Consider the following 41,147-nt stretch of genomic DNA (forward strand, 5'->3'; position numbering starts at 1 on the left):
CCTTCATCGTGGCCCGCGAGCTCTCCCGGCCGCGCAACGCGTCGGGCTGCGCCGAGCACCCCGGCTCGCCCATCGACCCGACCGCCCCGGTGTCCTTCCGGCGGCCGGGGACGTGCTCACAGGAGGAGTCAGAAGCCGCGGCGGGCGCCGCCGTCGACCGGGAGCATGATGCCCGTCAGGTACGACGCGGCCGGGGACAGCAGGAACGCGGCCGCCTTGCCGAACTCCTCCGGCGTGCCGTAACGGCCCAGCGGGATGCGCGACTCGTTGGCCGCGCGCGCCGCGTCGCTGTCGCCGGACAGGGCGTCCAGCTCGCGCACCCGGTCCGTGTCGATCCGGGCCGGCAGCAGGCCCACCACGCGGATGCCCCGCGGGCCCAGGTCGTCGGCGAGGGACTTCGCGAAGCCGGCCAGCCCCGGCCGCAGGCCGTTCGAGATGGTGAGGCCGGAGATCGGTTCGTGGACCGATCCGGACAGGACGAAGCCGATGACACCGCCCTCGGAGAGCTCGGCCGCCGCCGCGCGGGCCAGCCGTACCGCTCCGAGGAAGACGGAGTCGAAGGCCGCCTGCCACTGCTCGTCCGTGTTGTCGGCCGCGGAGCCCGGCGTCGGGCCGCCGACGCTGATGAGAATGCCGTCGAAGCGCCCGAAGTGCGCGCGGGCGGCCGCGATCAGACGCCCGGCCGCCGCGGGATCGGCGTTGTCCGCGGCGACCGCCACCGCGTTCGGGCCGAGCTCCGCGGCGGCGTCGGCGGCCGTCTTCGCGTCACGGCCGCTCACGACGACCTTCGCGCCTTCCTGGGTGAGCCGGCGCGCGGAGGCGAAGCCGAGCCCGCGACTGGCTCCGGTGACGACGTACACCCGGTCCTTCAGTTCAAGATCCATGGGGTCATCCTGCCGTCTCCGCACGGTCGAGGGCGAGCGCGGACCCCACCAGTCCGATATGACTGAACGCCTGGGGGAAGTTTCCGAGCTGCCGCCCGGAGGCCGGGTCGTACTCCTCGGCGAGCAGCCCCACGTCGTTGCGCAGCGACAGCAGCCGCTCGAAGAGCTCCCGGGACTCCTTCGTCCGGCCCGTCATCCGCAACGCGTCGACCAGCCAGAACGAGCAGGCCAGGAAGGTGCCTTCGTCGCCCGGCAGCCCGTCGACGGTGCGGCCGTCCGTGCTGTAGCGGCGGATGAAGCCGCCGTGGCCGAGCTCGGACTGCACCGCCTCGACCGTCCCGACGACCCGCGGATCGTCCGGCGGCAGGAAGCCGGTCCGGGGGATGAGGAGCGTGGCGGCGTCCAGTTCGGTGGAGCCGTACCACTGCGTGAAGGTGTTGCGCTCGGGGTCGTACCCCTTCTCGCAGACCTCCCGGTGCACCTCGTCGCGCATCGCCCGCCACCGGTCCGCGTCGCCGGGCAGCGTCGGGTCCTCCTCCAGGGCGCGCACGGCGCGGTCGGCCGCGACCCACGCCATCACCTTGGAGTGCACGAAGTGCCGGCGCGGCCCCCTGACCTCCCACAGGCCCTCGTCCGGCTCGCGCCAGTTGGACTCCAGGAAGCCGAGCAGACTGAGCTGGAGGTTCCACGCCTGCGGCTTGGGGCGCAGGCCCGACGCTCTCGCCAGGTGCAGGGAGTCGATGACCTCGCCGTACACGTCGAGCTGGAGCTGATCGACGGCCGCGTTGCCGGTGCGGACGGGCCGGGAACCCTCGTATCCGCCCAGCCACGGCAGGTCCGTCTCGGGAAGCCTGCGCTCACCGGCGAGCCCGTACATGATCTGGAGGTCGGCCGGGTCGCCCGCGACCGCCCGCAGCAGCCAGTCGCGCCAGGCCCCGGCCTCTTCGGTGTAGCCGGCGGCGACGAGCGCGCCGAGGGTGAGGGTGGAGTCGCGCAGCCAGCAGTAGCGGTAGTCCCAGTTGCGTACGCCGCCGATCTCCTCCGGGAGCGAGGTGGTGGGGGCGGCGACGATGCCGCCGGTCGGGGCGTACGTGAGTGCCTTGAGGGTGATGAGGGAGCGCAGCACGGCTTCGCGGTACGGGCCTTCGTACCGGCAGTGGGCGGCCCACTCCTCCCAGTCGTGGAGGCTGTGCTCCAGGCCCTCGTAGGGGTCGATGAATTCGGGCTGCGGCTCGTGCGACGGGTGCCACGTCATGACGAACGCCACCTTCTCGCCCTCGGCGACGGTGAACGAAGAGTAGGTGGTGTACTGCTGGCCCCAGGTCTTCACCCGGTCCGTGGCGTCGCAGCGCAGCCAGACGGAGTCGGGCCCCGCGATGGCCACCCGGTGGCCGTTCGTGCGGCGCATCCACGGCACGATGTTGCCGTAGTCGAAGCGCAGCCGGAGCGTGGAGCGCATCGACACCGCGCCCGAAAGGCCCTCGACGATCCGTACGACATCGGGGGCCCGGTCGCGCTGCGGCATGAAGTCGGTGACCTTGACCGTGCCGGAGCTGGTCTCCCAGACCGACTCCAGGATGAGGCTGTTCCCCCGGTAGGACCGGCGTGTGCAGGAACCCCCGCCGGACGGGGCGATGCGCCAGTGCCCGTTCTCCTCGTCACCGAGCAGCGCGGCGAAGCAGGCGGCCGAGTCGAAGCGGGGCAGGCAGAGCCAGTCGATGGAACCGTCTCTGCCGACCAGTGCCGCGGTCTGCAGGTCCCCGATGAGCGCGTAGTCCTCGATGAGTTGGGTCACGCCCACTCGTGTTCCCACGGCGGGACGGCGTTAAGCCGTATCCGGGGGAACGGCGGACGCCGGCTCAGGCGTCGGCGGTGGCCGGCTCGGCCGGTGTCCCCTCGCCGGTTCCGCCCGCCCCGCCCGCCCCGCCGGACTCGGCGGCCTGTGCGCGGTCGCGCAGTTCGCGGCGTACGAGAACGACCCAGCCGACCGGCACCGCGGCGGCGAACAGCCACCACTGCACGGCGTACGCCATGTGCGGGCCGATGGAGTCGGCGTCGGGCTCGGGCACGAGCTGCGGCTTCGGACCGGCCGGGACGGGCTCGGTCTGCTCGATGTACCCGCCGAGGACGGGCCGCGAGAGCGTCTTTGCCTGCTGCTCGCTGTTGATCAGCATGACCTGGCGGGGCGGCAGGCCGCTCAGGTCCTTGATGCCGCTGCCCGCCGTCGTCTCGTCGGCCTTGAGCCGCCCGGTGACGGTGACCTCGCCCTTGGGGGCGGCCGGGATCTCGGGGAACGCCTGCTGGTCGGCGCCGAAGGGGACCCAGCCGCGGTTGACGAGGACGGCGCGGCCGTCGTCCATGACCAGCGGGGTGAGGACATGGAAGCCGACCTGGTCGTCGGCGTCGGTCCTGCGGCGTACGACGACTTCGTGCGCGGTGTCGTAGGTACCGGTGGCGGTCACCCGGCGCCAGTAGTCGGCGCGCGGAACGTCGTGCCCGGGGGAGGTGATGTCACCGACGGGCAGGGGCTTCGCCCTGAGGTTGCCCGAGATCAGCTCGTTCTGCGCGACCCGGTGCTGGTGACGGTGCAGCTGCCAGAATCCCAGTTCCACCATGGTGGGAATGAGGGCGAGCATCAGGAGGGTGAGGATCACCCACTGCCGGGACAACAGGAAGCGGTACACGTCCTTGACGTTACCTGGCGCGCGGTGCTCCCCGGCGGGTGGGTCACCCGCCGGGGGCGGGCCCCGCATGTGCGCCGCGGCGCCGGGCCCCGGCGTCAGACCTTGTCGACGATGCCCACCTTCCCCTCCGCGCGCGCGCAGTGCGCGCTGCAGAACCAGCGGCCCTCGGCCTCCACGCCCTGGCCGATGATCTGGACCCGGCAGTGTTCGCAGATCGGCGCCATCCGGTGGATGGCGCAGGAGAAGCAGTCGAAGACGTGCACCGCGCCCTGCGCGTGCACCTCGAAGGACATGCCGTAGTCGTTTCCGCATACTTCGCAACGTGCCATGCGCCACAGGGTGGGACGCCGGGCGGCGGCTGGGCGAGCGGTCGGCGGGCGAGTCGCGTGCCAATCACCCGTCTGCCGGGGCCTGCCCGTGCCGCGGGGCCTGCCCCTCGGCCGCGACCACGTCCCGAAGCAGCTGGGTGAAGGCGGCCTCGTCGACGACGGGGGTGCCGAACGCCTTGGCCTTGACCGTCTTGGAGGTGGCCGAGTCGGGATCGTTGGTGACGAGCAGACTGGTGAGCCGGGACACGCTCGTCGCGATGTGCAGTCCCGCCTCGACCGCCCGGTCCTCCAGCAGCTCGCGGTCCACGGACGTGTCGCCCGAGAACGCCACCCGCATGCCCTGCCGGAGCAGCTTGCCCGGCTCGTACCGCCCTGGGTTCGGGTACGGGCAGGCCGGACGCTTGCGCGAAGGGCGCCAGCTCGCGCCGCCCGCTCCCCGGTACGACGGCTGGTAGCCGGCCCGGGGGGCCGGGGGCGAGTCCGACCACTCGGTGAGCGGCCGGCATTCGAGCAGCGGCAGCCGCACCCCGCCTTGCGCCGCCGCGTGCAGGCTCGGGCGGAACGCCTCGGCGAGCACGCGCGCGTCGTCGAGGGCGTGGTGCGCCCGCTGCTGTACGACGCCGAAGTGCGCGGCCAGGGACTCCAGCTTGTGGTTGGGCAGGGGGAGCCGGAGCTCCTTGGAGAGCGCGATGGTGCACAGCCGCTGCTGTACGGGCGCGGTGCGTTCGGCGCGCGCGTACTCCCGGGCGATCATCGACCAGTCGAACATCGCGTTGTGCGCGACGAGCACCCGGCCGTCGAGCCGCTCGGACAGCTCGGCCGCGATGTCCGGGAACAGCGGGGCGTCCGCGAGCACGTCGCTGGTCAGCCCGTGGATCCAGACGGGGCCCGGGTCGCGCTCGGGGTTGACCAGCGTGTACCAGTGGTCCTCGACGTCCCCCCGGTAGTCCAGCCGGTAGACGGCAGCGGAGATTATCCGGTCGTCACGCGCGAGTCCGGTGGTCTCCACGTCGACGACTGCGTACCCCTTCGGGTAGGCGGTCGGCCACGGCGCTGCTGTCGAGTGGTCTTCGAGCATGGTCATTGAGGATACGGGCCCCCGCTGACAGCCCCGGCCGCCCGGGTGCGCGGACCGCAGGCGGGGCGGGTCGGTACGCGCCCGGCGGCGGCCCGGGTGAGACCCTCCCCGGGTGACCGACCTGACGCATGACGAAGCCCACGGCGGGGGCCTCGGCTCCCGGCTGAACTGGCTGCGCGCCGGCGTGCTCGGGGCCAACGACGGCGTCGTCTCCACCGCCGGCATCGTCGTCGGCGTCGCCGGGGCGACCGACGAGCGGTCCGCGCTCCTGACGGCGGGCCTCGCGGGACTGCTGGCCGGGTCGATGTCGATGGCGGCGGGGGAGTACGTATCGGTGTCGACGCAGCGCGACTCGGAGGAGGCGGCGCTGGCCGAGGAGAGGCGCGAACTGCGGGAGGAACCGGAGGCGGAGCTGGACGAACTCACCCGGATGCTGGCGGCGCGCGGCCTGTCCGAGGACGTGGCGCGCGAAGCCGCCCAGCAGCTCACCGAACGCGACGCGCTGCGCGCGCACGCGCGCGTGGAGCTCGGAATCGACCCCGAGGACCTCACGAACCCCTGGCACGCGGCGGGCGCCAGCTTCATCGCCTTCACGGTGGGCGCGCTGCTCCCCCTCCTGGCGATCGTCCTCCCGCCGGCCTCCTGGCGCCTTCCGGTCACGGTCGTCTCGGTCCTGATCGCCCTGGCCCTGACCGGCTGGGGCAGCGCCAGACTGGGCGCGGCGCCGTCCCGCCCGGCGGTGCTGCGGAACATGGCGGGCGGCGCGCTGGCGATGGCGGTGACGCACGGGGCGGGGCTGCTGCTGGGGGCGGCGGGGGTCTAGCGGCTCAGGGCCCGAGGTGATCCTGCAACCTCCGGGGAACAGCGCTCCGAGCCCCTGGTGCGGCACCACAGCGGCAAGGCCGAGGGCCGGCCGGCTGAGGATCTGCAGAGTGGGCAGCCGCCGCAGCGCGGTCAGCGGGGACGGACCGCACAGTCCGGGGCCCTGTGGAAGAACAGCGCTTCCAGCGAGGTGCGACCGGTGCTCTCCGGCGGGACTCCGTGCTCGCCTTCGAGGCGGGCCCGCTGACAAGCCGTCTCACATACTTGTCGGTAACAACCCCTAGCCGGGCGCTCCGCACCACCTCTATCGTGCGGGCATGCCGAACCTGCCCGATGTCGTGCTGTGGTCGATACCGGCCTTCGTCCTGCTCACCGTCGTCGAGATCGTGAGCTACCGCCTGCATCCCGACGAGGACGCCGCCGGTTACGAGACCAAGGACGCCGTCACCAGCGTCAGCATGGGGCTCGGCAGCATCGCGTTCGACTTCCTCTGGAAGATCCCGATCGTCGCGATCTACACGGCGGTGTACGAGCTGACGCCCGCCCGCGTCCCCCTCCTGTGGTGGACGGTCCCGCTGATGCTGCTCGCCCAGGACTTCTTCTACTACTGGTCCCACCGCGGCCACCACGTCGTCCGCGTCCTGTGGGCCTGCCACGTCGTCCACCACTCCAGCCGCAGGTTCAACTTCACCACCGCCCTGCGCCAGCCCTGGACGAGTCTCACCGTCTGGCCGTTCTACCTGCCGCTGATCGCGTGCGGCGTGCACCCGGCCGCGCTCGCGTTCTGCTCGTCCGCGAACCTCGTCTACCAGTTCTGGGTGCACACCGAGCGGGTCGGCACGCTGCCGCGTCCCTTCGAGTACGTCCTGAACACGCCGTCCCACCACCGTGTCCACCACGCCTCCCAGGGCGGCTACCTGGACCGGAACTTCGGCGGCATCCTGATCGTCTGGGACCGGCTCTTCGGCTCTTTCGCGGCCGAGACCGAGCGGCCCGTCTACGGCCTGACCAAGAACATCGAGACCTACAATCCGCTGCGCGTCGCGACCCACGAGTACGCCGCCATCGTCCGCGACGTACGGGCGGCGGCCACCTGGCGCGAGCGCGCGGGCCGGATCTTTCGCGGTCCCGGCTGGCAGCCGCGTCCGGCGGAGCCGGCCGTGACCGGGCAGGCGCGGGAAACCGCCGCGTGAGCGCCGGTACGGGCGTCGCCGGAACCGGTTCCCGCGCGGGCGGCGGGGCGGCCCCGGGCCGGCGTGCGGCGTGGGCCCGGGGGCTCCTGGCCGCCTTCGCCGTCGCGGTCCTCGCCGACCTCGGCTCGCTCGTCACCGGGGCGGGCACCGGCCACCTGATCGCCAAGCCGCTGCTGATGCCGCTGCTCGCGGCGTACGCGGCCGTGCGCGGCGCACCGCACACGCTGGTCGTCGCGCTGCTCCTCGGCTGGGGCGGCGACGTGTTCCTGCTCGCCGGGGCCGACTGGGCCTTCATGGCCGGCATGGGCTGCTTCGCCGCCGGACACGTCTGCTACCTCGTGCTGTTCCGGCGCGGCCGTACGTCCAGGGCGCTCGGCGCCGGGTACGCCGTCGCCCTCGTCGCCACCGTCGCCCTCCTGTGGCCCGGCCTGCCCGCGGAACTGCGCGTCCCGGTCGTCGGATACAGCCTGCTGCTCACCCTCATGGCGCTTCGCGCGAGCGGAACCGGCCTGTACGCCGGACTCGGCGGCGCGCTCTTCCTGCTCTCCGACACCCTCATCGCCACCGGCGTCGCCGGATGGCCGCAGCTGCCCGCCCCCGACTTCTGGGTCATGCTCACCTACACGGCCGCGCAGTACCTGCTGGTCATGGGTGTGCTGGGGCGTCAGGAAGCCCCGGCCGCCCCGTCGGCGTACCGGGAAGGCCGCACGAGCGTCTGAGCGCCAGGGGTCCGGCCCGCGGGGGACAGCACGACGCGGGCCGCCCGGTACCGAAGAGGACCGGGCGGCCCGCGCACTCGTGCCGCGTTCCTTACTTCTCGGTCACGGCGTCCAGCGCGTCGGCGATGCCGGCGCCGTAGTAGCCGTTGTAGTTCTTGCCGCCCTCACAGGTGGTGGCCTCGATCCAGTTGCCGGCCGCGTCGTAGACGTGGCTCGGGCAACCCGGGTTGTCGGCCTGCTTCTTGAGCAGGCGCTGGAGCTGCGCGGGGCTCGCCTTCGGGTGCGCGCTCTTGAGGAGCGCGGCGACGCCCGCGACGTGCGGGGTGGCCATCGACGTGCCCTGCTTGTAGCCGTACTCGCCGCCCAGGACGGTCGACAGCACCCGGCCGTTGGCGTCCGGCGTGGCCGGGATCTGCCACTTGTCGCCGCCGGGGGCCGCGACGTCGGCGACGCCGTACCCGTAACTGGAGAAGTACGACTTGACGTTCTTGACGCCCGTCGAGGTGACCGTCACGACACCGGGCAGCTGGGTCGGCGCGTCCAGGCACTCGGACGGGTCGATGATCCGGTCACCGGGGGTGGTGTCGTTGGGGCTGGAGTCGTCGAGGATCTCGTCGGCCGACAGGTCGAAGTCCGAGTTGCCCGCCGCCGCGACGTTCAGGGCGCCCTTGCGCTCCGCGTACTTCGTGGCACGCGTCAGGGAGTCCAGCAGGGCCTTCTGGTCCGGGTCGTCCTTGCAGTTGAACATCCACGGGTCGACGTAATAGCTGTTGTTCGTCACGTCGATGTCGTGCTCGGCGGCCCAGACGAAGCCGCAGACGACCGCCTCGGTGAAGAAGAGGCTGGTGCCCGGCTCGCTGACCTTGATGCCCGCCAGCTTCACGCCCGGCGCGACACCGGCGACGCCGAGTCCGTTGCGCGGAGAGGCGATCGTACCGGCGACGTGCGTGCCGTGGTCGCTGCCGTCGGTGTACGGACGCCAGGCGCCCTCCGACGAATCCGCCACGCCGCCCACGCAGTTGGCCGACTGGGACTTGGAGAAGTTCGGCGCGAGATCCGGGTGGGTGTCGTCGACACCGGTGTCGATCACACCGACGGTGACGTCACGGCTGCCGTCGTTGACCTTGGCCGCCTTGTCCGCGCCGATGGCGCGGATGTCCCACTGGTTCGCCTCCAGCGGTTCCTGACCGGGCGCCGCCGCCGCGGCGGCCTTCGCCGCCTCGGTCGCGGACAGCTTCTGCGTGGTGCCCTCCTCGGTGATCCCGACCGGCGTGAGCGGTGCGGTGCGGGTCGCGCCCGCCGAAGACACCCCCTTGGCCCTGCGTATCTGCTGGCCGAAGTCCGGATTCTGCGAGTGGACGACGATGACGCCAATCTGGTCGTACGCCTTCACCACGGTGCCGCCGGCCCTGGCTATCGCCCGCTTCACCGAAGCGCTCGCACCGTGGCCGCCCTTGGTGTTGACCACGTACGACATCTTCGGCCCGGTGGCGGTCGCCGTCGCGGCGGGTTCGTCCAGCGGCGCGGCCGAAGCGGCCGTTCCGGGCAGGAAGCCGAGCGAAGCCGTGAGAGCCAGTCCGACGGGCAGCGCCAGTGCGCGCTGCCGTCTGGATCCCAGATGAGCCATGGGTTCTCCACATCATCCGTGAGAGCCGCCCCTCGCGCGGGTGCGCAGGGGCGGGTACATGACGAGTGAAGCTAGCGCCGATCACACGTGCGGATCAATGTGTTGGGAAAAGAAATGGCGGATGCCGAACCGAATCGTCGTGCGATCCGTGCCGTTGTCAGGGGGACGGGCACCACCACTTCCCCCACCAGCGAGGTCACATTGACCATCCCAGCCGAACCCGCGTCGCGAGGAGAATCCGTGGCAACCGATGCACCACCGCCCCAGGGCGCCCCGGGCCAGATCCGAACAGGGCACACGACACAAGAGTTCGTCGAGGTGCAGGAGAGTGCGGAGTTCGGTGAACTGCGCCGTTCCCACCGCTCCTTCGCCTTTCCCCTGACCATCGCCTTCATCGCCTGGTACCTGCTGTACGTCCTGCTGTCCAACTACGCGGGCGGCTTCATGGGCACCAAGGTCCTCGGCAACATCAACGTGGCTCTCGTCCTGGGCCTGGCCCAGTTCGTCACCACCTTCCTCATCGCCTGGTTCTACTCGCGTCATGCCGCCACGCAGCTCGACCCGAAGTCCGAGGCCATCAAGTCCCGTATGGAGGGCGACGCATGAGCACCGCGCTGACCACGGCGGCCACGGTCCGGCTCGCCGCCGCCGGCGACGCCAGTGAGCACCGGCCGCTGATCATCACCCTCTTCGGACTTTTCGTCGTCGCCACCCTTTTCATCACGGTATGGGCGGGCCGCCAGACCAAGAGCGCCTCCGACTTCTACGCCGGCGGCCGCCAGTTCACCGGTTTCCAGAACGGCCTCGCCATCTCCGGCGACTACATGTCCGCCGCGTCCTTCCTCGGCATCGCCGGTGCCATCGCCCTCTTCGGATACGACGGCTTCCTCTACTCCATCGGCTTCCTGGTCGCCTGGTTGGTCGCGCTGCTCCTCGTCGCCGAGCCGCTGCGCAACTCCGGCCGCTACACGATGGGCGACGTTCTCGCGTACCGCATGCGCCAGCGCCCCGTGCGCACCGCCGCGGGCACCTCCACCATCGTGGTGTCGATCTTCTACCTGCTCGCGCAGATGGCGGGCGCGGGCGTCCTGGTCTCGCTGCTCCTCGGCATCACCAACGACGCCGGCAAGATCCTGATCGTCGCCCTCGTCGGCATCCTGATGATCGTGTACGTCACCATCGGCGGCATGAAGGGCACCACCTGGGTCCAGATGGTCAAGGCCGTCCTGCTCATCGCCGGCACCCTGCTGATCACTTTCCTGATCCTGCTGAAGTTCAACTTCAACCTCTCCGACCTGCTCGGCACGGCGGCCTCCAACAGCGGCAAGGGCTCGGCGTTCCTGGAGCCCGGCCTCAAGTACGGTGCCACCGGGACCTCCAAGCTCGACTTCATCTCGCTCGGCGTCGCCCTGGTCCTCGGCACCGCCGGCCTGCCGCACATCCTGATCCGCTTCTACACGGTCCCCACCGCCAAGGCCGCCCGTAAGTCCGTGAACTGGGCGATCGGCATCATCGGCGCCTTCTACCTGATGACCATCGTGCTCGGCTTCGGCGCCGCGGCCCTGCTCAAGCCCGGCGACATCATCGCCTCCAACAAGGCGGGCAACACGGCGGCCCCGCTGGCCGCCCTGGAGATCGGCGGCGGCGCCGGCTCGACCGGCGGCGCGATCCTGCTCGCCGTGATCTCGGCGGTCGCCTTCGCCACCATCCTCGCGGTGGTGGCGGGCCTCACCCTGGCGTCCTCGTCGTCGTTCGCGCACGACATCTACGCCAACGTCATCCGGCGCGGCAAGGCCACCGAGAAGGAAGAGGTGAGCGCCGCCCGCTGGGCGACCGTGGCCATCGGCGTCGTCTCCATCGCGCTGGGCGCACTCGCCCGCGACCTGAACGTGGCCGGTCTGGTCGCCCTCGCCTTCGCGGTCGCGGCGTCCGCCAACCTGCCGACGATCCTCTACAGCCTGTTCTGGAAGAAGTTCACGACGCAGGGCGCCCTGTGGTCCATCTACGGCGGTCTGACCGCGTCCGTGGGCCTCGTGCTGTTCTCGCCGGTCGTCTCCTCCAAGCCCACCTCGATGTTCCCGGGCGTGGACTTCGCCTGGTTCCCGCTGGAGAACCCCGGGCTGATCTCGATCCCGCTCGGCTTCCTGCTCGGCTGGGTCGGGTCCGTCCTGTCCAAGGACGAGCCGGACAAGGGCAAGTACGCGGAGCTGGAGGTCAAGTCGCTCACCGGCATCGGCGCGCACTGAACGCACCGGCAGCCCCTTTCCCGCAGCTGTGCCCCGTGGCCGCGTCGTAGAGTCGTACGACGCGGCCACACCGCTCCTCGTGGTATCGGGCCCCTCGTGTTGTCAGAGGTGTCGCGTAGGCTCGACAGCGTTCGAGACAGACGAATTCCGGATCGGGGAGGGGGCCGAGGATGCTTATCGACACTTATGGCCGTGTTGCCACTGACCTGCGTGTTTCGCTCACCGACCGCTGCAATCTGCGCTGTACGTACTGCATGCCCGAGGAGGGTCTGCAGTGGCTGGCGAAGCCGGATCTGCTCACGGACGACGAGATCGTGCGGCTGATCGGCATCGCCGTGACCGACCTCGGCGTGACCGAGGTGCGCTTCACCGGCGGAGAGCCGCTGCTGCGCCCGGGGCTCGTCGGGATAGTCGAGCGGTGTGCCGCCCTCGCGCCGCGCCCCAAGATGTCCCTGACGACCAACGGCATCGGCCTCAAGCGCACCGCCACCGCACTCAAGGCGGCCGGTCTGGACCGGGTCAACGTCTCACTCGACACCCTGCGCCCCGACGTCTTCAAGACCCTGACCCGCCGCGACCGCCACTACGACGTCATCGACGGCATGGCGGCCGCCCGCGACGCGGGCCTGACCCCGGTCAAGGTCAACGCCGTGCTGATGCCCGGACTCAATGACGACGAGGCCCCCGACCTGCTCGCCTGGGCCGTCGAGAACGACTACGAGATGCGCTTCATCGAGCAGATGCCGCTCGACGCCCAGCACGGCTGGAAGCGCGACGGAATGATCACCGCCGGTGACATCCTGGATTCCCTGCGGACGCGCTTCACTCTCACCGCGGAGGGCGAGGACGAACGGGGCTCGGCTCCGGCCGAGCGCTGGACCGTCGACGGCGGTCCCCACCGCGTCGGCGTCATCGCCTCCGTGACGCGGCCGTTCTGCCGGGCCTGCGACCGGACCAGGCTCACCGCCGACGGTCAGGTGCGCACGTGTCTGTTCGCCCGCGAGGAGTCGGACCTGCGCGGCGCCCTGCGCTCCGGCGCCCCGGACGAGGAGATAGCCCGGCTCTGGAAGCTGGCGATGTGGGGCAAGAAGGCGGGCTCCGGTCTCGACGACCCGTCCTTCCTCCAGCCCGACCGCCCGATGTCAGCCATCGGAGGCTGAAGCGTTCACCGGTCGCCCCCGGCGGCGGGCTCCTCCCACTCCTCCAGCGTCACGACGTCCTTCAGGAAACCGCGTACGCCGAGGAACTGGGAGAGGTGCTCACGGTGCTCGTCGCACGCGAGCCACGTCTTGCGGCGCTCCGGAGTGTGCAGCTTCGGGTTGTTCCAGGCGAGCACCCATACGGCGGCGGAGCGGCAGCCCTTGGCGGAGCAGACGGTGGCACCGGGGCCTGCCGAACCGGGAAAAAGAAGGGAATCAGGGGAGTTCACGCACTCAACCCTAGGTCAAAAAGGCGACGCCGAGCAGCCACGGGGGGAGCTGCCCGGCGTCGGTCCGTCGCTCCGACGGGGGATGCGGAGCGCCTACGAAGTATGTCACGCGACACAGGGTGCGGTGCACCGGAACTTCATGATTGATCTGAGCTTTTATTGAGCTTCGAAGACCGTCCGGGGTCAGCTCCGGTCGTGCTGCTCCTGCCCGCCGACCCGGTCCGCCGCTTCCGGTGCGGGTTCCGCGTCGGCCGGTTCGGAAGGGGCCTCCAGGGCCGGCCGCACGGGCGTCGGAAGGTGGACCGAGGGCAGGGAAGAGGCGTTCTCCCGCCCCCCGTTGGCGATGACCACGGCGATGTACGGGAGGAGGAGCCCCAGTGCCAGGGCCACGACCGCGACGTGCCGCTCCACGTTCCACAAGGTCGCGGCCAGGATCACCGCGGCGGTCCGTACCAGCATCGAGATGACGTAACGACGCTGCCGGCCGCGCACGTCGTCGGTCAGCCCCTGCCGGGCGCCGGTGATCCGGAAGACCTCGACGCTGTTGTGCTTCCGCATCACGTTCCACCACCCGATTCCGCGCCGGCTGTTCCCTGACCGGACCCCATCCACGGTACGCCGATGCTCCGCCGCCTTCGAGAGCGGGGCGTGCTCGGCCCGGACACCCCGCCACCGCCGGGTCACGTATGGAGGTGTCCGACATGCGCCGTACGGGCGGCTGTCCGAAACTGGGCGGACATGCGCACACCGCGCCGCACGAGGAGGCGACATGAGTTGGTTGTGGGCGATCATCGTGGGTCTGGTCCTGGGTCTGCTCGCCAAGGCGATCATCCCGGGCAAGCAGCAGATCCCACTGTGGTTGACGGTAATTTTCGGAATCCTCGGCAGCATCGTCGGCAACGCTGTCGCCGCGGGGATCGGCGTCGAGGACACCAGGGGAATCGACTGGATCCGGCACCTGCTCCAGCTGATCGGTGCCGTGGTGATCGTCGGACTCGGCGACATGCTCTGGGCGTCGATGAAGGGCAGGAAACAGCGGGCCTGAGTGCAGGTACGCGGACGCGCGCCCGCGCGCACGGAAAAGCGGCCGGGCGTGGCATCACGCTCCCGGCCGCTTCTCGTCGCGCAAGTGACTCAGCCGGCCGCGACCTCGATCGCCGCCAGGTTCTTCTTGCCGCGCCGCAGCACGAGCCAGCGGCCGTGCAGCAGGTCCTCGGGCGCCGGTACGGCGTCCTCGTCGGTGACCTTGACGTTGTTCACGTAGGCCCCGCCCTCCTTGACCGTGCGGCGGGCCGCCGACTTGCTCGGCGCCAGCCCCACCTCCACGAACAGGTCCACGACGGATCCGAGCGCGGCGACCTTGGCGTGCGGCAGCTCGGACAGGGACGCGCCCAGCGTCGCCTCGTCGAGCCCGGCGAGCTCGCCCTGGCCGAACAGCGCCTTCGACGCCGCGATGACCGCCGCGCACTGCTCTTCGCCGTGCACCAGCGTCGTCAGCTCCTCGGCCAGCGCACGCTGGGCGGCACGGGCCTGCGGGCGCTCCTCGGTGAGCTTCTCCAGCTCCTCGAGCTCCTCGCGGCTCTTGAAGCTGAGGATGCGCATGTACGGCGAGACGTCCCGGTCGTCCACGTTCAGCCAGAACTGGTAGAACGCGTACGGCGTCGTCATCTCCGGGTCGAGCCAGACGGCCCCGCTCTCGGACTTGCCGAACTTCGTCCCGTCCGCCTTGACCATCAGCGGCGTCGCCAGCGCGTGCACCTCGGCGCCCGGCTCCAGGCGGTGGATCAGGTCGAGACCCGCGGTGAGGTTGCCCCACTGGTCGCTGCCGCCCTGCTGGAGCGTGCAGCCGTGGCGCCGGTAGAGCTCCAGGAAGTCCATGCCCTGGAGCAGCTGGTAGCTGAACTCCGTGTAGCTGATCCCCTGGTCGGACTCCAGCCGCCGGGCCACCGAGTCCTTGGCGAGCATCTTGCTCACCCGGAAGTGCTTGCCGATGTCCCGCAGGAACTCGATCGCGGACATCCCCGCGGTCCAGTCCAGGTTGTTGACCATGGTGGCCGCGTTCGGACCCTCGAAGGACAGGAAGGGCTCGATCTGGGCACGCAGCCGCCTCACCCAGTTCGCGACCGTCTCCGGGTCGTTCAGCGTGCGCTCGGCGGTCGGCCGCGGGTCACCGATCTGGCCGGTGGCCCCGCCCACCAGGGCGATCGGCCGGTGCCCGGCCTGCTGGAGCCTGCGGACGGTGAGGACCTGCACGAGGTGCCCCACGTGCAGGCTCGCCGCCGTCGGGTCGAAGCCGCAATAGAAGGTGACCGGACCGTCCGCGAGCGCCTTGCGCAGTGCGTCCTCGTCAGTGGACTGGGCGAACAGCCCGCGCCACTTCAGGTCGTCGACGATGTCCGTCACGGTCTTGTCTCTCCTCGAACGTGCTTCGATGCTTCATCGGTGTCGATGCGGATTGCTTCCGGCCAGTGTATGGGCGTCACACGCCCCGGCTGACCGAGCTCATGTTGAAGTCCGGGACGCGCAGCGCCGGCATCGCGGCCCGGGTGAACCAGTCGCCCCACTCGCGCGGCAGTGTCTTCTCGCTGCGCCCGGCCTCGGCGGCCCGCGACAGCAGGCCGACCGGCGACTCGTTGAACCGGAAGTTGTTCACCTCGCCGGTGACCTCGCCGTTCTCGACGAGATAGACGCCGTCCCGGGTCAGCCCGGTCAGCAGCAGCGTCGCCGGGTCGACCTCGCGGATGTACCAGAGGCAGGTGAGCAGCAGGCCGCGCCCGGTGTCCGCGACCATCTCCTCCAGCGAACGCCCGTCCCCGCCGTCCAGGATCAGGTTGCCGATCGCCGGGGCCACCGGCAGCCCGGTCAGCCCCGCGCTGTGCCGGGTCGTGACCAGGTGCTCCAGCCGCCCGTCCCGCATCCAGTCCGTGGCGGTCAGCGGCAGCCCGTTGTCGAAGACCGACGAGTCGTCCCCGGAGGTGTGCGCGACGACGAAGGGCGCCGATTCCAGGCCCGGCTCGTTCGGGTCGCTGCGCAGCGTCAGGGGCAGCTCGGACAGCGTCTCGCCGACCCTGGTCCCCCCGCCCGGCCTGCTGAACACCGTCCGGCCCTCCGCCGCGTCCCGGGCCGCCGCCGACCACAACTGGTAGATCAGCAGGTCGGCGACGGCGGTCGGCGGCAGCAGCGTCTCGTACCGCCCGGCCGGGAGGTCGATCCGGCGCTCGGCCCAGCCGAGGCGCTTGGCCAGCTCGGCGTCGACGGCGGCCGGATCCACGTCCTTGAAGTCCCGCGTGGAGTACCCGGCCCAGGCCGAGCGCGTACGGTCCGGCGACTTGGCGTTGATCTCCAGCGTGCCGTTGGGCTGGTCGTGACGCAGGCGCAGACCCGTCGACGTACCGAGATAGGTGGAGGTCATCTCGTGGTTCGCGAAGCCGTACAGCTCACGGCCGCCGGCCCGGGCGCGGGCGAATGCCTCGCCGAGCGCGGGCGCGAAGTCGGCGAAGACACCGGACGAGGTCTCGGCGGGCGCGTCCGTGAAGTCGGGGGAGGCGGGCACCCCGGAGACCAGCGGCTGGGCGTCCTCGGCCGGGCCGGCGGCGCGCGCGGCGGCCTCGGCGGCCCGTACCAGAGGCTCCAGCTCGTCGGCGGTGACGGCCGACCGCGACACCACACCGGACGCCGTCCCCTGCGCCCCGTCGACGGTCGCGATCACGGTGAGGGTGCGTCCGCGCGTGACGCCGTTCGTGGTGAGCGCGTTGCCCGCCCAGCGCAGATTGGCGGAGGAGTCCTCGTCGGCGATGACCACGCAGCCGTCGGCCGTGGAAAGCTCCAGAGCCCGCTCGACGGTCTCGTACGGCTTGACTGTGCGGCTCATCGGCCGGCCTCCTGCGTGGTGTTCAAGATGGTGACGTCGCGGAACAGGGCCGAGGGGCAGCCGTGCGAGACGGCCGCGACCTGGCCCGGCTGGGCCTTGCCGCAGTTGAAGGCACCGCCGAGCACATACGTCTGCGGGCCGCCGACCTTCTCCATCGAGCCCCAGAAGTCGGTGGTCGTCGCCTGGTACGCCACATCGCGCAGCTGGCCCGCGAGCCGGCCGTTCTCGATCCGGAAGAAGCGCTGTCCGGTGAACTGGAAGTTGTAGCGCTGCATGTCGATCGACCAGGAGCGGTCGCCGACGACGTAGATGCCGCGCTCGACCCCGCCGATCAGGTCCTCGGTCGAAAGGCCCCCCGGATCCGGTTGAAGCGACACGTTCGCCATGCGCTGCACCGGCACATGGGCGGGGGAGTCGGCGTAGGCGCAGCCGTTCGACCGTCCCAGGCCCGTCAGCTTCGCGATGCGCCGGTCCAGCTGGTAGCCGGTGAGCGTCCCGTCCTTGATCAGGTCCCAGGACTGCGCCTCGACGCCCTCGTCGTCGTAACCGACGGTCGCCAGCCCGTGCTCGGCGGTCCTGTCACCCGTCACGTTCATGACCGGCGACCCGTACGCCAGCTTCCCGAGCTGGTCGAAGGTGGCGAAGGAGGTCCCGGCGTACGCCGCCTCGTAGCCCAGTGCCCGGTCCAGCTCGGTCGCGTGCCCGATCGACTCGTGGATGGTCAGCCACAGGTTCGAGGGGTCCACCACCAGGTCGTACGTGCCCGCCTCGACGCTCGGCGCGCGCATCTTCTCGGCGAGCAGCGACGGGATCCCGGCCAGCTCGGCGTCCCAGTCCCAGCCGGTCCCCAGCAGGTACTCCCAGCCGCGCCCGACCGGCGGCGCGATCGTCCGCATCGAGTCGAACTCGCCGGTCGTGCCGTCCACCGCGACCGCGGTCAGCTGCGGGTGCAGCCGCACCCGCTGCTGCGTGGTGACGGTGCCCGCCGTGTCCGCGTAGAACTTGTTCTCCTGCACGGTCAGCAGCGAGGCGTCCACGTGCGCGACGCCGTCGGCCGCCAGCAGCCGCGCGCTCCAGTCGGCGAGCAGCCCCGACTTCTCCGCGTCGGCCACGTCGAAGGGGTTGATCTCGTACGACGAGACCCACGTCCGGTCCGCGTGCACCGGCTCGTCCGCCAGCTCCACCCGCTCGTCGGACCCGGCCGCCCTGATCACCTTCGCCGACAGCTTCGCCATCGCCACCGCCTGGCCCGCGACCCGCGCGGCGGCGTCCATGCTCAGGTCCACCCCGGACGCGAACCCCCAGCTGCCGTCGTGCACCACCCGTACCGCGTACCCGAGGTCCGTGGTGTCGGAGGAACCCGACGGCTTGGCGTCGCGCAGCCGCCAGGACGCGCTGCGCACCCGCTCGAAGCGGAAATCGGCATGGTCGGCGCCCAGCGCACGGGCGCGTGCGAGCGCCGCGTCGGCGAGCGCGCGCAGCGGCAGCGCCGTGAACGCTTCGTCGATGGAATGAGGCACAGAGACTCCTGTCTTCGGGACCGGTTCTCAAATCATGTCGCGCCCGGCCACCTGTTGCCCACCGCTTTCTGTAGGGATCCGACAGTGACTTCTCCGTGGTGCTGTCAGGCCCCGATTCTCCGTACGTGGTCCGGTACCGATAGTTTCGGTCGGTACCAGACCGCTATGGAAAGGGTGATCCGTTGAGCCGCTCGGTTCTCGTCACCGGAGGAAACCGGGGCATCGGCCTCGCCATCGCCCGCGCTTTCGCCGAAGCAGGCGACAAGGTCGCGTTCACGTACCGTTCCGGCGAACCGCCGGCCGCCCTCGCCGAACTCGGCTGCCTCGCCGTCAGGTGCGACATCACCGACACCGAGCAGGTGGAGCAGGCCTACAAGGAAATCGAGGAGAAGCACGGCCCCGTGGAGGTGCTGGTGGCCAACGCCGGCGTCACCAGGGACCAGCTCCTCATGCGCATGTCCGAGGAGGACTTCACGTCCGTACTCGACACCAACCTCACCGGCACCTTCCGGGTCGTCAAGCGCGCCAACCGCGGCATGCTGCGCGCCAAGAAGGGGAGGGTCGTGCTGATCTCCTCGGTCGTCGGGCTCCTCGGGTCGGCGGGCCAGGCGAACTACGCCGCCTCCAAGGCCGGTCTGGTCGGATTCGCGCGTTCCCTCGCCCGTGAGCTGGGCTCGCGCAACATCACCTTCAACGTCGTCGCGCCCGGGTTTGTCGACACCGACATGACCCAGGCGCTCAGCGACGAGCAGCGCCAGGGCATCGTCGCCCAGGTGCCGCTCGGCCGCTACGCGCAGCCGGAGGAGATCGCCGCCACGGTGAGCTTCCTCGCCTCCGACGCCGCGTCGTACATCACTGGAGCCGTCATCCCGGTTGACGGCGGATTGGGCATGGGTCACTGATCACATGAGTGGAATCCTCGACGGCAAGCGCATCCTCGTCACGGGTGTGCTGATGGAGTCCTCCATCGCCTTCCACACCGCCAAGGTGGCCCAGGAACAGGGTGCCGAAGTCATCCTGACCGCCTTCCCCCGTCCCACGCTGACCGAGCGCATCGCGAAGAAGCTGCCGAAGCCGGCCAAGGTCATCGAGCTGGACGTGACCAACACCGAGCACCTCGACCGCCTCGAAGGCCTGGTCCGTGAGGAGCTCGGCGGCCTCGACGGCGTCGTGCACTCCATCGGCTTCGCCCCCCAGGACGCGCTCGGCGGCAACTTCCTCAACACGCCCTTCGAGTCCGTCGCCACCGCGATGCACGTCTCGGCGTTCTCGCTGAAGTCGCTCACCATGGCCTGCCGCCCCCTGATGGGCAGCGGCAGCTCGGTCGTCGGCCTCACCTTCGACGCCCAGTTCGCCTGGCCGCAGTACGACTGGATGGGTCCGGCCAAGGCCGCGCTGGAGGCCACCTCCCGCTACCTCGCCCGCGACCTGGGCCCGGAGAACATCCGCTGCAACCTCATCTCCGCCGGACCGCTCGCCTCCATGGCCGCGAAGTCCATCCCCGGCTTCTCGGAGCTGGCGGGCGTCTGGGACAACCGCTCCCCGCTGAAGTGGGACATGTCCGACCCGGAGCCGGCCGGCCGCGGCGTCGTCGCGCTGCTCTCCGACTGGTTCCCGATGACGACCGGCGAGATCATCCACGTCGACGGCGGCCTGCACGCGATCGGCGCGTAATCGCAGTCAGTTCTCACGAAGCCGCGCGACCGTCCGGCGGACGGTCGCGCGGCTTCCGTGCGCCGCGGGCCGTTCCGTTCCCGCCGCCACCGCGCATCGGGCGAGTCGGCGTCGAGGAGGAGGCGGCGTACCCGCGAGACCGGCGGCCCGGCGGCCGCGCGCGTGATCCCCTCCCCGGAGCCGTCCCGGGTCCGCCCCGAGTCGAAAAGACCGGCGACTCCCCGCAGACTGAGGAAACCGGGACGTACCCGGCGCTCTGTGGGGAGGAGGTGGCGCATGTGTGCCCGTCGAACCGTCGAGCGGCAGCCGGCGTGCTGTCCTTGGTCGCCCTCGCCGGACTGGCTGCCCCCGCCGTCACCGAGCGCGCGGCGGACCCCGGGCAGGAGCCTGCGGAGAAGACCGCGCTCGCGCTTTCCGGCTCCACCTGCCGGACGGCCGTCGAGGGCTCCCGTGTCGTGGCGTACTGCCACAACCCGTATCCCGAGTCCGACCTGGTGCGTCTGCACATCGAGTGCGAACGCTGGTGGGACCTCGACGCGGACGGCACCCCCGTCGAGGTGGGCCCCGCGCAGACGGTGCGGCTGACCGACCGCTGCTGGAAGGAAGTCCGCACGGCCTGGGTCAGCCACCACCGGATGTAGTGCCCTCCCGCAACAGCGCCTTCCCGCCGCGACCGCCCCCTCCCGCGACCGCCCCCGTCGCGCCCGGCCCTGCCGCCCAGGCCCCTACCGCACCCGGTCCCCGAGGCACTTGAAGGAGTACCCCGCCGCCTCGGCGGCCGCCGTCTGGGCGTCCTGCGCGCGGATCGCCTCGATCAGCCGTCCGTGGTCCATGTGGTCCTCGGGGCGCAGCTCCTGCCCCACGTCGTCGCGCAGCCAGTCGCGCAGCAGGTCGCCGAGGTCGGCGTAGAGCCCGATGAGTACGTCGTTGTGCGAGGCGGCGACCACGGCCAGATGCAGCGTCGCGTCCGCGCGGACGAAGAGCTCCGCGTCGCCCGTGGCCCACGCCTCCTCGCGCCGCGCGAGCACTGCGTCCAGCTGCCGCACGTCCCGTTCGGTACGCCGCTCGGCGGCCAGCCGGGCCGCCGAGGACTCCAGGGTCGAGCGCAGCTCCGCGATGTGGCGGGGGTCGGCGTCCGCGAACCGGCGGTGCATGACGCCGGCCAGCTCGCTGGTGGCGATGACGTACGTACCGGAGCCCTGCCGGATGTCCAGCAGTCCGTTGTGCGCGAGCGCGCGCACCGCCTCGCGGACGGTGTTGCGGGCCACTCCCAGCTGTTCGACCAGCTCGGGCTCGGTCGGGATGCGCGAGCCCACGGGCCACTCTCCCGAGGTGATCTGGTGGCGCAGCTCGGTGATCACCTGGTCGGCGAGGGCCGAACGCCGGGGGGAGGTCAACGCCATGGTGCTCCTCGTTCGCGGTTCGCGCGGGATCAGGGGGCGGGATCAGGGAAGTGGACAACCAATCATCCCATGATTCTATGATGGTTCCATGCCCGACGACGAGACCAGGACCCTGAGCCCCGCCGCCCCCACCGTTCCCACCGCACCGGCCGACCCCGCGGAGAGCCCCGCTTCCGTACCGTCCGTACCGCGAGAACAGCGAAAGCGGCCGGTCTGGGTGACCCGGACCGTGGTCCTCGGACTCGTCCTCGCCGCGCTCAATCTCCGCCCGGCCATCACCAGTCTCGGCCCGCTCCTCGAAGAGGTCCGCGCCGGACTCGGCATGAGCGGCAGCGTCGCGGGCCTCCTGACCTCCGTACCGCCGCTGTGCTTCGCGGTCTTCGGCCTCACCGCCCCGCGGCTCGCCCGTCGCTTCGGCCCCGGCGCGATCGTCTGCGCGGGCATGGCCGCCATCGCGGCCGGCCTGCTGATCCGCCCCTACCTGGGCGGTACGGCAGGATTCCTCGCGGCCAGCGCGCTCGCCCTCATGGGCATCGCGCTGAGCAACATCCTGATGCCGGTCATCGTCAAGCGCTGGTTCCCCGACCGCGTCGGCCAGATGACCGGGCTGTACTCGATGGCTCTCGCGCTCGGCACCGCGCTCGCCGCGGCCGCCACCGTGCCCCTGACCCAGGCGCTGGGCGGCAGTTGGCAGACCGGCCTCGCGGTGTGGGGCACCCTGGCCGCCGTCGCCGTACTGCCCTGGCTCGTCCTCACGCGCCACCCCAGCACCCGGGCGCCCCGGGAGCACACGGCCACCCGGGAGCACGGCGGCGGCCCCGCCCCCACCCTGAGCATCACCCGCAGCCGTACGGCATGGGCACTCGCCTGCTTCTTCGGCCTCCAGGCCACCGCCGCGTACATCACCATGGGCTGGATGCCGCAGATCTTCCGCGACGCGGGAGTCTCCGCGGGCACGGCCGGCGTGCTGCTCGCCGTCACCATGGCGATGGGCATCCCGCTCGCGTTCGTCATCCCCCGCGTCGCCTCCCGCATGCGCACCCAGGGCCCGATCGTCGCCGTCCTCGGCCTCTGCGGCCTCCTCGGTTACGCCGGTCTCTACCTCGCCCCCGCCTCCGGGGCCTGGGCGTGGGCCCTGCTGCTCGGCGTCTCCAACTGCGCCTTCCCGCTGGCCCTGACCATGATCGGGATGCGCGCGAAGAGCGGCGCGGGCGTCGTCCGCCTCTCCGCCTTCGCCCAGAGCACCGGTTACCTGATCTCGATCCCCGGACCACTGCTGGTCGGCGTGCTCTACCAGCACAGCGGCAGCTGGGGCCTGCCGATCGCCCTGATGGCGGGCCTGATGGTGCCGCAGATCGTGGTCGGCACCCTGGCCGGCCGCAACCGCACCATCGAGGAAGAGCTCCGCTGACCCGGTCGGATCCGGATGCGCAAAGGGTGCGAGACTGGCCGTATGCCTGTACTCGACCCCCACCCCCAGAACGGCCAGAAGAAGCTGCTCCTCGTGTTCGGCGCGATGCTCGGCATCACGGTGATCATCGGGATCGTCGCGACCCTGGCTTCGCCGTAAGCCCCGAGGGTGGGGCTGTCCCCACCCTCCCCTAGGGGGCCAGGGTCAGGGTGAAGTGGGTGGGTCACCGGATGGGTTCGCGCGCCCGCACTCCGTAGGTTCGACGTACATCAGCCGGACAACACGACGGAGGCGGCCATGGCGGCCCGCGCACACACCCGGACCCGCCCCCCGGGCCCCCGCGTCGACGTCCGCCTCCCCTGGTGGGCCCTCGTCCTCCCCGCCCTGGCCTTCGTCGTCCTGCTCCTCCTCATCGCCGGGCCCGGCCAGGCGCACGCGGCGACCGGCGATCCGGCGGTCGCGCACCTCGTGGAGCGCATCCAGCAAACCCTGTCCCACTAGCCGCCCGGGCCCCGTTCACTCGTGCTGAGGGAGCCCTTCAACACTCTGCGCCCCGTGGCGCGATTCATGCGAAGCTGGGATGCATGAGCGTCGATACACCCCGCAGGATCGTCCTACTCCGGCACGCGAAGGCCGACTGGCCGGATGTGTCCGACCATGATCGGCCGCTCGCCGACCGGGGCCGCATGGACGCCCCGGTCGCCGGACACCGGCTGGCGGACACGGGCATCACCTTCGACCTGGCTCTGTGCTCGACCGCCACCAGGTGCCGCGAGACCTGGAAGCTGGCCGTACAGGAAATGCCGAGGCGCCCCAAGACCGTCTACGAGGAGCGGCTGTACGAAGCCACCCTCGGCGACATCCTCGCGCTCCTGAACGAGACGCCGGACGACGTGAACAACCTTCTCGTCATCGGACACAACCCCGGCATGCACGCGGCCGCCGACGCCCTCGCGGGCTCCGGCGAGGGCGACGCCCCGGCCCGGATGAGCAGGAGCGGCTTCCCGACCGCGTCGTTCGCGATCATCGGCTTCACCGGCTCCTGGAAGTCGGTGGAGCACGGCGTGGGCAGGCTCCTGGACTACTGGGCTCCGCACGACTGACCGCGACGCCCTTCCCGGTACGACGCGGTACGGGCGGTACGAGCAGAGGCCCCGGTGCGGACCAGTCCGCACCGGGGCCTTCACGTCACCGCTCGCTCACCCGCTCACTCCGCGAGGCCGTCGGCGGCCTCGACCTCTTCCCGCGTGATGCCGAGCAGGTACAGCACGGTGTCCAGGAAGGGCACGTTCACGGCGGTGTCGGCGGCCTTGCGCACGACGGGCTTGGCGTTGAAGGCGACACCGAGACCCGCCGCGTTCAGCATGTCGAGGTCGTTGGCGCCGTCGCCGACCGCCACGGTCTGCGCGAGCGGCACGCCCGCCTCGGCGGCGAAGCGGCGCAGCAGCCGGGCCTTGCCCGCGCGGTCCACGACCTCGCCGACGACGCGGCCGGTGAGCTTCCCGTCCACGATCTCCAGTGTGTTGGCGGACGCGAAGTCCAGCCCGAGCCGCTCCTTCAGGTCGTCGGTGACCTGGGTGAACCCGCCCGACACCACGCCCACTTGGTAGCCGAGCCGCTTGAGCGTACGGATCAGGGTGCGGGCGCCCGGCGTGAGCCGCACTTCCTGCCGCACCTTGTCCACGACATCGGCGTCGAGCCCGGCGAGCAGCGCGACGCGCGCGTGCAGCGACTGCTCGAAGTCCAGCTCGCCGCGCATCGCCCGGTCGGTCACCTCGGCGACCTTGTCCTCGCAGCCGGCGTGCGCCGCGAACAGCTCGATGACCTCGTCCTGGATGAGCGTGGAGTCCACGTCCATCACGACGAGGCGCTGGGCGCGCCGGTGCAGCCCGGCCGACACCACGGCCACATCGATCCCGAGCTCCGCGGCCTCCAGCGCGAGTGCGGTGCGCAGGGGCTCGGTCTCCGTACCGGAAACGGCGAACTCCACCGCGGTGACCGGGTACTTGGCCAGCCGGAAGACCCGGTCGATGTTGCCGCCGGTTCCGGTGATCGTGGCCGCTATGGCGGCGGTCGACTCCGCGGTCAGGGGGTGCCCGAGCACGGTGACGTGCGAACGTCCGCTGCCGCGCGGACGGTTGTCGCCCGTACCCGAGATGATCTCGGCCTGGAGATTGAGGGAATCGGCCCAGCTGTGCACGGTGGCGCGCAGCTCACCGGCGGTGCTCACGGCCGGCTCGGTGACGAGGGCGCACAGGACGATACGGCCGCGGGTGACGACCTGCTCGATGTCGACGACGTCGACGGAGTAGGCGGCCAGCGTGTCGAAGAGCCCGGCGGTGATCCCGGGACGGTCCTTCCCGAAGATCTTGACGAGGAGGGTGGGGGCAGCGTCAGTGGACTGACTGGGCTGAGATGCGCTCATGATGTCTCTACCGTATCGGGCCCCTTCCCGGCCCTCACCTTCTGTCCCGAGGACCGGACACGCGAGGAAGGCCCCGGTCCCCTTCGGGCGTGTCCTCGCTCGCCGGAGAGGCGGGAAAGCAGGCTTCTCCGGCGGCCGAGGGGTGGAGCCCCGGCTCCCCGGCCGTCCTCGCCCGCCCCTCCGCACGCACCGCCGCCCGGTGCCCCGAGTGGCGTGATGTCGACGGCCGCCGGCGCCTCCGCGCCCGCGGGACCGAACACCGGGATCTCGCCGGACGGACTGACCGGACCACCCGCCCCGGGTGCCGCCACCGCCGCTCGCACGGGTCCAGGGCCCTGAATCCGTGCCGGATGTCCCGGGCTGTTGGCATCACACATGATCCGTACGGACTCATGGGCGCTTACCCCTCTCCGGAGGCATTTCTCCCGGGTCGACGGGCGGCCCGTACGCAGCCGTCGCAGGCCCGACTTTCTCATTGGGGGCCGGGCCTGAAATAGTTCCTCACGATGTTCAGCATCCCTAGACTCCCTGCGACGGGGGTAACTCGGGGGACAACTAGGTGGGGCGCGGAGTGCCGGAACTCGTACTGGAATTGAATGGAAGATCCTGGACGCTCGATCCGTCCAGGTCGTACACCCTCGGGCGTGATCCGCAGGGTGACGTGGTGGTCGACGACGCCAGGGTCTCGTGGCGGCATGCCACCGTCAGCTGGGGCGGCCGCAGTTGGGTCATCGAGGACCACGGAAGCACCAACGGCACGTACGTGCAGGGCCAGCGCATCCACCAGATGGAGATCGGCCCCGGCTCCGCCGTGCACCTGGGCAATGCCACCGACGGCCCGCGGCTGAGCCTCTCCGGCGCGGGCGCGCCCGGCGGGCAGGGCGCGATGGCCCGGCAGCAGGCCCCGCAGCAGGCCGCCCCGCACCAGCAGGCCCCGCAGCAGGCCCCGCACCAGCAGGGCGCTCCCGGCTGGGCGGCCCAGGCGCCGCCCCAGCAGCCCCAGCAGGCATGGCAGCAGGCGCCCCACCAGGCGCAGGTGCCACACCAGCAGGGCGGCCCGGCCGGTGGTGCCGCGGGGGCTCCGCCGGTGTACGGCGACCGCAGCCCGACGACGTTCCACCAGGTGGCCATGGGCCGCGTGATGCGGATCGGCCGTGCGCTGGAGAACGAGCTGGTCGTCTCCGACCTGCAGGTGTCCCGCCTGCACGCCGAGTTCACCGCGACGCCCGACGGCCGGTTCCAGATCCGCGACCTCGGCAGCCACAACGGCACGTACGTCAACGGTCAGCCGATCCCCAAGTCCGGCACCGTGCTGCTCGGCCCCACCGACATCGTCGGCGTCGGACACTCGACGTTCCGCCTGGTCGGGGACCGGCTCGAGGAGTTCGTCGACACCGGTGAGGTCTCCTTCTCCGCCCGCCACCTCACGGTGACGGTCGACGGCGGCAAGCAGATCCTCAAGGACGTCTCCTTCGGCGTACCGGAGAAGTCGCTCATCGCGGTCATCGGCCCCTCGGGCTCCGGCAAGTCCACCCTGCTCAAGGCGCTCACCGGCTACCGGCCCGCCAACCAGGGCGACGTCCTCTACGACAACCGCAACCTGTACAAGCAGTTCGCCGAGCTCCGCCAGCGCATCGGTCTGGTCCCGCAGGACGACATCCTGCACAAGGAGCTGACCGTCAAGAAGGCCCTCAAGTACGCCGCCAAGCTCCGCTTCCCCGCCGACACCACCGAGGCCGAGCGCCAGCAGCGCATCGACGAGGTCCTCGGCGAGCTCAAGCTGGACATCCACAAGGAGAAGAAGGTCACCTCCCTCTCCGGTGGCCAGCGCAAGCGCGTCTCCGTGGCACTGGAGCTGCTGACCAAGCCGTCGCTGATCTTCCTCGACGAGCCGACCTCCGGCCTCGACCCCGGCATGGACCGCGACGTCATGCAGCTGCTGCGCGGCCTCGCCGACGACGGCCGTACGGTCCTGGTCGTCACGCACTCCGTGGCCGAGCTCGCCATCTGCGACAAGCTCCTGGTCATGGCGCCCGGCGGGTCCGTCGCCTACTTCGGCCCGCCCGAGGAGGCGCTCAACTTCTTCGGCTACACCACCTGGGCCGACGTCTTCTCCGCCTTCGAGAACTACCGCGACTACGACTGGGCGGGCCGCTGGCGCGGCTCCCAGCACTACCAGATGTACGCCGCGGACATCGACGCCGTCGCCGCGCAGCCCGTACACATGCCGTCCCCGCAGCAGATGCGTCCGCCCAAGCCGCAGGGCTGGGGTTCACAGCTGTGGACCCTGATCCGCCGCTATGTGTCGGTGATCGTCTCCGACAAGGGCTTCATCGGCCTCATGCTGATCCTCCCGGCGGTGCTGGGCATCGTCAGCACCGTGATCCCGGCGGACAGCGGTCTGGGCTTCGGTCCGGAGAGGAACAGGCTGATCAACAAGGACGCCGGCATGATCCTGCTGATCCTCGCGGTCGGCGCCTGCTTCTCCGGCGCCGCCAACTCCGTCCGTGAGCTGATCAAGGAACGGGTCATCTACGAGCGGGAAAGGGCCACCGGCCTCTCCCGCTCCGCGTACCTCATGTCCAAGGTGATCGTCCTCGGCGTGATCACCGCCCTGCAGGGCGTGATCCTCGCGGCGATCGGCTTCGGCGCCCGCGCGAAGCTGCCGACCGAGGGCGTCCTCTTCGAGGAGTACCCGGTCGTCGAGATGACCCTGGTCATCAGCGCGTTCGGATTCACCTCGATGATGTTCGGCCTGGTCATCTCCGCCCTGGTGAAGACCGCCGAGAAGACCATGCCGCTGCTGGTCATGTTCGCGATCGTCCAGCTGGTCTTCACCGGCGTCCTCTTCCAGCTCCACGACAGCCCCGGCATCGAGCAGATCGCCTGGCTGATGCCGTCGCGCTGGGCCGTCGCCGCCCTGGGCACCACGGCGCAGCTCAACGTCGTCTCGCCCTGGGACCCGGACAACCTCGACGGCCTGTGGGACCACACCGCGGGGCAGTGGATGACCGACATGGGCGTACTGCTCGGCATCGGCGTCCTCTGCGGCTTCGTGGTGGTGCGCCTGCTGCGCCGCCACGAGCCCGAGGTCATGCGCAAGTAACGGCACCCGGCCACCGGACACGCCGAAGGGCGGCACCCCACGCGGGTGCCGCCCTTTCGTACGCGCTCGGACGTCAGGCTCAGTAGGCGCTGTTGACGTTGTCCATGGAGCCGTAGCGGTCGGCCGCGTAGTTGCAGGCGGCGACGATGTTGGCGACCGGGTCGTACTGGTCGTGCTTCGTGCCTGCGACGTGGTACGCGTCGAAGGTCGGCTTGATGACCTGGAGCAGACCCTTGGACGGGATGCCGTTGATGGCGTTGATGTCCCAGTTGTTGATCGCGCGCGGGTTGCCGGAGGACTCGCGGATGATGTTGCGGTGGATGCCCTCGTAGGAACCGGGGATGTTGTGCTTCTTCATGATGGACATCGCCTCACGGATCCACCCGTCGAGGTTGTTCGCGTAGACCGGCTTGCGCGCGGCGGCGCGGCTCGCGGCCGCCCGCTCGTCGGCGCGCTTCTTCGCCGCGGCCTTGGCCTTCGCTTCGGCTGCGGCCTTCACCTTGGCCTGAGCCGCCACCTTCGCGTCGGCCTTCGCCCTCGCGTCGGCCACGGCCTTGGCCATCCGGTCGGCACCGACCTGCTGCTGCGTGATGCTCGTGTGCACCGTCTTGGCCTGGGCGCTGCCGGAGGCCGCCGACCATGCCACCGGCGCGGCGGCGACAGCCTGGGTCTCGGACTCGGCGGATGCGTTGCCCGGGACGAGCGAGAACGTGAGGGCGGCGGCGCCGAGGGTGGCGACACCGGCGATCGAGAACTTGTGGTTCTTGTTCAGACGGCCATGACCAAGGGTGCGAAACGCGGACATGCAGACGTACCTCTTCGAATAGCGGAAGCCGCGGAGTCAGCGACGGGAGCCATTGTTAGCGTCCGCAAAATCCTGTGGCAAAGGTGTGACGTACGATCCCCGGTAGTGGACCAGGACCCTTGCATACCTGCCTGGTGCCGGGCGATACCGAGCCCAAACGCCCCTTATCCATCCACTACGGCCCTTCGTAAGTGATCTGGATCCTATGCGCGGGCTCACACGGGGCGCCCGGCGATCTCACCAATAGTTGCTCGTGCGATGCCCAGCGTGAGGGCTTTCCTCCGGGAGGACGAGGTGCACGTCGCCGAACTCGTGCCAGAGGTAGAGGTGCCCCAGCGCCTCGGCGTAACCGCGGTCCAGCGCGGCCCGCCCCGCGATCGCCTCCAGCATCAGCACATGCGATGCCTGCGGCTCGTGCAGCCCGGTCAGCAGCCCGTCCACGACGCGTACGCCGCGCTCCGGGGTGACCACCAGAGCGGTCCAACCCGCGGCCTCACGCACCACCCCGTCGGGACCGGCCGCCGACTCCAGCGCCCGCACCGCCGTCGTCCCGACCGCGACGACCCTCCCGCCCGCCGCCCGCGCGGCGTTCACCAGCCGGGCCGTCGCAGCCGGCACCTCGAAGCGCTCCGGGTACGGCGGCTCGTGCGCCTCGGCCGAGGCGACACCCGTATGCAGGGTGAGCGGCGCGAACTGCACGCCCCGGCTCACCAGCTCCGTCACCATCGCCGCCGTGAAGGGCCGCCCCGCGCTCGGCATCTCCGCCGAGCCCGCCCCGTCGGGGCGGGGCAGCGCGAAGACCGTCTGGTACGCCGACAGCGGCTGGTCCCGCTCCGTGTACCCGTACCGGATGGGCCGCCCGTACCGGTGCAGCAGCCCCGGCACGTCCCGCGCACCCACGACGGACACCCGCGCCCACCACAGCCGGTCCCCGCCGGGCCCGGCCGGTTCCTCCAGCACCAGCCGCCCACCGCCGGGCAGCCCCACCACGGTCCCCGCGGGCCCGCCGCGCCGCGGTCGCGTGGCCCCCGTCTCCAGGGGGCTGCGGAGCTCGACGGCCCAGCGCCGGTCGTCCCCTTCGGTGGAGAAGTGCACCGCCACGCGGCTGCCGGCGACCGGGGCGAAGGCCGAAGCGGCGACCGGGGCGGCGACCGGGATGGCGGCCGGGGGAGGGGCCGCACCCGGACCCGCCCCGATCCACCCGTCCACCGCCGCGGGCAGCGTGGGCGACGTATTGACCACCAGTACGTCCCCGGCCCGCAGCGGCCCGGTCAGCTCCCGGAACACGTGGTGCGTGACCTCCGTACCCCGCGACACCAGCAGCCGCACATCGTCCCGCCCCGCGCCGCGCTCCTCCGCGGGCACGCGCGCCGACAGCTCCTCCGGTACGCGCAGCCCGCCGAGCACGGCCGGCGCCCTTCCCGCCCCCCTCACCGGTCCGCCTCCCGCTCCAGCAGCGCCGTCGCCGCGTACCGCCCGCTCGCGGGCCGCTCGTCGAGCAGCCGCAGGAAGGCCGGGACCACGGAACCGGGTTCCGGCCGCCACGCGTCGTCGTCCGGGACGGCCGCCGCGTACAGACCGGTCCGCATGTCGCCCGGATCGACCGCCCACACCCGCAGCCCCGGCTCCTCCTGCGCCAGTACCGCCGACAACCGGTCGAGCGCGGCCTTCGAAGCCCCGTATCCGCCCCAGGTCCCGTACGCCTCCACCGCCGCGTCCGAACTCACCGAGACCACCGCGCCCCCCGCCTCCCGCAGCAGCGGCAGCGCTTCCTGCACGAGCCCGAGCGCCGCCACCACATTCGTCTCCAGCGCCGCCCGCAGCCCCTCCAGCGGCAGCGCCTCCAGCCGTACGAGCGGCTCCGCACCCAGCGCGCTCGCGTTGTTCACCAGCAGGTCCAGCCCGCCGGGCCCGCGCGCGGCGGCCACCAGCTCCGCCCGGTGCGCGGCGTCGGTGACATCCCCGGCCACGGCCACCACCCGCGTCCCGTACCCGCGCGCCTCCCGCGCCGCGTCCTCCAGCACGGCCCCGGTCCTGGCGTCCAGCACCAGGTCCCAGCCCCGCTCCGCGAGCGCCGCCCCCAGCGCCCGCCCCAGTCCCTTCGAGGCCCCCGTGACGATCGCAACCGGCATGGCAGACATCTCCTCCGTCGCGCCCTCGCCGCATCGGCGTGCCCTCACCGTAGGAACCCGTCCCCGCCCGGCGCCTCCCGCGCCGGCCCCACCGCACCAGGGCACTTAGACCTACGACCTGCGTCCCGGCGCCGGGACGCCCCGGGTCCGATACGGCCGCCGCACCCCGCCGGTACGGTAACCACATGAACGACCCCCGAGCTCACCGTCCCGTTCGAGCAGGGGAGACCCCTTCCCCGCGCTCCGGTCTCACCGCCGTGAGCACCGCGCTGCTCGCGATGAGCCGGCACCTGGAAGTGCGCGACGTCCTCAAGACGATCGTCGCCTCCGCCCGTGAGCTCCTGGACGCGGAGTACGCCGCACTGGGCGTCCCCGACGACCACGGCGGCTTCGCCCAGTTCGTGGTCGACGGCGTCAGCGACGAACAGTGGAAGGCCATCGGCCCGCTGCCCCGCCAGCACGGCATCCTCGCCGCGATGCTGCACGGCGCCGCCACCGAGCGCCTCGCCGACGTACGCAAGGACCCCCGCTTCGAGGGCTGGCCCTCCGCGCACCCCGACATGTCCGACTTCCTGGGCCTGCCCATCCGCGACGGCGACGAAGTCATCGGTGCGCTCTTCCTCGCCAACAAGCGCTGCCCCAAGCCCGAAGGCGCCTGCGGTTTCACCGAGGACGACGAGGAACTGCTCGGCATGCTCGCCCAGCACGCCGCGATCGCCCTGACCAACGCCCGTCTCTACGAGCGCAGCCGCGAGCTCACCATCGCGGAGGAACGCTCCCGCCTGGCCCACGAGCTGCACGACGCCGTGAGCCAGAAGCTCTTCTCCCTGCGCCTGACCGCCCAGGCCGCCGCAGCCCTCGTCGACCGCGACCCGGCCCGCGCCAAGGGCGAACTCCAGCAGGTGGCCGCGCTCGCCGCCGAGGCGGCCGACGAACTGCGCGCCGCGGTCGTCGAGCTCCGCCCCGCGGCCCTCGACGAGGACGGCCTGATCGCCACCCTGCGCACCCAGATCCAGGTCATGGACCGCGCCCACACGGCCCGGGTGACTTTCACCAGCTCCGGCGTACGGGCCCTGCCCGCGGCCCAGGAGGAAGCCCTCCTGCGCGTCGCCCAGGAGGCCCTGCACAACGCCCTGCGCCACTCGGGCGCGGCCCACGTCGACGTCGTACTCGAAAAGAACGGCCAGGGCGCCCGGCTCAGGATCACGGACGACGGCAGCGGCTTCGACCCGAAGACCGTACGCAGAGCGGGCCGCCACCTCGGCCTGGTCTCGATGCGCGACCGCGCCGACGGCGCGGGCGGCAGGCTCACTGTGGAATCGGCGCCCGGCAAGGGCACCACGATCGAGATGGAGGTCCCCGGTGGCTGAGGCCGCACGACCGTCAAAGACCGGAATCCGCGTCCTGCTGGTCGACGATCACCAGGTCGTACGCCGCGGCCTGCGCACGTTCCTGGAGATCCAGGACGACATCGAGGTCGTCGGGGAGGCCGGGGACGGGGCGGAGGGGGTCGCCCGCGCCGAGGAGCTGCGCCCCGACGTCGTTCTCATGGACATCAAGATGCCCGGCACCGACGGCATCGACGCCCTGCGCAGACTCCGTGAGCTCGCCAACCCCGCCAAGGTCCTGATCGTCACCAGCTTCACCGAGCAGCGCACCGTCGTCCCCGCCCTGCGCGCCGGTGCCTCGGGCTACGTCTACAAGGACGTGGACCCGGACGCCCTGGCCGGCGCGATCCGCTCCGTACACGCCGGCCATGTCCTCCTCCAGCCGGAGGTCGCGGGGGCCCTGCTCTCCCAGGAGGACGGGAACAGCGGCACGGGCCGGGGAGGCACGCTCACCGAACGGGAGCGGGAAGTGCTGACCCTGATCGCGGACGGCCGCTCCAACCGGGAGATCGCCCGCGCGCTGGTCCTCTCGGAGAAGACCGTGAAGACCCACGTTTCGAACATCCTGATGAAACTGGACCTCTCCGACCGGACCCAGGCGGCGCTGTGGGCCGTCCGACATGGGATTACGGGTTAAGCGGACGATCTGCGCCCCGGACCGAGATTCATACTGTCGGGTGTATGTCCCCCGAATGGCGCATCCCGGCGGGCCTCCGGGCGTTTTCCATGACGTGCTGCGGCGGCTGGCCGCGGCGACGTCTAGGAGGATCCTGAAGTGAAGAACCTGAAGAAGGCCGCTGCCGTCACCATGGTCGCGGGCGGCCTCCTCGCCGCCGGCGCCGGCGTTGCCTCCGCCACCGAGGGCGGCGCGCACGCCCACGGCACGGCCGTCCAGTCCCCGGGCGTCGGCTCCGGCAACCTGGTCCAGGTCCCGGTTCACGTCCCGGTGAACGTGGTCGGCAACACCGTCAACGTCATCGGCGCCCTCAACCCGGCCTTCGGGAACGACGGCATCAACTACTGACCGACCCCGGTCGGTCGGTGACCACCGGCCCCCAGGCGCCCGGCGCCTGGGGGCCGGTCGCGTGTTTCCGAACCCCTCAGCGCCCCCGCTCGCGTTCCTCGACCCACGCGTTGTACGCCGCGACCTGCGCCCTGCGCGCCACCCGCTCCACCGGCCGCAGCGCTTCCCCGCGCCCCGCCATCTCCGAAGCGCTCACCGCCCCGCCGTGCCCGCTCTCGTACGCCACCGAGATGAGCAGTCCGACCCGCTGCGCGAGTTCCAGCACCCGTACCGCCCGCGGCGGGTACCCGGGGGCCAGCACCTCACCGCCGCCGCCCTCCGTCCGCGCCCGGTATGCGTCGATCGCCGCTTCGGCCACCGGGCCCGACCCCGCCACATCGAGCCGTGACAGCACCGCGGTCGCGTCCCGAAGCGCCTCCGCGAGTTCCCGCTCGGCCTCCCCGAGCGACGGCACGTCCGCCGGCGGAGCCTCCCGTACGGGCAGGCAGTGCCACACCACCTCGACGTGCACGTCCCCGGCCGGCCCCGCCTCGTACACCTCCGGCACCAGTCCCAGCGCCGCGCCGGAGCAGACCACCGCTTCCTCCGCCTCCAGCGCCCGCGCGTTGAACTCCGGCGGCCCACTGAGCCCCAGCGGATGCCCCGGAGCGGGCAGCGCCACCCGGAACCCCGTCACGCCCAGCGCGCGCAACCGCCCCAGGGCCAGCGTGAGCCCGACCGGCCCCGCCTCCCCGGGCACACCTTCCACCCGGTGCACCGCGTCCTCCCCGACAATGGCGAGCGCTACGTGATCCGGCGAAACAAGTCCGGCCAAAAGGGCGTTTCCCCATGCGGCCAGTCGTCCTGAGCGAGGTTCGGAGAGCATGGACCCAGCCTAGGGAATGGGACCTAAGAGCCGGACCGCCCGACCGGTGGCGTAGGTTTTCCCTGGGAGCTGTGCCCGCAGGCACACCCAACATTCTCGAGACTGCATGGGGAGACAACGCGCTCATGAGCGATGTACTGGAGCTGGTGGACGTATCCGTGGTCCGCGACGGACGCGCTCTGGTGGACGGCGTCTCCTGGTCGGTCAAGGAGGGTGAGCGCTGGGTGATCCTCGGCCCGAACGGTGCCGGCAAGACCACCCTGCTGAACGTCGCCTCCAGCTATCTCTTCCCGTCCTCCGGCACCACCAGGGTCCTCGGCGAGACGCTCGGCAGCCCCGGCACCGACGTCTTCGAGCTCCGCCCCCGCATCGGCATGGCCGGCATCGCGCTGGCCGACAAGCTGCCCAGGCGCCAGACCGTCCTCCAGACGGTGCTCACCGCGGCGTACGGCATGACCGCCACCTGGCACGAGAACTACGACGAGGTCGACGAGCAGCGCGCCCGCGCCTTCCTCGACCGCCTCGGCATGACGGAGTACCTGGACCGGAAGTTCGGCACGCTCTCCGAGGGCGAGCGCAAGCGCACCATGATCGCCCGCGCGATGATGACCGACCCCGAGCTGCTCCTCCTCGACGAGCCCGCCGCCGGTCTCGACCTCGGCGGCCGCGAAGACCTCGTCCGCCGCCTCGGCCGCCTCGCCCGCGACCCGTACGCCCCTTCGATGATCATGGTGACGCACCATGTCGAGGAGATCGCCCCCGGCTTCACCCACGTCCTGATGATCCGTCAGGGCAAGGTCCTCGCCGCGGGCCCCGTGGAGACCGAACTGACCTCCCGCAACCTCTCCCTCTGTTTCGGCCTGCCACTCGTCGTCGAGCGCAGGTCCGACCGCTGGACGGCCCAGGGCCTGCCGCTCGGCTGACCCAGGATCCGCGACCCGCCCGCGCCCACGCCTGCCCGCGCTCCGTCCGCGGCCCGCTCGCGCCCTGTCCGTGAAGACTCCCCGCGCCTACCATGACCACGTGGACATCGACGCATGGGTGTGGTGGCTGATCGGCGCCGTCGGGCTGGGGATCCCGCTCGTGGTGACGGCGATGCCCGAGTTCGGAATGCTGTCGGCGGGCGCGGTCGCCGGCGCCGTGACCGCGAGCCTGGGCGGCGGCATGGTCGCGCAGGTGCTGGTCTTCGCCGCCGTCTCGGTCGCGCTCATCGCGGTCGTACGCCCGATAGCCGCCCGGCACCGCTCCGAACGCCCCCAACACGCCACCGGAATCGACGCCCTGAGGGGCCGTCAGGCAATCGTGCTCGAACGGGTCGACGGCAGCGGCGGCCGGATCAAACTGGCGGGCGAGGTCTGGTCGGCCCGGTCCTACGACGCCGACCAGACCTTCGAACCGGGCCGGCAGGTCGACGTCATCGAGATCGACGGAGCAACGGCAGTAGTCATGTGAGCCGAACACCCCGCACACCGGCTCGTGTTCTGGGAAGATTGATCATCAGATCGTCCGCACACGGCCTGGCCGGTCTCCCGAGAAGCACGATACGAAGGGCACGGGAAACGCGATGTCATCCGTCATCATCGTCCTGATCATTCTGGTGGTGCTGGTCTTCATCGCCCTGATCAAGACGATCCAGGTCATCCCACAGGCCAGCGCCGCCATCGTGGAGCGCTTCGGCCGCTACACCCGCACCCTCAACGCGGGACTGAACATCGTCGTCCCGTTCATCGACTCGATCCGCAACCGGATCGACCTCCGCGAACAGGTCGTCCCCTTCCCGCCCCAGCCGGTGATCACCCAGGACAACCTGGTGGTCAACATCGACACCGTCATCTACTACCAGGTCACCGACGCACGGGCCGCGACGTACGAAGTCGCCAGCTACATCCAGGCGATCGAGCAGCTCACCGTCACCACGCTGCGCAACATCATCGGCGGCATGGACCTAGAGCGGACCCTGACCTCCCGCGAGGAGATCAACGCGGCGCTGCGCGGCGTCCTCGACGAGGCCACCGGCAAGTGGGGCATCCGCGTCAACCGCGTCGAGCTCAAGGCGATCGAGCCCCCCACCTCCATCCAGGACTCGATGGAGAAGCAGATGCGCGCCGACCGTGACAAGCGCGCCGCGATTCTCACCGCCGAAGGCATCAGGCAGTCCGCGATCCTCACCGCCGAAGGCGAGAAGCAGTCCGCGATCCTGCGCGCCGAGGGCGAGGCCAAGGCGTCCGCGCTGCGCGCCGAGGGCGAGGCCCAGGCCATCCGTACGGTCTTCGAGTCGATCCACGCGGGCGACCCGGACCAGAAGCTCCTCTCGTACCAGTACCTCCAGATGCTCCCGAAGATCGCCGAGGGCGATGCCAACAAGCTCTGGATCGTGCCCAGCGAGATCGGTGACGCGCTCAAGGGCCTCAGCGGCGCCTTCGGCAACTTCAGCGGCGGTGCCCCGGGCTTCAACACGGGCCAGGAGCGCCGCCAGGACCCCCCCATCGACTGACACGTACAGATCTCGTGCATGATCGGTGCACCAAGCAACGATCATGCACGAGAGGCTCACCGTGACCATCTGGGAGATGCTCGCCGTCTTCGCCGCGGGCGTGGGCGCCGGGACCATCAACACCATGGTCGGTTCCGGAACCCTCATCACCTTCCCGGTCCTGCTCGCCACCGGTCTGCCGCCGGTGACCGCGACCGTTTCGAACGCCCTCGGCCTGATCCCCGGCTCGATCAGCGGCGCCATCGGCTACCGCAAGGAACTCACCGGCCAGCGCCGCCGCATCCTGCGCATGGGCGCGGCCGCCGCCGTCGGATCCGTCTGCGGAGCCGTACTGCTCCTTGCCCTGCCGGCGAACGCCTTCGAGACGATCGTGCCGGTCCTGGTCGGCCTCGCCCTGGCCCTGGTGATCCTCCAGCCCCGTATCACCAAGGCCGTCCAGCGCCGCCGCGAGCGCAACGGCTCCGACGCCCCCGACCCCGACGGCGGCCCGCTCCTCATCACGGGCCTTCTGCTCGCCAGCGTGTACGGCGGTTACTTCACCGCGGCCCAGGGAATCATCTATGTCGCGCTCATGGGCATGCTGCTCAACGACACCCTGCAACGCCTGAACGCCACCAAGAACGTCCTCGCCGCGGTCGTCAACAGCACCGCCGCGGTCTTCTTCCTCTTCGCCGCGGAGTTCGACTGGACCGCCGTCGCGCTCATCGCCGTCGGCTCCACGCTCGGCGGTCAGCTCGGCGCCAAGATCGGCCGCCGCCTGCCACCGACCGCCCTGCGCACGCTGATCGTGGCCGTGGGCACAGTCGCGATCGTCCAGCTGATACTGCGCTGACGCACAGAAGCCCGCCTCCGGACGAAGGCGGGCTTACTCCTCCGAGCGCCTACGCGGGCTGCGCCAGTCCGCCCCGGGACATCGGCTCCGTCCGGGCAGGAGCGACCCCGCTCGGCAGCGCGAACCACTCGTTCGCCCCCAGCGACAGGAGCATCGCGTCGGCGGGCGAAGGCACGAACGGCCGCCGCAGCAACGGCATGCCCGCCTCCTCCGGCGTACGGTCCGCCTTGCGGTGATTGTCCTCCGCGCAGGACGCCACCGTGTTCAGCCAGCCGTCCCCGCCGCCCTGGGCTTTCGGTATCACATGGTCGACGGTGGTGGCCCGCCGTCCGCAGTACGCGCACCGGTGCTGGTCCCGTATGAGCACACCGCGCCTCGACCACGGTGCCTGTCTTCGGAAGGGCACCCGGACGTACCGGCAGAGCCTGATGACCTGCGGCACCGGAAGCTCCACGGCGGCCGCGCGCATCAGCAGTCCGGGGCGGGCCTGTTCGACGACGGCCTTGTCCGTCAGGACAAGCACCACCGCCCGGTTCAGCGTCACCGTAGACAGCGGCTCGAAGCTCGCGTTCAGTACCAGCGTGTCCCGCATCCCGCCCACCCTTCCTGCGCCGGCCCACCCCGTGGCGGGCTTGGATCAACTCTGACCGGGCACACCGAGATGGACAACGCAATAAAAAAGATGCCCGTCCCTGATCTCTTCCAAGACCAGGGACGGGCAAACAGAAAGTGAACGGTCAACTCGCCGCGGGAGCCTCGTATTCGGCGACCAGCTGCGCACGCCCGAGCGTGTGGAACCGCAGATTGAATCCCACAGCGGCGGGAGAGGTGTCGGCGTCGGGGCCGAGCTTCTCCGTGTCCACCGCGTACACGGTGAACACGTAGCGGTGCCGCTCGCCGGCCGGCGGCGCGGCCCCGCCGAAGTCCTTCGTCCCGTAGTCGTTACGGGCCTGGACCGCACCCTCCGGCAACCCCTCGGACTTCCCGCTGCCCGCCCCGGCCGGCAACTCCGTCACCGATGCCGGGATGTCGAACACGGTCCAGTGCCAGAACCCGCTGCCGGTCGGCGCGTCGGGATCGAAACACGTCACGGCAAAGCTCTTCGTCCCGGCGGGAAACCCTTCCCACCGCAAGTGCGGCGACGTATTGCCGGCCGCGTACACCTGGGCGTCCTTCAGCACCGCCCCGTCCGTGACGTCCTCACTCACCACGGTGAACGAGGGCACCGGCGGATGGAAGTCATGGGGAAGCGGCGGCCTCTTCGCCTCGGACACGTCTGAACCTCCGATTGGGCTGTCCTGCCTGACAGATCCCGAGCCTAGAGCCAGTTGCGCTGACCACCGACCTGGGCAAGCCACTGATTGAGGTAAGCCACCCAGTCGGTTCCCTGGAAGTCGTTCAGCCCGACCTTGAAGGCCCGGTAGGAGTCGCTGCTCTCACTGAAGAGCCCCGGCTTCTTGTCCATCTCCAGGACGACGTCCATCTCGCGGTCGTCCGCGACGAAGGTCAGCTCGACCTGGTTGAGCCCGCGGTACTGCTGCGGCGGCTGGAACTCGATCTCCTGGTAGAAGGGCAGCCGCTGACGCGTCCCCCGGATGTGACCGCGCTCCATGTCCGCGCTCCGGAACCGGAAGCCCAGCTGCACGAAGGCGTCCAGGATCGCCTGCTGCGCGGGCAGCGGGTGCACATTGATCGGGTCCAGGTCGCCCGAGTCCACGGCCCGCGCGATCTCCAGTTCGGTCGTGACGCCGATGTTCATGCCGTGCAGCTGCTGACCGGCGATGCTGGTGATCGGGGTCTCCCAGGGAATCTCCAGGCTGAACGGCACCACATGCACCGCACCCGCCTGCACCTGGAAGGCGCCGCCGAGCCGCTGCTTGGTGAACTCGATGTCCTGCTTGACCTCCTGGTCACCGCCTTCGACCTCGACGCGCGCCTGCAGACCGACGGAGAGCCCTTCGATCTGCTGATCGACCGAGCCGCCCTGGACGCGCACCTCGCCCTGGACCACACCACCAGGCACGACGTTCGCCTCGGTCAGCACCGTCTCCACCGACGCGCCACCGGCACCCAGACTCGCGAGCAACTTCTTGAAGCCCATGTCTTCCTCCCCAGATCTTTCGGTTCTGACCAGTACAAACGCGGAAGTCCTGCACCCGGTTCCGCGCCCTCACCCTGGCAAAGCGCACGCCTCGTGGCCACCTGCCCGGACAAAGGGCTTCCAGTACGCTCGGAGGGCATGATCATGGATCCCGACCGTACGCCGCTCAGCAGGACGTTCTTCGACCGCCCCGTACTGGAGGTCGCCCCCGACCTTCTGGGGCGCACTCTCGTACGACTGACCGACGACGGCCCGATCGAACTCCGCATCACCGAGGTCGAGGCCTACGACGGCCAAGGAGACCCCGGATCGCACGCCTACCGCGGAAAGACCCCGCGCAACGCATCCATGTTCGGTCCGCCCGGCCATGCGTACGTCTACTTCATCTACGGCATGTGGTTCAGCCTGAACCTGGTCTGCGGCCAGGAAGGCACCGCGAGCGGCGTTCTCCTGCGCGGAGGAGAGGTGACGAGCGGCCACGAGATCGTGCGCAAACGACGACTCTCGGCCCGAAACGACAACGAACTGGCCAAAGGCCCGGCACGCCTCGCCACGGGACTCGCCATCGACCGCACCCTGGACGGCACCGACCTCTGCGCCGGCCCCGAGTCCCCTCTCTCCGTACTGCACGGCACGCCCGCCTCCACCGACCTGGTGCAGAACGGCCCACGCACCGGCGTGGGCGGTGAGGGCGCCGGCCACCCCTGGCGTTTCTGGATCAGCGGAGACCCCACGGTGAGCCCCTTCAGGGCGCACAAGCCACGCCACCGACGAGCTTGACGCAGGCCCGACGAACGCCTAACGTAGTCCGAGCCGCTTGAGACGGGCACTGCTGTCGGTACGGGCTTTCAGCCCCCACCAAAGCGCCCCGAAGCGGCCAACCCACTACCTGCGACTTCCCTGACGGGTTCGTTTTCGGCATTCCCGAATTTCGTCCCACCGGCTCGATTATGAGCCGCAAGGGAAATCCGCTAAAGTAGTGACCACGCCGAAAGGGAAACGCGAAAGCGAAGAACCGGAAGGCGCCGAGGAAGTCGGACCGGAAAGGGTCTGATAGAGTCGGGAACACGAAATGCCGAACGAAA

At 70.8% G+C, this 41,147-nt stretch carries 43 protein-coding genes; 23 read left to right on the plus strand and 20 right to left on the minus strand.

From position 1 onward, the window contains the following. Window positions 1-128 precede the first annotated feature (128 nt). The 5 genes from ACWD0Y_RS25360 to ACWD0Y_RS25380 all read right to left on the minus strand — a co-directional run bounded on the left by ACWD0Y_RS25360 (window position 129) and on the right by ACWD0Y_RS25380 (window position 4,981). The gene (locus ACWD0Y_RS25360) at window positions 129-884 is read right to left on the minus strand and encodes an SDR family oxidoreductase (protein ID WP_450262618.1); all 756 of its coding nucleotides are present in this window, start codon (window positions 882-884) and stop codon (window positions 129-131) included. A gap of 4 nt (window positions 885-888) precedes the next feature. Continuing rightward, window positions 889-2,679: a glycoside hydrolase family 15 protein gene (locus ACWD0Y_RS25365; protein ID WP_450262619.1), complete on the minus strand. Its 1,791-nt coding sequence runs from the start codon at window positions 2,677-2,679 to the stop codon at window positions 889-891. Window positions 2,680-2,743: 64 nt separating this feature from the next. After that, window positions 2,744-3,568 carry an SURF1 family cytochrome oxidase biogenesis protein gene (locus tag ACWD0Y_RS25370; protein ID WP_450262620.1) on the minus strand — a complete coding sequence of 275 codons (825 nt, stop codon included), beginning with the start codon at window positions 3,566-3,568 and terminating at the stop codon, window positions 2,744-2,746. A 95-nt stretch (window positions 3,569-3,663) separates the two neighbouring features. Further along, on the minus strand, window positions 3,664-3,897 hold the full coding sequence (locus ACWD0Y_RS25375; protein WP_093801476.1) for a hypothetical protein: 234 nt from the start codon (window positions 3,895-3,897) through the stop codon (window positions 3,664-3,666). Between the two features lie 64 nt (window positions 3,898-3,961). Beyond that, entirely contained in the window at window positions 3,962-4,981 is a 1,020-nt protein-coding gene (locus ACWD0Y_RS25380) for a DEDDh family exonuclease (RefSeq protein WP_450262621.1), read from the minus strand. Between the two features lie 106 nt (window positions 4,982-5,087). On the opposite strand from ACWD0Y_RS25380, the gene ACWD0Y_RS25385 reads away from it, so the two are divergent. From ACWD0Y_RS25385 to ACWD0Y_RS25395, 3 genes are all read left to right on the plus strand, one after another. Beyond that, window positions 5,088-5,798, plus strand: coding sequence for a VIT1/CCC1 transporter family protein (locus tag ACWD0Y_RS25385; protein WP_450262622.1), 711 nt, complete (start codon window positions 5,088-5,090; stop codon window positions 5,796-5,798). Between the two features lie 316 nt (window positions 5,799-6,114). Then, window positions 6,115-6,990, plus strand: a complete 876-nt coding sequence (locus tag ACWD0Y_RS25390; protein ID WP_450262623.1) for a sterol desaturase family protein — start codon at window positions 6,115-6,117, stop codon at window positions 6,988-6,990. Next, window positions 6,987-7,709, plus strand: coding sequence for a lysoplasmalogenase (locus ACWD0Y_RS25395; RefSeq protein ID WP_450262624.1), 723 nt, complete (start codon window positions 6,987-6,989; stop codon window positions 7,707-7,709). Before ACWD0Y_RS25390 ends, ACWD0Y_RS25395 begins: the two co-directional genes overlap by 4 nt. Window positions 7,710-7,800: 91 nt before the next feature. Here the strand turns inward: ACWD0Y_RS25395 and ACWD0Y_RS25400 are convergent, their stop codons facing one another. Then, a complete protein-coding gene (locus ACWD0Y_RS25400; protein ID WP_450262625.1) occupies window positions 7,801-9,336 on the minus strand; it encodes a S8 family peptidase in 1,536 nt (511 codons plus the stop codon). A 240-nt stretch (window positions 9,337-9,576) separates the two neighbouring features. Here ACWD0Y_RS25400 and ACWD0Y_RS25405 point away from each other — a divergent pair, with 240 nt between their 5' ends. The 3 genes from ACWD0Y_RS25405 to moaA all read left to right on the plus strand — a co-directional run bounded on the left by ACWD0Y_RS25405 (window position 9,577) and on the right by moaA (window position 12,742). Then, the gene (locus ACWD0Y_RS25405) at window positions 9,577-9,942 is read left to right on the plus strand and encodes a DUF485 domain-containing protein (RefSeq protein ID WP_450262627.1); all 366 of its coding nucleotides are present in this window, start codon (window positions 9,577-9,579) and stop codon (window positions 9,940-9,942) included. After that, window positions 9,939-11,582 (plus strand): solute symporter family protein, encoded by a 1,644-nt coding sequence (locus ACWD0Y_RS25410; protein ID WP_450262628.1) that lies wholly within the window; start codon window positions 9,939-9,941, stop codon window positions 11,580-11,582. The genes ACWD0Y_RS25405 and ACWD0Y_RS25410 overlap by 4 nt, the downstream gene beginning before the upstream one ends. A 170-nt stretch (window positions 11,583-11,752) precedes the next feature. Then, the gene (gene moaA / locus ACWD0Y_RS25415; RefSeq protein ID WP_450262629.1) at window positions 11,753-12,742 is read left to right on the plus strand and encodes a GTP 3',8-cyclase MoaA; all 990 of its coding nucleotides are present in this window, start codon (window positions 11,753-11,755) and stop codon (window positions 12,740-12,742) included. A 5-nt stretch (window positions 12,743-12,747) separates the two neighbouring features. Here the strand turns inward: moaA and ACWD0Y_RS25420 are convergent, their stop codons facing one another. Continuing rightward, a complete protein-coding gene (locus ACWD0Y_RS25420; protein WP_093801485.1) occupies window positions 12,748-13,011 on the minus strand; it encodes a hypothetical protein in 264 nt (87 codons plus the stop codon). A gap of 183 nt (window positions 13,012-13,194) precedes the next feature. Beyond that, window positions 13,195-13,569, minus strand: a complete 375-nt coding sequence (locus ACWD0Y_RS25425) for a DUF3099 domain-containing protein (RefSeq protein ID WP_450262630.1) — start codon at window positions 13,567-13,569, stop codon at window positions 13,195-13,197. Between the two features lie 211 nt (window positions 13,570-13,780). Here ACWD0Y_RS25425 and ACWD0Y_RS25430 point away from each other — a divergent pair, with 211 nt between their 5' ends. After that, window positions 13,781-14,056 (plus strand): GlsB/YeaQ/YmgE family stress response membrane protein, encoded by a 276-nt coding sequence (locus tag ACWD0Y_RS25430; RefSeq protein ID WP_093801487.1) that lies wholly within the window; start codon window positions 13,781-13,783, stop codon window positions 14,054-14,056. Between the two features lie 89 nt (window positions 14,057-14,145). Here ACWD0Y_RS25430 and tyrS read toward each other — a convergent pair whose 3' ends face one another. The 3 genes from tyrS to ACWD0Y_RS25445 form a co-directional block, all read right to left on the minus strand. Beyond that, window positions 14,146-15,414: a tyrosine--tRNA ligase gene (gene tyrS, locus ACWD0Y_RS25435; RefSeq protein ID WP_450262632.1), complete on the minus strand. Its 1,269-nt coding sequence runs from the start codon at window positions 15,412-15,414 to the stop codon at window positions 14,146-14,148. 76 nt (window positions 15,415-15,490) lie between these two features. Further along, window positions 15,491-16,882 (minus strand): metallopeptidase TldD-related protein, encoded by a 1,392-nt coding sequence (locus ACWD0Y_RS25440; RefSeq protein ID WP_450262633.1) that lies wholly within the window; start codon window positions 16,880-16,882, stop codon window positions 15,491-15,493. Continuing rightward, complete coding sequence (locus ACWD0Y_RS25445; RefSeq protein ID WP_450262634.1) at window positions 16,879-18,402, minus strand: TldD/PmbA family protein; 1,524 nt, start codon at window positions 18,400-18,402, stop codon at window positions 16,879-16,881. The genes ACWD0Y_RS25440 and ACWD0Y_RS25445 overlap by 4 nt, the downstream gene beginning before the upstream one ends. A gap of 182 nt (window positions 18,403-18,584) precedes the next feature. On the opposite strand from ACWD0Y_RS25445, the gene fabG reads away from it, so the two are divergent. The 3 genes from fabG (at window position 18,585) to ACWD0Y_RS25460 (ending at window position 20,717) form a co-directional block, all read left to right on the plus strand. After that, window positions 18,585-19,304: a 3-oxoacyl-[acyl-carrier-protein] reductase gene (gene fabG, locus ACWD0Y_RS25450; protein WP_450262635.1), complete on the plus strand. Its 720-nt coding sequence runs from the start codon at window positions 18,585-18,587 to the stop codon at window positions 19,302-19,304. Window positions 19,305-19,308: 4 nt separating this feature from the next. Then, window positions 19,309-20,076 carry an enoyl-ACP reductase FabI gene (fabI, locus tag ACWD0Y_RS25455; RefSeq protein ID WP_450262636.1) on the plus strand — a complete coding sequence of 256 codons (768 nt, stop codon included), beginning with the start codon at window positions 19,309-19,311 and terminating at the stop codon, window positions 20,074-20,076. A 278-nt stretch (window positions 20,077-20,354) separates the two neighbouring features. Then, window positions 20,355-20,717, plus strand: coding sequence for a hypothetical protein (locus ACWD0Y_RS25460; RefSeq protein ID WP_450262637.1), 363 nt, complete (start codon window positions 20,355-20,357; stop codon window positions 20,715-20,717). Between the two features lie 84 nt (window positions 20,718-20,801). Here ACWD0Y_RS25460 and ACWD0Y_RS25465 read toward each other — a convergent pair whose 3' ends face one another. Next, complete coding sequence (locus ACWD0Y_RS25465) at window positions 20,802-21,479, minus strand: FadR/GntR family transcriptional regulator (protein ID WP_450262638.1); 678 nt, start codon at window positions 21,477-21,479, stop codon at window positions 20,802-20,804. Between the two features lie 88 nt (window positions 21,480-21,567). Between ACWD0Y_RS25465 and ACWD0Y_RS25470 the strand changes: the two genes are divergently transcribed. The 4 genes from ACWD0Y_RS25470 to ACWD0Y_RS25485 all read left to right on the plus strand — a co-directional run bounded on the left by ACWD0Y_RS25470 (window position 21,568) and on the right by ACWD0Y_RS25485 (window position 23,993). Beyond that, window positions 21,568-22,890 carry a CynX/NimT family MFS transporter gene (locus ACWD0Y_RS25470; protein WP_450262639.1) on the plus strand — a complete coding sequence of 441 codons (1,323 nt, stop codon included), beginning with the start codon at window positions 21,568-21,570 and terminating at the stop codon, window positions 22,888-22,890. Between the two features lie 42 nt (window positions 22,891-22,932). Further along, the gene (locus tag ACWD0Y_RS25475) at window positions 22,933-23,049 is read left to right on the plus strand and encodes an SGM_5486 family transporter-associated protein (RefSeq protein WP_450262640.1); all 117 of its coding nucleotides are present in this window, start codon (window positions 22,933-22,935) and stop codon (window positions 23,047-23,049) included. A gap of 138 nt (window positions 23,050-23,187) precedes the next feature. Then, the gene (locus tag ACWD0Y_RS25480; RefSeq protein ID WP_450262641.1) at window positions 23,188-23,391 is read left to right on the plus strand and encodes a hypothetical protein; all 204 of its coding nucleotides are present in this window, start codon (window positions 23,188-23,190) and stop codon (window positions 23,389-23,391) included. An 83-nt stretch (window positions 23,392-23,474) separates the two neighbouring features. Next, entirely contained in the window at window positions 23,475-23,993 is a 519-nt protein-coding gene (locus ACWD0Y_RS25485; protein WP_450262642.1) for a SixA phosphatase family protein, read from the plus strand. A gap of 104 nt (window positions 23,994-24,097) precedes the next feature. Here ACWD0Y_RS25485 and serB read toward each other — a convergent pair whose 3' ends face one another. Then, entirely contained in the window at window positions 24,098-25,315 is a 1,218-nt protein-coding gene (serB, locus tag ACWD0Y_RS25490) for a phosphoserine phosphatase SerB (protein WP_450262643.1), read from the minus strand. Window positions 25,316-25,886: 571 nt separating this feature from the next. Between serB and ACWD0Y_RS25495 the strand changes: the two genes are divergently transcribed. Further along, window positions 25,887-28,421, plus strand: a complete 2,535-nt coding sequence (locus ACWD0Y_RS25495; protein WP_450262644.1) for an FHA domain-containing protein — start codon at window positions 25,887-25,889, stop codon at window positions 28,419-28,421. Between the two features lie 79 nt (window positions 28,422-28,500). Here the strand turns inward: ACWD0Y_RS25495 and ACWD0Y_RS25500 are convergent, their stop codons facing one another. From ACWD0Y_RS25500 to ACWD0Y_RS25510, 3 genes are all read right to left on the minus strand, one after another. Beyond that, window positions 28,501-29,226 carry a transglycosylase SLT domain-containing protein gene (locus tag ACWD0Y_RS25500; RefSeq protein WP_450262645.1) on the minus strand — a complete coding sequence of 242 codons (726 nt, stop codon included), beginning with the start codon at window positions 29,224-29,226 and terminating at the stop codon, window positions 28,501-28,503. 237 nt (window positions 29,227-29,463) lie between these two features. Next, window positions 29,464-30,660: an S-adenosylmethionine:tRNA ribosyltransferase-isomerase gene (locus ACWD0Y_RS25505; protein ID WP_450262646.1), complete on the minus strand. Its 1,197-nt coding sequence runs from the start codon at window positions 30,658-30,660 to the stop codon at window positions 29,464-29,466. After that, on the minus strand, window positions 30,657-31,358 hold the full coding sequence (locus ACWD0Y_RS25510) for an SDR family NAD(P)-dependent oxidoreductase (protein ID WP_450262647.1): 702 nt from the start codon (window positions 31,356-31,358) through the stop codon (window positions 30,657-30,659). The genes ACWD0Y_RS25505 and ACWD0Y_RS25510 overlap by 4 nt, the downstream gene beginning before the upstream one ends. A 185-nt stretch (window positions 31,359-31,543) precedes the next feature. On the opposite strand from ACWD0Y_RS25510, the gene ACWD0Y_RS25515 reads away from it, so the two are divergent. From ACWD0Y_RS25515 to ACWD0Y_RS25525, 3 genes are all read left to right on the plus strand, one after another. Further along, window positions 31,544-32,728, plus strand: coding sequence for a GAF domain-containing sensor histidine kinase (locus ACWD0Y_RS25515; RefSeq protein ID WP_450262648.1), 1,185 nt, complete (start codon window positions 31,544-31,546; stop codon window positions 32,726-32,728). Next, the gene (locus ACWD0Y_RS25520; RefSeq protein ID WP_255306150.1) at window positions 32,721-33,383 is read left to right on the plus strand and encodes a response regulator; all 663 of its coding nucleotides are present in this window, start codon (window positions 32,721-32,723) and stop codon (window positions 33,381-33,383) included. Before ACWD0Y_RS25515 ends, ACWD0Y_RS25520 begins: the two co-directional genes overlap by 8 nt. 138 nt (window positions 33,384-33,521) lie before the next feature. Next, window positions 33,522-33,770, plus strand: coding sequence for a chaplin family protein (locus ACWD0Y_RS25525; RefSeq protein WP_450262649.1), 249 nt, complete (start codon window positions 33,522-33,524; stop codon window positions 33,768-33,770). Window positions 33,771-33,846: 76 nt separating this feature from the next. On the opposite strand, the gene ACWD0Y_RS25530 is transcribed toward ACWD0Y_RS25525, so the two are convergent. Beyond that, a complete protein-coding gene (locus tag ACWD0Y_RS25530; RefSeq protein WP_450262650.1) occupies window positions 33,847-34,635 on the minus strand; it encodes a hypothetical protein in 789 nt (262 codons plus the stop codon). 125 nt (window positions 34,636-34,760) lie between these two features. Here ACWD0Y_RS25530 and ACWD0Y_RS25535 point away from each other — a divergent pair, with 125 nt between their 5' ends. The 4 genes from ACWD0Y_RS25535 to ACWD0Y_RS25550 all read left to right on the plus strand — a co-directional run bounded on the left by ACWD0Y_RS25535 (window position 34,761) and on the right by ACWD0Y_RS25550 (window position 37,961). Further along, window positions 34,761-35,558: an ABC transporter ATP-binding protein gene (locus ACWD0Y_RS25535; RefSeq protein WP_450262651.1), complete on the plus strand. Its 798-nt coding sequence runs from the start codon at window positions 34,761-34,763 to the stop codon at window positions 35,556-35,558. Window positions 35,559-35,658: 100 nt separating this feature from the next. Beyond that, complete coding sequence (locus tag ACWD0Y_RS25540; RefSeq protein ID WP_450262652.1) at window positions 35,659-36,087, plus strand: NfeD family protein; 429 nt, start codon at window positions 35,659-35,661, stop codon at window positions 36,085-36,087. 112 nt (window positions 36,088-36,199) lie between these two features. After that, a complete protein-coding gene (locus tag ACWD0Y_RS25545; RefSeq protein ID WP_214909057.1) occupies window positions 36,200-37,129 on the plus strand; it encodes an SPFH domain-containing protein in 930 nt (309 codons plus the stop codon). A 61-nt stretch (window positions 37,130-37,190) separates the two neighbouring features. Beyond that, on the plus strand, window positions 37,191-37,961 hold the full coding sequence (locus ACWD0Y_RS25550) for a sulfite exporter TauE/SafE family protein (RefSeq protein ID WP_450262656.1): 771 nt from the start codon (window positions 37,191-37,193) through the stop codon (window positions 37,959-37,961). A gap of 49 nt (window positions 37,962-38,010) precedes the next feature. On the opposite strand, the gene ACWD0Y_RS25555 is transcribed toward ACWD0Y_RS25550, so the two are convergent. The 3 genes from ACWD0Y_RS25555 to ACWD0Y_RS25565 all read right to left on the minus strand — a co-directional run bounded on the left by ACWD0Y_RS25555 (window position 38,011) and on the right by ACWD0Y_RS25565 (window position 40,062). Then, window positions 38,011-38,553, minus strand: coding sequence for an HNH endonuclease (locus tag ACWD0Y_RS25555; RefSeq protein ID WP_450262653.1), 543 nt, complete (start codon window positions 38,551-38,553; stop codon window positions 38,011-38,013). Between the two features lie 145 nt (window positions 38,554-38,698). Then, a complete protein-coding gene (locus ACWD0Y_RS25560; protein ID WP_450262654.1) occupies window positions 38,699-39,235 on the minus strand; it encodes a YbhB/YbcL family Raf kinase inhibitor-like protein in 537 nt (178 codons plus the stop codon). A 44-nt stretch (window positions 39,236-39,279) separates the two neighbouring features. Then, the gene (locus tag ACWD0Y_RS25565) at window positions 39,280-40,062 is read right to left on the minus strand and encodes a sporulation protein (protein WP_093801509.1); all 783 of its coding nucleotides are present in this window, start codon (window positions 40,060-40,062) and stop codon (window positions 39,280-39,282) included. Window positions 40,063-40,200: 138 nt separating this feature from the next. Between ACWD0Y_RS25565 and ACWD0Y_RS25570 the strand changes: the two genes are divergently transcribed. Then, window positions 40,201-40,842 (plus strand): DNA-3-methyladenine glycosylase, encoded by a 642-nt coding sequence (locus ACWD0Y_RS25570; RefSeq protein WP_450262655.1) that lies wholly within the window; start codon window positions 40,201-40,203, stop codon window positions 40,840-40,842. Window positions 40,843-41,147: the final 305 nt, after the last annotated feature.

This window comes from Streptomyces altiplanensis, from assembly GCF_053591575.1.

Coding starts and splice junctions, on each gene's coding strand:
- ACWD0Y_RS25440 (WP_450262633.1), bottom strand. CDS start 16,882: ATGAGCCGCACAGTCAAGCCGTACGAGACCGTCGAGCGGGCTCTGGAG.
- ACWD0Y_RS25410 (WP_450262628.1), top strand. CDS start 9,939: ATGAGCACCGCGCTGACCACGGCGGCCACGGTCCGGCTCGCCGCCGCC.
- ACWD0Y_RS25430 (WP_093801487.1), top strand. CDS start 13,781: ATGAGTTGGTTGTGGGCGATCATCGTGGGTCTGGTCCTGGGTCTGCTC.
- ACWD0Y_RS25570 (WP_450262655.1), top strand. CDS start 40,201: ATGATCATGGATCCCGACCGTACGCCGCTCAGCAGGACGTTCTTCGAC.
- ACWD0Y_RS25555 (WP_450262653.1), bottom strand. CDS start 38,553: ATGCGGGACACGCTGGTACTGAACGCGAGCTTCGAGCCGCTGTCTACG.
- serB (WP_450262643.1), bottom strand. CDS start 25,315: ATGAGCGCATCTCAGCCCAGTCAGTCCACTGACGCTGCCCCCACCCTC.
- ACWD0Y_RS25510 (WP_450262647.1), bottom strand. CDS start 31,358: ATGCCGGTTGCGATCGTCACGGGGGCCTCGAAGGGACTGGGGCGGGCG.
- ACWD0Y_RS25390 (WP_450262623.1), top strand. CDS start 6,115: ATGCCGAACCTGCCCGATGTCGTGCTGTGGTCGATACCGGCCTTCGTC.
- fabI (WP_450262636.1), top strand. CDS start 19,309: ATGAGTGGAATCCTCGACGGCAAGCGCATCCTCGTCACGGGTGTGCTG.
- ACWD0Y_RS25515 (WP_450262648.1), top strand. CDS start 31,544: ATGAACGACCCCCGAGCTCACCGTCCCGTTCGAGCAGGGGAGACCCCT.
- ACWD0Y_RS25380 (WP_450262621.1), bottom strand. CDS start 4,981: ATGACCATGCTCGAAGACCACTCGACAGCAGCGCCGTGGCCGACCGCC.
- ACWD0Y_RS25360 (WP_450262618.1), bottom strand. CDS start 884: ATGGATCTTGAACTGAAGGACCGGGTGTACGTCGTCACCGGAGCCAGT.
- ACWD0Y_RS25475 (WP_450262640.1), top strand. CDS start 22,933: ATGCCTGTACTCGACCCCCACCCCCAGAACGGCCAGAAGAAGCTGCTC.
- ACWD0Y_RS25545 (WP_214909057.1), top strand. CDS start 36,200: ATGTCATCCGTCATCATCGTCCTGATCATTCTGGTGGTGCTGGTCTTC.
- ACWD0Y_RS25530 (WP_450262650.1), bottom strand. CDS start 34,635: ATGCTCTCCGAACCTCGCTCAGGACGACTGGCCGCATGGGGAAACGCC.
- ACWD0Y_RS25465 (WP_450262638.1), bottom strand. CDS start 21,479: ATGGCGTTGACCTCCCCCCGGCGTTCGGCCCTCGCCGACCAGGTGATC.
- ACWD0Y_RS25500 (WP_450262645.1), bottom strand. CDS start 29,226: ATGTCCGCGTTTCGCACCCTTGGTCATGGCCGTCTGAACAAGAACCAC.
- ACWD0Y_RS25470 (WP_450262639.1), top strand. CDS start 21,568: ATGCCCGACGACGAGACCAGGACCCTGAGCCCCGCCGCCCCCACCGTT.
- ACWD0Y_RS25400 (WP_450262625.1), bottom strand. CDS start 9,336: ATGGCTCATCTGGGATCCAGACGGCAGCGCGCACTGGCGCTGCCCGTC.
- ACWD0Y_RS25375 (WP_093801476.1), bottom strand. CDS start 3,897: ATGGCACGTTGCGAAGTATGCGGAAACGACTACGGCATGTCCTTCGAG.
- ACWD0Y_RS25480 (WP_450262641.1), top strand. CDS start 23,188: ATGGCGGCCCGCGCACACACCCGGACCCGCCCCCCGGGCCCCCGCGTC.
- ACWD0Y_RS25485 (WP_450262642.1), top strand. CDS start 23,475: ATGAGCGTCGATACACCCCGCAGGATCGTCCTACTCCGGCACGCGAAG.
- ACWD0Y_RS25565 (WP_093801509.1), bottom strand. CDS start 40,062: ATGGGCTTCAAGAAGTTGCTCGCGAGTCTGGGTGCCGGTGGCGCGTCG.
- moaA (WP_450262629.1), top strand. CDS start 11,753: ATGCTTATCGACACTTATGGCCGTGTTGCCACTGACCTGCGTGTTTCG.
- ACWD0Y_RS25425 (WP_450262630.1), bottom strand. CDS start 13,569: ATGCGGAAGCACAACAGCGTCGAGGTCTTCCGGATCACCGGCGCCCGG.
- ACWD0Y_RS25535 (WP_450262651.1), top strand. CDS start 34,761: ATGAGCGATGTACTGGAGCTGGTGGACGTATCCGTGGTCCGCGACGGA.